Raw genomic sequence first — 56,599 nt, forward strand, 5'->3', positions numbered from 1 at the left:
CTACCGTTGCATCGCGTCGAACAGCCGAGCTTTCACATCGTCGTGGTGCCGGACATGCTAGGTGGCCGACTCTCCAGCCACGACCGCGACCTGCTCGGCCTGGCGCGCAAACTGGCAGGGGCCGAAGGAGCGGTACTGGCGGTGCTGTTCGGCGACTACAAGGAAACCGCCCTGGACACGGCCGGCGTCGACCGCCTTCTGCATCTCGAAGGCAGCGAGTACGAAGGCTACGCGCCGGAGCAACGCCTGCAGGCTTTGGTTGCCGTCGAACATCATCTCAATCCACGTCACTGGTTGGTACCCGACAGCCGTGGCGGCGGCGCCGAGCTTGGCCGCCGTCTGGCTGCCAAGCTGGACGAGCGCCCGGCTACACGTGTCTGGCAGGTGGACGAAGCCCGTTGCACCGGGCGTGCCGGCGCGGGCCGCGAAGACCTGCAGCGGCCGTTGCCGAAGCTGATCCTGGCCGCCGCCGAGTGCGCCGAACCCGTCGCCGAGACCCGCCACGAAGTGCTGCCGGTGGAGCTGCAGGTCGTCGTGGCCCGTAGCCTGCCGCGGCTCGAAGATCTCGGCCCGGTTGCCGTCGATCCCGCGCAGATACCCATGGCCGAATCGGAATTCATTCTCTCCGGCGGCAACGGCGTGAAAGATTGGGACCTGTTCCACCGCGCCGCGCAGGTGCTAGGCGCCACCAAGGGGGCCTCCCGGGTCGCGGTGGACGATGGCTTCATGCCGCGTCACTGCCAGGTCGGCGCAACCGGTACCTGGGTCACAGCGCGGGTCTATCTGGCGGTCGGAATCTCCGGCGCCATCCAGCACCTGCAGGGTATCGGCGCCTGCGACAAGGTGGTGGCAATCAACCTGGATCCGGGCTGCGACATGATCAAACGCGCGGACCTGTCGGTCATCGGCGATTCGGCGGCGATTCTCCAAGCGCTGATGGATAAGGTCGCGGCCTTCCGCAACGAGGGCGCACGCGATGCAGCTTGAGTGGCGCAGGGTGGATCGCGCTTCACCGATCCATCGAGTCGAGGCAACGCTGGTTGCTGAAAGCCACATCCACCCTACTGGAGTCCGTGCATGAATCACCTGAACGTTATCGCCCTGGTTTCGGTGGGCGCTCACCCGACCTCGGGGCGCGCCCGTCGCGCCGAACAGGATGCGCGTGCCGTCGAGTTGGGCTTGCGCCTGGCGGGCGAGCGATTGCAGCTGGTGCATGCCGGTGCCCCCGAAGAAGAGGCGCTGCGCGGCTACCTCGGCATGGGCCTGGCGGAACTGACTGTGCTTCAACAACCCTCCGGGGCCGACGCCTTGCCTGTGCTCGCTGACTACCTGGCAAACGCCGGCGCCCAGATGGTGCTGACTGGCAGCCAGGCCGAAACGGGCGAGGGCTCGGGCATGCTGCCCTACCTGCTGGCCGAGCAACTGGGCTGGCCACTGGTCGTGGGCCTGGCCGAAGTGGAGACAGTCGAAAACGGTAGCGCACTGGTACTGCAGGCGCTGCCACGAGGTCAGCGACGCCGGCTGAAGGTGCGCCTGCCGTTTCTTGCCAGCATCGACAGTGCAGGCCCTCCGGCACGGCAAAGCGCGTTCGGGCCAGCCCGCCGTGGCGAAATCAGCGCCGAAGCGGTCCCCGTGATCGAAGACGAGCTGTTCGCCGAGGCGCATCTGCAACCTGCGCGCCCACGCCCCAAGCGGCTCAAGGTCATCCATGGCAAGACCGCCGCTGATCGCTTGAAAGCCGCCACAGCCAAGGCATCCGGCGACGGCGGACAGGTGCTTAGGGACCTGTCGCCGGAGGCCGGCGCTGAGGCTATCTTCAACTTGTTGCGCGAGGAAGGCGTGCTGCGCTGAGTGCAGTGCCCTTCTCGCATCGAAGCCAAAGGAGCAAACGCGATGATGCATGCCGATCTGATTGACCAGGACGATTTCCGTGATCGCCTCGTGTCGCTGGGCTTTGAGATACCCAGTGGCGTTACCGCCGAGCAGGCCTGCGAACGGGCTGTCTGCGGCCTCTCCCAGGAACGCGCGCAGGCACTGCGCAGATTGGTCGAAGAGCTCCTCGGCGGCTCCGCAACGCTGCTGCCCGCGGTGCGTGAAGCCATCAGCAGAAAGTTGCTCCCGGCATTGGTGCGCCCGTAGTACAACGCAGAGGCGGATATGACGTTCCGCTCTGGAGAAACACGTCGCGCTAGTCACGCGACGCGAGATGACGTCTCGCGTCGCTTGAAGACGTGAGCGTTATCGTTCTGGATTAAGGATGGCTAACCTGCATACCTCGCGTACCCCCGGCCCGGGCAGCCTGTGGCTATTGGGCCAGCACGCGTCCTAAACGCTGGGCTGGCCCAATAGGCGTTCATCAACCCTACGCTGGGTCGGTCTGGGCCAGACGCTTATCAGCCTGGCCAGAACGTTCTATCGTCGATCAGATGCGCACGCTTGCATAGGTTGACTCACCCTGGGCACGTTGCAACGCGGCCATAACGGCTGGGTGTTTGTGGACTTCATCGGGGCGAGGAATCAGCGCGACCACCTGGCCCGAGTGCTGACCCGAACGCTCGTCACGCGGCGGGATGCCGAAGAACTCGCGGTAGCACTTGGAGAAATGCGGGGTCGAGACGAAGCCGCAAACCGAGGCCACTTCGATGATCGACATGGGCGTCTGCTTGAGCAGCTGGCGGGCACGTATCAGCCGCAGCTTGAGGTAGTAACGCGACGGCGAGCAGTGCAGGTACTTTTGAAACAGCCGCTCGAGCTGGCGTCGGGACACATTGACGTAACAGGCCAGTTCGTCCAGGTCGATAAGCTCTTCGAGATTGGCTTCCATCAACGCCACGATTTCCAGCAGCTTCGGCTGGTTGGTACCCAGCATGTGCTTGAGCGGCACCCGTTGGTGGTCCTGTTCGTTGCGAATGCGCTCGCACATGAACATGTCGGAGATCGCCGCGGCCAGTTCACGCCCATGCTGCGCGCCGATCAGATGCAGCATCATATCCATCGGCGCGGTGCCTCCGGAGGCGGTATAGCGATTGCGATCGATGGAGAACAGTCGGGGCGTCACCGTCGTGCGAGGAAAGGCTTCCTGCATCGCCGCCAGGCATTCCCAATGCACACTGCAATCGTAGCCATCGAGCAACCCGGCCTTGGCCAGCGCCCAGCTACCCGTACACACCGCCCCCATCTGACGACCATGGCGGGCTTGCGCCTGCAACCAGTGAAGGTGCTCGCGGGTCGCGCTGTGCTGAATATCCACCCCGCCGCAAACGATTACGGAATCAAGGCTGGGCGCCGTAGCGAAGCTGGCATCCGGAGTGATCTGCAGCCCGTCACTGGCCATTACCGGCTGCCCGGCATGGGTCAGCGTGAACCAGCGATACAACTCTTTGCCGGAAAGCTGGTTAGCCATGCGCAGCGGCTCGACGGCCGAAGCCAGGGAGATCAGGGTGAAGTTATCCAACAGCAAAAAGCCGATGGTCTGCGGGAGCCGATTTGGGGGCTGCGACCCAGGGTTGATCTGTGACAATGACGGATCCTCACGCTTAGCATATTGATGAGCCTTCGATGGCTCTTTTCTTATTTTCCGGCGTGTAACGGCGCCGGGTTTTGCAAATATCAAGGCAAACCGCATGCCTATATTGATTGAGCGTTCAATAAAAGCCAGCAGCGCGCCGAAAGAGCCCTGCGGCAAGGTCCGGCGCCCGCAGAAGAAACCTTTTGAGTTGGGCGGGCACGCCTGCTCTTGGCAGACCTGAGCACTTTGGTAGCAATGCCCGACGTGCCCGAGCATTCAATTCGGGTAGAAACAAACCGGCGGTAACAAAGAGCGGTAACAGGCAATGGTCCGGGACCGGACTGCACTTCCTCCGCCCGCCCGCAAAACGCACCACAAAAACTCATTTCACCGGTGCCGGGGCACGGACTTGGGTCAGCACTCGATCGCGTTGACTGCCAGACCACCACGGGACGTTTCCTTGTACTTGTCATGCATGTCGGCACCGGTATCGCGCATGGTGCGGATGACCCGATCCAGCGAGATAAAATGCTCGCCGTCGCCACGCAATGCCATCTGGGCAGCATTGATCGCCTTCATCGCGGCGATGGCGTTGCGCTCGATACACGGTACCTGCACCAGGCCGCCGACCGGGTCGCAGGTCAGCCCGAGGTTATGCTCCAGGCCGATCTCGGCGGCATTTTCGAGCTGTTCGGGCGTCGCGCCTAGAAGTTCTGCCAAACCAGCCGCCGCCATGGCGCACGCGGAACCGACCTCGCCCTGACAGCCCACCTCAGCGCCGGAAATCGACGCGTTCTTCTTGCAGAGAATGCCAACCGCCGCCGCGGCGAGGAGGTAATTGACCACATCGTCATCGCAGGCTTCAGGGTGAAATTTCATGTAGTAATGCAAGACCGCCGGAATAATGCCCGCCGCGCCATTAGTGGGTGCGGTGACCATCCGCCCGCCCGCCGCATTCTCCTCGTTCACCGCCAAGGCGAACAGATTCACCCATTCCATCGCGCTCATGGTCGAACCGATGACGTTTGGCTTGCCTAGCTCCAGCAGGTTGTGATGCAGCCTGGCGGCACGCCGACGGACATTCAGTCCGCCGGGCAGCACGCCTTCGTGGCGCAGGCCATTGGTCACGCACTGCTGCATCGCTTGCCACAGGCGCAACAGACCACTGCGGACCTCCGCCTCGCTGCGCCAGGCCGTTTCATTGATCATCATCAGCTCGCTGACGCGCAACCCGTTGCGCTTGCACAACTGCAGGAGTTCAACGGCGCTGGAGAAGTCATAGGGCAACTCGGTGTTGTCCTGGTCCAGCTGACCGGCGGCGGCTTGCTCTGCATTGACTACAAAGCCCCCGCCGACGGAGTAGTAGGTGTCCTGATAAAGCTCGCCGGAATGCCCGTGCGCGATGAAGGTCACCGCGTTGGGGTGGTAGGGCAGGTTCTCCTCGAGCAACAGCAGATCTTTCGCCCAATCGAATGCGACCGGCCAGTGACCATCGAGCCGCAGCTGCCCGCAAGAGCGAAGCGCCGCGATGCGCGGAGCGATCTGCTCCGGATCGATGAGATCCGGTCGTTCGCCCATCAGCCCCATCAGTACCGCGTTGTCAGTACCGTGCCCGACGCCGGTAGCCGAGAGCGACCCATACAGACGCACCTCAACACGCCACACGCGCTCCAGCAGCTTGCGTTCGCGCAGCGCACCGACAAATAGCGCGCCGGCGAGCATGGGCCCAACGGTGTGCGAGCTGGAGGGCCCGATGCCGACTTTGAAAAGATCGAATACGCTGATCGCCACTCTGAACGCTCCACAGGATGCCCCAAGACAGGGATCATGATCATCGTTTTGCCTGCGAAAAGAAGTCTGGCACCGACGCACTCATGTCCAAATCCGTCAGCCCAGCCACCGGGACCTCGGGTAGCGACGAGATGCTGCTCTCTGCGCTATTACGAGCAGCAGAACATCGCGCACAACCACCCCTTTCAGTGGTGCCGCCCGGCACAGTTACGTATCGGATTCGGGCAGGAGTTCGCGCGACGCGCCTGTCGCATCAGTCTCGCATTTGCGCGCTTACATATGCATGTCTTCAGGCGCCATCGCCGGACGAGGGAAGGAGCCGAAACGGAGCGAAAAGTCCCTCGATGGCACTCAAGCTCTGGTAAAGCGGCCCGTCTTCGTGAGTTTTTCTCATGTTGCCACTGATGGCGCCAGGCCACGGAATAGCGGCCTTACGGCGCATTTGCTGACATGCAACCCCACCCAAACAATTACCCAGCGGTGCCATGATGAATTTTTTTCTGTTATGGTTTTTTTAGGCAGGCATGTCGCCGCTCAGTACGTGAGCGTCGCAACCCGACAATCGCAAGCGCCAAAGGGGAATATCGTTAAGTCATGGTTATCCAAAGCCGCCAGGACAGCACAGGTCCTGACAACGCTGAATGCTTTGCACAGATGAACCCGCAGCCGTCCAGAAAAACGGCTGTACATAACAATAATAGGTAGCCGGTTCAGCCCCTATGGAGCGGCGACCACGATTGGCTTGCTAGTACTGCCAGAGGACGAAAGCAGCACAGCGGTGAGTGACAGAACGATGCGGACTCAGCCGATGCGCGAGATGAATTTTCAGCTCGCCCGCAGAGCTGCGGCCCGTCGAGTCCCACCGCACCGCGTCCGCCCGAGAATATGTCAACCCAAAAGCCATAGCAGTTGGCACTAGTCGACAGCGCTGCAAGGCGCTTGCGGCCTCCGTTTAGCTGATCTGGATGTCTACTGAGGGGAACCATCCCATGCAGTCTGGAAAAATCGTCGTCGAGAACCTTTACAAGGTGTTCGGCCCGCAGGAACAAGAAGCCATCGCCTTGCTCAAGCAAGGCTGGAGCAAGGACAAGATTCTCGCCGAGCGCGGTGCGGTCATCGGCGTGAGTGATGTTTCGTTCAGTGTCGAGGAAGGTGAAATCTTCGTCCTGATGGGCCTGTCCGGCTCCGGCAAATCCACGCTGATACGCCTGATCAACCGCCTGATCGAGCCCAGCGCCGGAGACGTCTTCATCGATGGGCAGAACGTTGCGAAACTGCCCCACTCACAGCTCATTGATCTGCGTCGACGCGACATGAGCATGGTCTTTCAATCCTTCGCCCTGATGCCGTCGCGCTCGGTTCTCGACAACGCCGCCTTCGGTCTGGAAGTCGCCGGGGTTGGACGTCGGGAGCGCGAGGAGCGCGCCATGGTGGTACTCACCCAGGTCGGCCTCGATACGTTCGCGCACAAGTTTCCACACGAGCTCTCCGGGGGTATGCAGCAGCGGGTCGGCCTTGCCCGAGCGCTGGCGGTTAACCCGTCGATGATCATCATGGACGAAGCCTTTTCCGCCCTCGACCCGCTCAAGCGACGAGAGATGCAGGACGTGCTGCTGGAACTGCAGAAGACCCACCGGCGCACCATCATCTTCGTCTCCCATGATATCGAGGAAGCCATGCGCATCGGCAACCGCATCGGCATCATGGAAGGCGGCAAGCTGATCCAGGTCGGCACGCCGCAGGAACTGATCGACAACCCCGCCAGCAGCTACGTGCGCAACTTCTTCGACACCGTCAACACCAGCCGTTACCTCACCGCTGGCCAGCTCAAAGCCGATAGCGTCCCGCTCTACGTACACAACGGCAAGGCACCGGATGCGCTGCAGGTTTGCCAAGAGCTGCAGGCGATGGACAAGCACTACGCCTTCATCGTCGACGAAGACAACAAGTTTCGCGGCTCTATCAGCCTGGAACGGATCGCCTTACTGGTCGAGAACGGTCGGACCTGCAGCCTTGAAGCGGAGGTGCTGAAACAGATCGACCCGCTTACCGAGGACCAGCCGCTCGATCAGGTAATCGAGCGGCTGGTGGACAACGAAGGACCTATGCCAGTGGTGGATAGCCAAGGGTTTTACGCGGGCGCCATCAGCAAAGGCCGCCTTCTGACTCGCCTGCAGGAGGAATGAGCATGAGCAAAGAATTGGATCTGGGAAGCTGGGTCAACGACGTCGTTCAGCACCTGCTGGAGAACTACAGCGGCGTCTTCGATAGCCTCGGCGGCGTGGTCAGCGGATTTTCCGAGGGCATCGAGGCGCTGTTGATGCTGCCGCCGGCCTGGCTGCTCATCGCCATCTTCGTCGGCCTCGGACTATGGCGTATCGGCGCCCGGTTCGCCGCCTTCACCGCCGTTTCCTTCATCCTCATCGTGCTCACCGGTTTCTGGGAGCAGACGGTGGTAACGCTCGGCCTGACCTTCTCCGCCACGCTGATCAGCCTGGTGTTGGGTATTCCGCTGGGAATCTGGTCCGCGCGCAGCGAGCGGGTGGCCATGATCACCCGCCCCGTCCTCGACTTCATGCAGACCATGCCGGCGTTCGTCTACCTGATCCCGGCGGCAATGCTGTTCGGCCTCGGCCGGGTGCCCGGCATTATCGCCACGGTGATCTTTGCCATGCCGCCGGCGGTGCGCCTGACCAACCTGGGCATCCGTCAAGTCAACAAGGAAATCGTCGAGGCCGGGCAGTCCTTCGGCTGCAACAGCCGTCAGCTGCTGTTCAAGGTGCAACTGCCCAATGCCATGCCGTCGATCATGGCCGGGGTCAACCAGACCATCATGATGGCGCTGTCGATGGTGATCATCGCCTCGATGGTGGGTGCTGGTGGCCTGGGCAACGACGTGTTGGCCAGTATCCAACGACTGGACATCGGCCTCGGTTTCGAGAGCGGCATGGCCGTGGTGCTGCTGGCGATCATCCTCGACCGCATCACCGAAAGCTTCGGCACCGCCAAGCGAGCCACCCAAAAGGCCGCTTGGTACACCTGGGTGAGCACCAAGCTCAGACTGCAGCGCCAGTAGCCATTACGAACCGCAGACACAGGGATTTACGATGAATACGTTCAAGAAGATCACGGGTATCGGACTGTTCTCCTGCGCATTGATGCAGAACGCATGGGCGCAGGAGCCAGCCAGCTGCGAGAAGGTGCGCTTCGCTGAGATCGGCTGGGCGGATATCGCCGCGACCACCGGCGTCGCAATGGTGCTGTCCGAAGGCCTGGGCTACGACCCTAGCAAGGTGATGGCCTCGGTACCGATCGCCTTCACCGGCGTGAAAAACAAGCAGATCGATGCCTTTCTCGGTTACTGGTCGCCCTCCATGGACGCGGTCATCGAGCCCTTCACCAAGGACGGCGGCGTCAAGGTGCTCGAGTCGCCAAACCTTGAAGGCGCCAAGTACACCCTGGCGGTGCCGACCTACGCGGCCGAAGCAGGGCTGAAAAGCTTCCAGGACATCGCCAAGTTCGAAGACGAGCTGGGCGGCAAAATCTACGCGATCGAACCGGGTAACGACGGCAACCTGCTGATCGAAAAGATGATCAAGAGCGACCAGTTCGGCCTCGGTGACTTCCGCATGGTCGAATCCAGCGAAGCCGGCATGCTGGTTCAGGTCCAGCGCGCGATCAGGAAGAAAGAGCCAGTGGTCTTCCTCGGCTGGGCTCCACACCCGATGAACGCCCAGTACGACCTGACCTACTTGGCGGGTGGCGACGATGTGTTCGGCCCCGATTACGGTGCGGCCAAGGTGTTCACCGTGGTTCCGCCGGATTATCTGGAACGCTGCGCGAATGTCGGCAAGTTGCTACAAAACCTGCAATTTACCGTGCCGATCGAAAGCGAGCTGATGGAGCTGGCGCTCGAAAGGGATGACCCTACCACCGTCGCGAAGAACTGGATCAAAGCCAACCCGGCCATCCTCGAGCAGTGGCTGGCGGGCGTGACGACCTTCGATGGCCAGGATGGCGTTGCCGCCGTGAAGAAATTCGTCGGCCTCTGACTGCCTGAACGCAACCGCGCAACGCAGGGCCAGGCGACGGTAGCCAGCAGGCCCGTCCCGGCCTGCACGCCGAGACGAGCCTGCCGCCCAGCCGCAACACAACCGATCACATTTCATTTTCGCCGGTGCGCAAGCAGAACCAGCGCGCCGAACCGTGCATGGGATTTCGCTCAACCGCTGAGATCCCTGCAACAAACCGCAGTCCTCGCAGAACGGGACCACGGTCGGCATCACTGCCATATCCTGACATGGAGCTATAACGCATGAGTCTATTCAAGCACCTATTTTGTGGTCTCGGCGCCGCCAGCTTGGCGCTCGGCATGGCCACCAGCATGGCGGCGGACAAGCCCGAGCTGAAGATCGGCTACGTAAACGGCTGGGACGATAGCGTCGCCGCCACCCACGTGGCGGGTGAGATTCTCGAAAGCAACCTGGGCTACACCGTCAAGCTGCAACCGGTCGAGCCGGCCATCATGTGGCAGGGCGTCGCCCGCGGTGATCTCGACGCCACCCTCTCCGCCTGGCTGCCCGCCACCCATGGTGAGTATTTCGAAAAGCTGAAGGATAAAGTCGTGGTGCTCGGCACCAACTATGAAGGCGCCAAGATCGGTCTGATCGTACCGGACTACGTCGAGGCCAAAAGCATTGCCGATCTCGACCAATACAGCGAAGCGCTCGGCGGCAAGATCACCGGCATCGATGCCGGAGCCGGCGTGATGCGCCGCACCGAAGATGCCATCAAGCAATACGATCTGGACATCCGGCTGATGGCCAGCTCGGGGCCGGCCATGACCACCGCGCTGACCCGTGCGGAAAAGGCGAAGGAGCCGATCGTCGTCACCGGCTGGATCCCGCACTGGATGTTCGCCAAGTGGAAGCTGCGCTTCCTGGAAGACCCGAAGAAGGTCTTCGGTGATGACGAACACGTCGACACGGTCGCCAACCCGGCGCTGGCCAGCAAGGCTCCCGAGGCTGAGGCCTTCCTGAAGAAATTCAGCTGGAACGCGGAAGAAGTCGGTGAAGTGATGCTGGCCATTCGCGACGGCGCCAAGCCGGACGCTGCCGCCCGCGAATGGGTAAAAAACAACCCAGAACGCGTCGCCGGCTGGCTCGAATAAATCCCCCTGCCAACCCTCATCCAGAGCGGCGCCCCTAACGGGCGCCTCTCGACGCAATGGAGCAGCTTGATGCAAACAATGAAATGGAGTGCCCTGGCGCTGGCGGTAACCGCCTCCGCCACTCAGCTGGCCATGGCCAGCGAGCAGTCGGAATCGGCCGGCTTCGTCGCCGGCAGCAACCTGACACTGCTGAACAAGAACTACTACTTCGCCCGCGACAACCGTGCCCCCGGAGCAACTCCGAGCCGCATCGAAGAGTGGGCTCACGGCATGCTGCTCACCTATGAGTCCGGCTTCACCCAAGGCCCCGTCGGCTTCGGCGTCGACATCCATGCAGGCGGCGCAATCAAGCTCGACAGTGGCCGTGGCACGAGCGGTACCGGGCTGCTGCCGGTGGACAGTGACGGCCGTGCAGCCGACGAACTCGGTTTCGCTGGCGGTGCGGTCAAGCTGCGCGTCTCCAACACTACGCTGAAGTACGGCGACCTGACCCCCACCGCCCCGGTCTTCTCGCCGGGCACCGGGCGCATCTTCGCCAGCACCGCCAACGGCTTTCAGTTGACGTCCAGCGAGCTCGAGCAGCTGACCGTCGATGCGGGTTACTTCACCTCGCTCCGTGATCGCAACCGTTCGCTCAACCGCGACGGGGAGATCACTCTGGTCTACGCCGGCGGTATCGACGCGGAAACCGTCGGCTACCTGGGTGGCACCTACCAGCTGACCGACAGCCTCAGCGCTACCCTCTACGGCTCAAAGTACGAGGACGTCTGGACCCAGTACTACGGCAATCTGAACTACGCGCTGTCACTCTCGGAAGACCAGGCGCTGAGCTTCGATTTCAACGTCTACGACACCCGTGACGAAGGCGCCGCCCAGGCTGGCGACATCAACACCACGGCCTGGTCGCTGGCCGCCGGCTATTCGGTCGGCGCCCATACCTTCACCCTCGCCCACCAACAGGTGAACGGCAACTCGCCCATGGACTACATCAGCATGGACGGCACCAACGCTGGCGATTCCATCTACCTGGCCAACTCTTCGCAATGGTCGGACTTCAATGCGCCCGGCGAGAAGTCCGTCCAAGCCCGCTATGACGTCAACATGGCCGCCTACGGCATACCAGGCCTGAGTCTGATGGCGCGTTACATCAAGGGTGACATCGATGGCGCAAGCGTCGATCCCGATGGTGCCTACGCCTATTACGCTGGCGACGCCGGCAAGGGCAAGGAGTGGGAGCGTGACCTCGAAGCCAAGTATGTGCTCCAGGAAGGCAACCTCAAGGATCTTTCTTTCCGGGTGCGCTATGCCACGGCTCGCGGGTTCAACGGCGACATCGATGAACTGCGTGTGATCACCGAGTACCCGCTGGACATTCTGTAATCGCTGAGGACGTTCACGTCCGCCCTGCAACCGCACTGTACGCCGCCCTGCACACGAGAGGCCATCTCCGTAGGGCGGCGATCAGAACCGATGGGACATCATCGATGCTCGCAGGCTTGCCCGCATGCCCGTCGCGTATCGCCTACCCCTCGCCGCACGACACTCGCATATCCATTCTCGACAGCTCGCTCTTTATTGATTGATCGTTCAATTAAAAAAAATTAGCCTGTGTGCCATTCGAAATCTTATTCGGAGTCCTCATGCCCAAGGTTGGAATGCAGCCTATCCGGCGCAAGCAGCTGATCCACGCCACCCTCGAAGCGGTGGATCAGGTCGGCATGAGCGACGCTAGCATCTCGATGATTGCGCGTTTGGCAGGTGTCTCGAATGGCATCATCGCGCACTACTTCCAGGACAAGAACGGTCTGCTCGAAGCGACCATGCGGCACCTGATGAAGGCGCTCAATCAGGCCGTTCGTTCGCGCAGGGAGACGCTTGCCGACGACAGCCCCCGGGCACATCTGAAGGCGATCATCGACGGCAACTTCGACGACAGCCAGGTGAACGGCCCAGCGATGAAAACCTGGCTGGCGTTCTGGGCTTTCAGCATGCACCAGCCTGAGCTGCACAGGCTGCAACGGATCAATGATCACCGCCTGTATTCCAACCTCTGCTGCGAGTTCCGCCGAGTGCTACCAAAGGAACAGGCACGCTCGGCGGCGCGAGGCATGGCGGCACTTATCGATGGCCTGTGGTTGCGAGGCGCAATGGCCGGTGATGACTTCGATATCGATCAGGCGCTGCAACTGGCCTACGACTACCTGGATCAGCAACTGGCCAAGCAGGCGCTGCTGATCCCTCCTTTAATACGCACCGCGTGAGGACGACCATGCCCCGCTTCGAACAGCAAAAACTCTACATCAACGGCCGCTATGTCGAGGCTACGAGCGGCAACACGTTCGAGACCGTCAACCCGGCGACCGGCGAGGTGCTCGCCGAGCTGCAACGCGCATCGCAAAGCGACGTCGACAAGGCCGTCGCCAGCGCCGCTGCCGGACAAAAGGTCTGGGCCGCACTGACCGCGATGGAGCGCTCGCGCATCCTTCGCCGAGCGGTCGACATCCTGCGCGAACGTAACGATGAACTGGCCGAGCTCGAGACCCTCGATACCGGAAAGCCGCTGGCGGAAACCCGCGCAGTGGATATCGTGACCGGGACCGATGTGCTCGAATATTACGCCGGGCTGATTCCGGCCATCGAAGGCGAGCAAATCCCGTTACGCGATACCAGCTTCGTCTATACCCGCCGCGAGCCGTTGGGTGTGGTGGCCGGGATCGGTGCCTGGAACTACCCGATCCAGATTGCGTTATGGAAGTCCGCACCGGCACTGGCGGCCGGCAACGCGATGATCTTCAAGCCCAGTGAGATGACGTCTCTGAGCACCCTGAAACTGGCCGAGATTTACACCGAGGCAGGCGTGCCGGATGGCGTATTCAACGTGCTCACCGGCAGCGGCCGGGAAGTCGGCACCTGGCTCACCGAGCACCCTGGCATCGAGAAGATTTCCTTCACCGGCGGCACCAGCACCGGCAAGAAAGTCATGGCCAGCGCCTCCAGCTCGTCGCTCAAAGACGTGACCATGGAACTGGGAGGCAAGTCACCGCTGATCATCTTCGAGGACGCAAATCTCAACCGTGCAGCGGACATTGCGGTCATGGCCAATTTCTTCAGCTCTGGCCAGGTCTGCACCAATGGCACCCGCGTATTCATCCATCGCTCATTGCAGGCGCGGTTCGAAGCCAAAGTACTCGAGCGGGTAAAGCGCATCCGCTTAGGCGACCCGCTGAACGCGGAAACCAACTTCGGGCCCTTGGTGGGATATACGCATATGGACAGCGTACTGAGCTACATCGAGTCGGGCCGAGCCGAAGGGGCACGCCTGCTTTGTGGCGGCGCAAGGGTGACCGAAGGTGAGTACGCCAAGGGTGCCTATGTCGCGCCAACCGTGTTCAGCGATTGCCGCGATGACATGCGCATCGTGCGCGAAGAAATCTTCGGGCCCGTCATGAGCATTCTGATCTTCGATGACGAAGCGGAAGTGATCCGCCGCGCGAACGACACCGAGTACGGCCTCGCTGCCGGCGTGGTGACCAACGACCTGGCCCGTGCCCACCGTGTCATCCATCAGCTCGAAGCGGGCATTTGCTGGATCAACACCTGGGGCGAGTCGCCCGCTGAGATGCCGGTCGGCGGCTACAAGCAATCCGGTGTGGGCCGCGAGAACGGCCTGACGACCCTGGCGCATTACACCCGCACAAAATCGATTCAGGTCGAACTGGGCGATTTCGCCTCGGTGTTTTAGAAAACAGCCACGAGCTGCAAGACAGCCGGCACTGCTCACGCCTTTTCTCGACGGCGTGACGGCTGCCGCTTTCGTCCAGAGGATCTGACTATGGAATTCGACTACATCATCATCGGTGCCGGTTCGGCCGGTAACGTTCTGGCAACCCGCCTGACCGAGGACGCCGATGTCAGCGTGCTGCTGCTCGAAGCCGGAGGTCCCGATTACCGGATGGATTTTCGCACCCAGATGCCCGCCGCTCTCGCCTTTCCGCTACAGGGCCGGCGCTACAACTGGGCCTACGAGACCGATCCAGAACCGTACATGAACAATCGCCGTATGGAATGCGGCCGGGGCAAGGGCCTGGGTGGCTCCTCGCTGATCAACGGCATGTGCTACATCCGAGGCAACGCCCTGGATTATGACGGCTGGGCCACGACGCCCGGCCTGGAAGACTGGAGCTACCTCGACTGCCTGCCCTACTTCCGCAAGGCCGAGACCCGCGACATCGGCCCCAATGACTACCACGGCGGCGACGGCCCGGTGAGCGTGAGCACGCCAAAATCCGGCAACAACCCGCTGTTCCGCGCCATGATCGAAGCCGGCATTCAGGCTGGATATCCAGAAACCGACGACCTCAACGGCTATCGCCAGGAAGGCTTCGGCCCGATGGATCGCACGGTCACGCCCAAGGGCCGTCGCGCCAGTACTGCGCGCGGATATCTGGATATGGCGCGCGGTCGGCCGAACCTGACGATCGTCACCCATGCGTTGACCGACCGCATCCTGTTCAGCGGCAAGCGGGCCATCGGCGCCGCCTATCTGCACGGTAACGGTGACACACCGGTCATTGTGCATGCCCGGCGCGAGGTGTTGCTCTGCAGCGGCGCCATCGCCTCGCCGCAAATCCTGCAGCGCTCCGGCGTCGGCCCGGGCGCGCTGCTGCGTGAGCTCAACATCCCCATCGTGCATGAGTTGCCCGGCGTCGGCGCCAATCTGCAGGATCACCTGGAGATGTACCTGCAGTACGCCTGCAAGCAACCAGTCTCGCTTTACCCTGCGTTGCAACTGCACAACCAACCGCTGATCGGTGCCGAATGGCTGTTCCTGGGCTCGGGCGTCGGTGCCAGCAACCAGTTCGAGGCCGGCGGATTCATTCGCTCGCGCGCCGAGTTCGAGTGGCCGAACATCCAGTACCACTTCTTGCCGGTGGCGATCAATTACAACGGCAGCAACGCGGTGAAGGAGCACGGCTTCCAGGCCCATGTCGGCTCCATGCGTTCGCCCAGCCGCGGACGTGTGCATGCCAAATCGAGGGACCCTCGGCAACACCCGAGCATCCTGTTCAATTACATGTCCTGCGAGCAGGACTGGCAGGAATTCCGCGACGGCATTCGCATCACCCGGGAGATCATGGCGCAATCGGCGCTGGATCCTTATCGCGGCCGCGAGCTGAGCCCGGGCGCCAATGTCGAGAGCGATGCCGAGCTGGACGCCTTCGTGCGCCAGCACGCCGAAACTGCGTTCCATCCCTCCTGTTCCTGCAAGATGGGCGAGGACGAGATGGCAGTGGTCGACGGCCAGGGCCGGGTGCATGGCGTGGACGGGCTTCGGGTGATCGATGCCTCGATCATGCCGCTGATCACCACCGGCAATCTCAACGCACCGACCATCATGATGGCCGAGAAGCTCGCCGACCGGATCCGCGGGCGCACTCCGCTGCCACGCAGCACGGCGCCCTACTACGTCGCCGGAACCGACCCAGTGCGCACCATGCAGCAGGCGCAACCGGTAGATCTCCACATGACCGGAAGCGTTTAGGCGCGCTCGCCTGATGTAGGGTGGATGTCGCTTTTCACATCCACCGTTCTTCCGGCCCCGGTCTTGGCGGAACGCCTCGAGGTCTACCACAGGGCGGCGACCAGCTTGCTGGCGATCAGCCGAATCCTCGATTACACCCGGATCGCCAGCAAGCTGGCTCTACAAAATGCGCGCGGTGCCGTTCGCCTACCGGCTGCATGCCGCAACCGCCCCGGCGCGCGCTGCAGGGGCAGCCGGTCGATCTGCATATCGCGAGTGACTTAGGCGCAGGCGTCCGGCGGTAGGGTGGATGTGCTTTTCATATCCACCTCGCTTACGAGCGCCCCTAATGACGTACCCACCCAAAAGCGTGGGGTAATCAGCACCCACTCCGCTGCGGTGGGCTGAAGCAGAACGCCGCCCGGCCCACCCTAGCTGTCTGCACCTGATCAATGGATGCGCCGCGTGGGTGCGGCCAGGGCTGTTGAATCGCCTGTGCCGGGGCGGCGCGTATGCAATCCAGCGCTAGAGCGAGGCCTTCACCGCCGCCAGCCCATCTTCACCCTCGCGGGTTGTGACGCCTTGCAACCAGCCTTCGAGCACCTCGGGATGGGCCTGTATCCATGCCTTCACCGCCGCGTCGTTGCTGGCGTTTCTGGCCAGCACCTCGTCCATGATGGCGTTCTCCATGTCCTGGGTGAATTTCAGGTTGCTCAGCAGTTTGCCGACATTCGGGCACTGCGCGGCATAGCCCTTGCGCACCAGCGTATTGACCGTCCCACTTTCGCCGAAATAAGCCTCGCCGCCCTTGAGATACTTGATGTCGTGTTGCACGTTCATCGGGTGCGGCGTCCAGCCGAGAAAGACCACGCCCTTGTCCCGCTTAACTGCCCTGCCGACCTGCACCAGCATTGCCTGCTCGCTGGACTCGATCAACTTCCAGTCGCCAAGACCGAATTCATCGTTAGCGATCATTTTCTGGATCGTCAGGTTCGCTGGCGCACCGGCGGCAATCCCGTAAATCGTCTTGTCGAACAGATCGGCGTGCTTGTCGAGATCCTCGAAACGCTTCACGCCGGCATTCCAGACCGAGGTCGGCACCGCCAGGGTGTACTCGGTGCCGGTCAAGTTCACGCTGTGCTCGTCGATCTCACCGGTGGCCACGAACTTGTCGTAATTGTCCTGTTGCGCCGGCATCCAGTTGCCGAGGAAGACATCGACCTGATCCTTGGTCAGCCCGGCGAAGATGATCGGCACGCCCAGCGTCATGACCTGCGGCTTGTAGCCGAGGCCTTCGAGCAGCAGGCTGGCGATGCCATTGGTTACGGCAATGTCGCTCCAGCCCGGATCACCCAGGCGCACCGTGGCGCACTGTTTATCTTCGACCGCGCCCTGCGCCTGGAGACTCGTGGCGGCCAGTAACACGCTACCGGCCACAACCGCACTTATTGTTTTTCTCATATCCGTCTGCCTTCTCTCTATTCGAAAGGATTCCGTAGGCACGGCCTGGTTGCTGCCGTGTCGTAATGATTCAGGGTCTAGGGTAACGTGCCTTGCGCTCGAGATCGTCCAGGTCAATGTGATTGCGCATGTATTGCTGGCTGGCATCGACCCAGGGCTGATGGTCCCAGCTGGTCAGCTTGCCCAAGCTCAGCGCCTCTCTGACGAGACGTCGGCGGCGCTGGCTATCGAGCACTTGTTGATGGATTGCGGGCATGTTCCAGCGCTGCCGCGCCTCGGTCAGAAACGCCTCGGCCACCGTCTCGTGATCGGCCGAGCCGACCAGGTTTTCGCGCTCCAGCGGATCATTGACCAAATCGAACAACAGGCAGGGATCCTGTTCCGAATAGATGAACTTGTAGGCCCCGCGGCGGATCATCATCAGCGGGCTGGTGGTGCCTTCAGCCATGTATTCGCCGATCACTTCGTCATGGCCCTCGTGGCCGGTCAGGTGCGGCAACAACGAGCGGCCATCGAGCGGCAGGTTGGCCTCCAGCGTGCCGCCGGCCAGCTCGACCAGGGTCGGCAACAGGTCGGCGGTCGACACCGAGGCGCCGATTCGTGCCGGATCGATGCCAGGGGCACGGATGATCAGCGGCACGCGAGCCGCCATCTCGAACCAGTGCATCTTGTACCAGAGGCCACGTTCGCCCAGCTGGTCGCCGTGGTCGCCAGAGAACACAACGATCGTGTCCTCGGCTAGGCCGCACGCCTCAAGCGTCTTCAACAGCTTGCCGACGTTGTCATCGATGTAGCTGCAAGCACCGAAGTAAGCGCGCCGGGCATCCTTGATTTTCTGTTCGGGCAGCGACTTGCCCCACAGGTCGATGACCTTGAGCAGGCGCTGCGAGTGCGGATCTTGCTCGTCCTGAGCGATATCCTGGCGCGGCAGCGGAATGTCCTCGTCCTGATAGCGGTTCCAGTACTCCTCTGGAATGGTGTAGGGGTCGTGAGGATGGGTCATCGACACCGTCAGGCAGAACGGCTTGCCATCTTCCGCCCGAACGAAGTCGTAGAGGTACTGTTGCGCCTTGAACACCACCTCCTCATCGAAATCCATCTGGTTGGTGCGCACGCTGGGCCCAGCCTGCAACACGGAGGACATGTTGTGATACCAGCTCAGGCGTACGTCCGGCTCGTCCCAGTTCACCGCCCAGCCGTAATCGGCCGGGTAGATATCGCTGGTCAGCCGCTCCTCATAGCCATGCAGCTGGTCCGGGCCGCAGAAATGCATCTTGCCGGACAGTGCTGTGTGGTAACCGAGCCGGCGCAGGTAGTGCGCGTAGGTCGGCACGTCGGCAGGAAAGTCGGCGGCATTGTCGTAGGCGCCGATCTTGCTGGGCAGCTGGCCGCTGACCAGGGTGAAGCGCGACGGTGCGCAGAGCGGGCTATTGCAATACGCCGAATCGAACACCACGCCTTCGGTCGCCAGACGCGAAAGGTTCGGCAATTTGATCGGCGATGCCGGGTCATGCATCGGCAGGATTGGCGCGGCCATCTGATCGGCCATGATGAATAGTATGTTTGGGCGCTTCATATCCGAGTGGTCCATGTCTGGTTTTTATGCGAGATTGCTTCGAACACAGTCTGGACCCTGAAACGCTGCGGTAAACCCGGCTGCAGGATATGCCTAGGATAAGTACAGCTAATGCGTAATCAGATCGACCAAATCCCCCTTGATGCGCTACGGGTATTCGAATCCGCCGCTCGCCTGCAGAGCTTCACCGCCGCAGCGCTGGAACTGGGGAGCACGCAGCCGGCGATCAGTCAGCAGATCAAGCGTCTGGAGCACCAGCTGGCGGCCCGTCTGTTCGACCGTGTCTACCGCGGCATCGTCCTCACCGAGGCCGGCGAGCTGCTACTGGGCTATGTGCAGCAAGGCCTGGGCACGCTCGACGCAGGCATCGCCGCGGTCACCACAAAGCAGCAGCACGAGGTGCTCCAGGTCGCCACCGACTTCGCCTTTGCGGCGTACTGGCTGATGCCGCGCCTGGAGCGCTTCCACCAGCTTCATCCCGAGGTGGATGTCAGCCTGGTGACCAGCGAGCGCGGCCTGGGAGCGCTGCCATCGGAAACCGACGTGGCCATCGTCTTCGGCGATGGACGCTCCAAACATGGCGAGACGCATCTGCTGTTTCACGAAGAGGTGTACCCCGTCTGCAGCCCGCAGTTGCTCAAGGATCAGCCCGCGCCCTTGCCGCCGTCCGCATTGGCGCGGCTGCCGCTGCTGCATCTGCGACCGGAAAGCCGCTCGCGCTGGCTCGACTGGAGCAGCCTGTTTCGCGCGCTGGGTATCGCCGAGCTCCCCGGCTCGGGCATGTTGCGCTTCGACAATTACACGCTACTGGTCCAGGCGGCGATTGCCGGCCAGGGCGTCGCCATCGGTTGGCGTCATCTGGTCGATGAACTGATAGCCCAAGGCCTGCTCTGCCGCGTCTGCACGACAAGCGTGAAAACCGAGTTCGGCTATTACGTGGTGCTTCCTGAGCGTAAACGGCGCCAGCGCCTGATCGGCACCTTCGTGACCTGGCTCCAGGCCGAACTGGCCGACGACCCTTGAACACAGTCGACCATCCGCCCGAAACGCAACGAATCTGCACCAACAGGGTGCTTTGCTCGCTAGAACGCACTATCGCAAGGCAAATGCGCTTTGCTAGAGTCGGCGGCCTACCATTTTTTCATGACCGCTAATGGCGGTAATCGAGGCCATTTAAATGACTGAAACCGTCAATGCGTTTCTCTCCCGACTGAAGCAGCGCGATCCGCACCAGCCAGAATTTCACCAAGCGGTCGAAGAGGTTCTCGGCAGCCTTTGGCCATTTCTGGAAGCGAACCCCAAGTACCAGCAGGCCGGCATCCTGGAACGTATCGTGGAGCCGGAACGGGCCATCATGTTCCGTGTTCCATGGGTCGACGACCGGGGCCAGGTACAGGTCAATCGCGGGTTCCGCATTCAGATGAACAGCGCCATCGGCCCCTACAAGGGCGGCCTGCGCTTCCATCCTTCAGTCAATGTGGGTGTACTGAAGTTCCTTGCCTTCGAACAGGTCTTCAAGAACTCCCTCACCTCGCTGCCCATGGGCGGCGGTAAAGGCGGCTCGGACTTCAACCCAAAAGGCAAAAGCGACAGCGAAGTGATGCGCTTCTGCCAATCGTTCATGAGCGAGATGTTCCGCCACATTGGAGCTGACGTCGATGTACCGGCTGGTGACATCGGAGTCGGCGCGCGCGAGATCGGCTACCTGTTCGGGCAGTACAAACGCCTATCCAACCAATTCACCTCCGTGCTCACCGGCAAGGGCCTGTCCTACGGCGGCAGCCTGATCCGCCCGGAAGCCACCGGCTTCGGTTGCGTGTACTTCGCCGAGGAAATGCTCAAGAGCACCCACAGCAGTTTCGACGGCAAGCGAGTCGCCATATCCGGATCGGGCAACGTCGCCCAGTACGCCGCGCAGAAGGTCATGGAACTCGGCGGCAAGGTGATTTCCCTGTCGGATTCCGGCGGCACCCTGCACTTCCCTGAAGGCTTGACCGAAGAGCAGTGGGGCTACCTGATGGACCTCAAGAACGTCCGACGCGGTCGGCTCGAGGAAATGGCCACGCATTTCGGCATCGCCCACTTGCCTGAACAGCGCCCCTGGAATCTGCCCTGCGAGATCGCCCTGCCTTGCGCTACGCAGAACGAACTCGACGGCGAGGATGCGCGCAGCCTGCTGAACAACGGCTGCATCTGCGTGGCCGAAGGGGCCAACATGCCCTCGACGCTCGAAGCGGTTGACCTGTTCCTCGAAGCGAGCATTCTCTTCGCGCCAGGCAAAGCCTCCAATGCCGGCGGTGTCGCCTGTAGCGGCCTGGAAATGAGCCAGAACGCCATGCGCATGCATTGGACCGCCGGCGAGGTGGATACCAAGCTGCACAGCATCATGCAATCGATCCACCATGCTTGCGTGTCTTATGGCGAAGAAAACGGCCGCACCAACTACGTGAAGGGCGCCAACATCGCCGGCTTCGTCAAGGTCGCCGATGCGATGCTGGCGCAGGGCGTGGTGTAAAAGAGCGGCAAGCTTCAAGCCGAAAGCTGCAAGAAAAAGCCCCCGTCGGATCGTCCGGTGGGGGCTCTTCTTTTGGGAAACAGAAAGCGGGAATCGTTGGTGGGCTGAAGCGGAGCGCCGCGACCCGCCCTGCGCTGCTGGGCACTTCCAGCCTCACGTACCTACCAATAATTTTCCACGGCCACCTGCCCGGGCCGCCGGGTCAGACTCAGGTTGAGATCGCGCGCCTTGAGGATGGTGCGGGTGTCCTCGATCATCTGCGGGTTGCCGCAGAGCATGATCCGCGAGTGCTCGGGCTCCAGCTTCAGGCCGGCAGCACCCTCCAGTTCGCCGCTCTCGATCAGCCTGGTAATGCGCCCATGCAAGGCGCCGGGCGCCTTTTCGCGGGTAATCACCGGTAGATAGGTGAGTTTGCCGCCCAGACCTTCCAGATAATCACGCTGCGGCAGCTCGCGGATCAGCGTCTGATAGGCCAGCTCGGATGCCGTGCGCGCACTGTAGACCAGCACGATCCGCTCGAATCGCTGCCAGACCTCGAAGTCCTGCAAAATCGAAAGAAACGGTGCAAGACCGGTACCTGTGCCCAGTAGCCACAAGTCGCGGCCGTCAATGAAACGATCCAGGGTAAGAAAGCCGAACGCCTGCTTGTCCACCAGCAACTCATCGCCGGGCTTCAGGCGGCTGAGTTCGCTGGTGAACTCGCCATCCGGCACCACAATGGAAAAGAAGTCGAGAAACTCGTCATGGGGCGCCGAAACCATCGAATAAGCGCGCCAGACGATGTTGCCACTGGGTTTGCGCACACCGAGGCGGGCGAACTGCCCGGCCGTGAAACGGAAACCGGGGTCGCGGGTCGTGCGCAAGGTGAATAGCGTGGGGGTCAACGTCTGCACCTCGAGCAGACGCTGACGGGTGAACTTCTCTTCGCTGACGGTCATACTTCGCTCCCTTCGCGGACATCTGCGGGTTCGAGGGTTGTACCCTTGATACTCCATTCCGACGCCCACAAACACCGCCAGTTCTTATGCCTATTCTCGAATCCGCCTACGCCCGCCTCAACCTGATCCGCCAGCCGGAACAGCCCAACGAACCCTTGCAGGCCTTCGATGCGGCAGACGAATACCTGTTGGCGCAGCTGCATGAGCAGGGCTTGCCGGCGTCGACGCGGCTGCTGGTCCTGAATGACAGCTTCGGCGCGCTGGCTTGTTCCCTGGCTCATCACGCCCATGTCACCAGCAGTGGCGATTCCCACCTGGCGCATCTGGCGCTCGAAAAGAACCTGCAACGCAATGCACTCCCCAGTGACGCCGTGACCTTCGCTCCGGCCAGCGAAGTCGCGCAGGGCCCGTTCGACCGGGTGCTGATACGCGTGCCCAAGACCCTTGCCCTGCTGGAAGAGCAGCTGATCCGGCTGCACGGCCAACTGGCGCCGGGTGCCCAGGTGGTCGCCGCCGCGATGATCAAGCATCTACCGCGCGCGGCGGGCGACTTGCTGGAGCAGTACATCGGCCCGGTGCAGGCCTCGCTAGCCGTAAAGAAGGCACGTCTGCTGACCGCTACGCCAGTGGAGAAGCCAGCACCCCGCTCGCCCTACCCGACCCGCTACCGCGTCGATCAGCCGGGTCTGGAATTGATCAATCACGCCAATTTGTTCTGCCGGGAAGACCTCGACATCGGCACCCGCGCCTTTCTCCCGCATCTGCCCAAGGCGCTCGGCAACCTACGCGTAGCCGACCTGGGCTGCGGCAACGGCGTGCTCGGTATCGTCTATGCGCTGGGCAATCCGCAGGCCGAGCTGACGCTGGTGGATGAAAGCTACATGGCGGTGCAGTCGGCGCGCGAGAACTGGCAGGCGATCCACGGAGAGCGTCCCGTCGATATCCGTGCCGGCGATGGGCTGGCCGAGCAGCCGATGGATTCGCTGGATCTGGTGCTGTGCAATCCGCCGTTCCACCAGCAGCAGGTGGTGGGTGATTTTCTCGCCTGGCGGATGTTCACCCAGGCCAAAACAGCGCTGGCCAAGGGCGGCGAGCTGTGGATCGTCGGCAACCGTCACCTCGGTTATCACCTCAAACTCAAGCGGCTGTTCGGCAAGGTCGAGCAGGTCGCGGCGACGCCCAAGTTCGTCATCCTGCGGGCGATCAAGCCGTGAGCGAGGCGCCGGTTCGGCTGAGCATCCAGCAGTTCGCCGCGCGAACCGGCCTGTCTGCCGACACCCTGCGCTATTACGAAAAAATCGGCCTGCTGCGCCATGTCGCTCGGGACGCGAGCGGCTTTCGTGTCTACGGGCCACGCGACCTTGAATGGGTCGGCTTCATCCTGCGCCTGAAGGACACCGGCATGGCGCTGGATGACATCATTCGCTATGCCGATCTACGTGAAGACGGCGATTCCACCCTTACGGCGCGCCAGGCATTGCTCGAAGCCCATGCGGCCAAGTTGCAGGCGCGCCTCGAGCGCGACCGCGAGCATCTGGACGCACTGCAGGCAAAGATCGAGCGGTACCGCCAGCAAACGACCTATTGACTTGGAGTTGACTCCAACCCGCAGGCTCTTCCTCTAACACTCGAGAGGAACGCGCCATGCCTGCATCAACCCGCTACACCGAAGGCCTAGCCAAGCTTGAGCAGATCGACGGTGAGGCCGGCCGAAAGGTCATCGACAGCCTGCAAGCCATCGCCCCGGATCTCGCCCGTTACGTCATCGAGTTTCCCTTCGGCGATATCTACCAGCGCCCCGGCCTCGACCTGACACAGCGGGAGCTGGCCACAGTCGCGGCATTGACGGCACTCGGACACTGCCAACCGCAGCTGGCGGTGCATATCCATGGCGCGTTGAATGTCGGCTGCACACCGGAACAGATCATTGAGGTGATCATCCAGATGGCCGTCTATGCTGGTTTTCCCGCGGCGCTCAACGGCATGTCGACAGCAAAGACGGTATTTGCCGAACGCGGCCTGCTGCCTGCATGAGCATAGCTATTCGCCCACACTTAAACGCTTCGCGACCAAGCTCGCTCCTACGCGGCCGCTGAGGTTTCAATTGCAGGAGCGAGGGGGCCACCTAGTTCTTGCCCGCGAGGCGGCATAGTCACGATGTCGATGTTCCTGACTGTTTCTCCTCAACGCAGTGCGTAGGGTGGGCTTCAGCCCACCAGAGACGCCACGCTTCGCCCCCTTTCGCGAGCTAAAGCGAAACGCAGCCCGGCCCACCCTACAGTCTTCTGCTGGCGGCTTGCCTCACAGCGCTACAGCGGCTGCATGCTAATCTCGCGCCCTGCCCACCTTGCGCCCGAATTGATGTCCACTCACGCCAAACTCCTGCTCCGCCACCAGCGCCCGTTCATCAAGTTTTGGTTCGCCCGCGTGTTCACGGCCAGTGGTTTCCAGATGCTGGCCGTTGCTATTGGCTGGCACATGTATGAGCTGACCGGCAGCGTGCTCGACCTCGGCCTGGTGGGCCTGGCCGAGTTCTTTCCGCGCCTGCTGTTCATTCTCTGGACCGGTCATGTCGCTGACCGCTTCGATCGGCGCCGTGTCGCGGCGCTGTGTCAGGGCTTGCAAGGGCTGATCGCCCTGTCGCTGGTGCTCGGGGCGGGCGGGCTGGGTGTGACGCGGGAGATGATCTTCGTGCTCGCGTTCCTGCTGGGCACCGCGCGGGCGTTTGAAGGCCCGGCCACCCAGGCGCTATTGCCGAGCCTGGTTCCCACACAGCTGTTCCCGGCAGCGGTAGCGGCCTCGTCTTCGGCCATGCAGACGGCCACCATCGTCGCACCTGCGCTTGGGGGTCTGTTGTTCGCCATCGGTCCGCTGTGGGTGTATGGGCCGGTAGCGCTGCTCTTTGCCCTTGCATGCAGCTTGATGCTGAGCCTGCCGAAGCGTCCCGCGCCGCCGAAGCAGACCGGCCCTGCGATGGACAATCTGCTCGCCGGCATGCACTTCATTCGCAGCCGTCCCGACATCTTCGGCGCCATTTCACTGGACATGTTTGCCGTGCTGCTCGGCGGTGCCACGGCGCTGTTGCCGGTGTTCGCCAAGGACATTCTGCTTACCGGCCCGTGGGGCCTCGGGCTGCTGCGCTCAGCACCAGCAGTGGGTGCGCTATTGATGTCCTTCTGGCTGGCGCGCTATCCGATAAACCGCCAAGTCGGGCGGGTCATGTTCGTGGCTGTCGGGGTGTTCGGCCTGGCGACCATCGCCTTCGGGCTGTCGACCTCGTTCTGGTTGTCGATGGGCGTGCTGGTGGTGCTGGGCGCAGCGGACATGATCAGCATGGTGATCCGCGGCGCCTTCGTGCAGCTGGAAACGCCGGACGCGATGCGCGGACGGGTCAGTGCGGTCAACGGTTTGTTCATTGGCGCATCCAATCAGCTCGGTGAATTCGAGTCCGGCCTGACGGCTCACTGGTTCGGCACGGTGCCGGCTGTGGTGATCGGCGGGGTTGGTACGCTGATCGTTGCCGGCGTCTGGATGAAGCTGTTTCCGACGCTCGCCAATCGGGACCAGTTGCATCGGGATCTGGATTAGGTGGAAAAGACGCTTCGCGGTCCTCCACCCCTACAGCCGTGACCGGTCAACCGTAGGGTGGAAAACGGCGAAGCCTTTTCCGCCGCCCCGTCTCTTACAACAACTTATCCATCGTGATCGGCAAATCGCGCACCCGCTTGCCGGTGGCGTGGTAGATGGCGTTGGCCACCGCCGCGGCCACACCGACGATACCGATCTCGCCGACGCCCTTGGAGCCGAGCGCATTAACGATCTCGTCCTTCTCCTCGACGAAGATCACGTCGATCTCACCGATATCGGCATTCACCGGCAGGTGGTACTCCGCCAGGTTGTGATTCATATAGCGCCCCAGGTTATGGTCGATCATGGTCTCCTCGTGCAACGCCTGGCCGATGCCCCATACCACGCCGCCGGCAATCTGGTTGCCCGCTGTCTTGGGGTTGACCACCCGCCCGGCCGCTACGGCACTGACCGCGCGCGTCACCTTCACCGTGCCCAGTGTCTCGTCCACCCGTACCTCGATAAATACGGCCGAGTGAGTGGCGGTTGAATAGGCATTGCGCTTCTCGCCGGGCTTGACGCTCACCTCAGCCTCGAGCACGCCGCTGACGGCGACAATCTGTTCGATCTCAACGCTGTGCGCGGGTGAGGCCTTGAGCCGCATCTGGCCTTCGACGAACTCGACATCGTCGAGCTTGGCCCCGGTAAATGGTGACACCGGCGACTGCTGCGCCGCATCGAGGATCTTCTGCCGCAACCCTTCGCAAGCTTGCTGCACCGCGCTGCCGACCGACGACACGGTCGCCGACCCGCCTTCCAGAGGCGCCTGGGAGAGGTTGGAATCGCCCAGGCGGAACTCAACACGCTCCAGGGGCAGGCCCATCGCCTCCGCGGCAATCTGGGTCATCACCGTGTAGGTACCGGTGCCGATGTCGGCGGTGGCGCTGCTGACCACCAGCCGACCATCCGGCCCCATGCAGGCCTTGGCGCTGGCCGGCATCTGAATCGCCTCCCAGACGCCGGTGGCCATGCCCCAGCCGATCAACTGATTGCCGTCGCGCATGCTGCGGGGCCCCATGGAGCGGCGCGACCAACCGAAACGCTCGGCGCCCTGCTCGTAGCATTGGCGCAGCTCCTTGCTGGAGTACGGCTTGTCCTCGTTGCCGTTGCGCTCGGCATAGTTGGTCAGCCGCAAGGCCAGCGGGTCGACGGCCGCAGCATAGGCCAGCTCATCCATGGCGCATTCCAATGCGTACACGCCGATGGCCGCACCCGGCGCACGCATGTCCAGCGGGGTGTAAACGTCCAGCGGCACCAGCTGATAATCCAGCCGCACATTGGGGCACCGATAGAGCATGCCGGACCACTCGACCTCATGCTCGGTGAAATCCTCGAAGCTCGAGGTCTGGCCGATCGCCTGATGCGTCAGGGCTTCCAGTTGGCCATTGGGTGCCGCGCCGAGAGAGATCCGCTGCAGACTGCGCGGCCGATAGCCGAAGGTGAACATCTGCTGTCGCTTGAGCGCCACGCGTACCGAACGCTGCAGTTTCAGCGCCGCCATCACTGCGAGGGGCAGCTGGTACTGCGGCCGCAGCCCGGAGCCGAAAGCGCCGCCAACGAACGGTGAAATGACGCGGATCCTGCCTTCCATGCCGAACACGTTCTCCAGATAACGCATGCAGTTCTGCACGCCCTGAGTCTTGTCGTAGACCTCCAGGTTGCCTTCCGGAAAATAGTGGACGGTGGAGGCATGCGGCTCCATCGGGTTGTGGTGCTCGACCGGCGTGGTGTATTCGAGATCAAGCCTGAGCATCGCACCACGCAATGCAGCATCCGCGTTGCCACGGGCCGGGGGCAGCTCGACCGGCGCTTTGTGCATGGTTTCCAGCTCGCTGAGCAGGTCGGTCCGGTGCGGCTCGCGCTCGTACTCCACGCGCACCAGGCTGCCGGCATAACGGGCCAGTTCAAGGTTCACGGCGACCACCAGCGCAACCGGCTGGCCGCTGTAAAGGATGCGGTCGTTGAACAACGGGCGAAACGGGGAGCCCTCGGCGGCATCATCGTCTTCGTAAGGTTCGTCGTAACTGGCGATCGGCGGGCGGTTCTGGTGAGTCAGCACCAGCTCAACGCCAGGCACCGCCTCGGCCGCGCTGGCATCGATGCTGAGAATCCTGCCCCGGGCGATGCTGCTATTGACTACGCTGCCGTAAAGCAGACCGGGCACCTGGAATTCTGCAGCGTACTGCGCTTTACCGGTGACCTTGAGCGGGCCGTCGACGCGATCGATGGGCTGGCCGAAGGGAGAAGAGGCAGATTTCATCAGGCGGCTCCTTTGGCGGCATCGGTCAGGGCACGCACAATGGCGCGCCGGCCCAGTTCGATCTTGAAAGCGTTGTGTTCGAAGCCACTGGCTCCTTCCAGCAGGATGTCCGCCGCGGCTGTGAATGCGGCCTCGTCAGGAGACTTGCCGACCAGCGCCGCCTCCGCTTCGGCCTTACGCCACGGTTTGTGCGCCACACCGCCCATGGCGATGCGGGCGTTGTGGATGCCGGTGCCGCTCATCTCCAACGCTGCCGCCACCGAGACCAGGGCGAAGGCATAGGACGCACGGTCGCGCACCTTGAGGTAGCTGCAGTGCGTAGCAAAACCTTGCGGCGGCAGCTCGACCGCGGTGATCAGCTCGCCGTCGGCCAGCGTGTTGTCACGGTCTGGCGTGTCGCCCGGCAAGCGATGGAAGTCGGCGAAGGCGATCCGCCGCTCGCCCTGCGGCCCTTGCACCTGCACCGCGGCTTCCAATGCGGTCAGGGCTACGCACATATCAGATGGATGCACAGCGATGCACGCCTCGCTGTGCCCGAGAACCGCGTGGATACGGTTGAGGCCATCGCGCGCCGAGCAGCCACTGCCGGGCTCACGCTTGTTGCATGGCGTGGTGCTGTCGTAGAAGTAGTAGCAACGGGTGCGCTGCAACAGGTTGCCGCCCGTGGTTGCCATGTTGCGCAGCTGTGGCGAGGCGCCTGCGAGAATCGCCTGGGACAGCAATGGATAGCGTTGTTGCACCAGCGGATGCCAAGCCAGGTCCGAGTTGCTCACCAGCGCACCGATACGTAGTCCGCCCCCGGTCGTCTCCTCGACGTCGGCCATCGGCAGACGGGTAATGTCGATCAGCTGCGCCGGGCGGGTGACGTTTTCTTTCATCAGGTCGAGCAGATTGGTGCCGCCGGCAATATAGCGGCTGTTCGGCCGGTACAGGCCGATAGCTTCGTCGATGGACGCCGGACGTGCGTAGCTGAACGGGTTCACGGCTTCACCTCCCGCACGGCGGTGAGGCGGTCGCGCGTCTGCGGCATCGCCTCTTCGATTGCTGCGAGGATGTTCGGATAGGCGCCGCAGCGGCAGAGGTTACCGCTCATTTGTTCGCGCAGATCGTCGCGGGTCTGCGCGTGACCTTCAGCCACCAGGCCGACCGCCGAGCAGATCTGCCCCGGCGTGCAATAACCGCATTGGAAGGCGTCGTGGCTGACGAAGGCGGCCTGCATCGGATGCAGCTCCTCGCCTTGGGCAAGCCCCTCGATAGTCATCAGCCGAGCGCCGTCGTGCATGATCGCCAGGGTCAGGCATGAGTTGATCCGCTTGCCATTGAGCAACACCGTGCAAGCGCCACATTGGCCGTGGTCGCAACCTTTCTTCGTGCCGGTCAGATGCAGTTGCTCGCGTAGCAGATCGAGCAGTGTGGTCCAGGGATACACCTCAACCTGGCGGCTCTGGCCGTTCAACTCAAGGGTTATCGGGCAGGCGGCGGCACCTGCAGGAGAGGATGTTTCGCTCATGGCAGCCTCACGGTTTTTGGGGGCCGTCCGGCACCTGTTCTGCGCAGGCTCGCCGAAGACCTCAGGCATTGGGTGCGCTGTCCGTGCGTCTAGGGGTACGACTGCCCAAACGGGAAGATTGTTCAGCCGGGCCATGAGTGGCCAAGGGTGAGATAGGCAGCAGATCCCATGACGGGTACCAGTGTTCCACCGCCACCCGGCACATGCGGAGCGTGCTAATCAGGGCAGGCAAACGCCGTGTAAGCCATCGCATGCGGCCCGGCACCGGCTGTTCAGTCTGAGCGGCGGTCTCCTGGACGGTCGATATCCTGCAGTACGCCAGGGTCGTCCAGCTCGATTTCAATGACCCGCGGATCGATGAACAGCGCTTGAGCCCCTCTGTCGTCGCCCAGCATCAGTAGCTGATCGAGATAGTGAGCACCGATCCCGCGTGGATGGCCGCGCTGGCCCCGGTAGGTCGGCACCACCAATCGCTGCGGCTGGATGGCAGCAGCGATGCGAGCGATGCTTTCGCGCCGCACGTAGGGCATATCACCCAGCGCCACGAGCCAGCCGCGGCGAGCCGATTGATGAGCGACGGCCTGCGCCAGGCTATGGCCGAGGCCGTTGCTGCGCACCGACAAGATCTCTGCATCCAGACCCTCGCCGATTTGATCCAGCCAGGCCAGCAACGGCTGGTTGTCGTCGCGGGTCACGACCAGCAGCCGTTCGGTGACGCCGCTCAGTGCGCTCAACGTCTCGGCCAATATTGGCGACGCATCGAGTGCGTCGGTACTGGGCGAGAGCAGCTTGTCCTCATCGTGGTGCTCACGATAACGGCTGCCCTGTCCCGCAGCGAGGACGACGGTGCACACCCCCTCGATCGAATCAGGCACAACGCCGCGCCGCCGCGGCCTGCTCGCGCTGCGCGCCATTCTTGATCGCCACCACCTGCGCCATCAGCGACAGCGCGATCTCGGCCGGCGTGCGGCTGCCGATGGGCAAGCCGATGGGCCCGTGCAAGCGGTTCACCTCATGCTCGCCCAGCCCCAGCGTCAATAGGCGCGACCTGCGCTTCTCGTTGTTGAGCCGCGAGCCCAGCGCACCGATATAAAACGCCTCGGACCGCAGCGCGGTGAGCAGCGCCATGTCGTCCAGCCGTGGGTCATGGGTCAGCGCAACGATAGCGGTGTGCGAGTCCGGCTCGATGGCCACCACCGCATCGTCCGGCATACCCGGCACAAAGCGCACGCCGGCGTCACGCCAACCATGATCGTAGCCTTCACGCGGATCACAGATCAGCACTTCGAACCCGAGCCCAAGCGCGAGGTCGGCGGTATAGCGTGATAGCTGGCCGGCGCCAATCATCAATAGCCGCCAGGTTGGCCCGAAGGGTGCACGCAGGTTCGTGCCGTCGAACTGTAGACATTCACTGCGCCCAGCGGGGGCCAGGCTGACGACGCCGCTGGCCATGTCGAGACAGCGCACCAGCCGCTCATGGCCGGCGCAGCGCTGCAGCAGTTCGTCGAGCCAGGTCACGTCGTGCAACGGCTCTTCCAGCAGACGCAGAGTGCCCCCACACGGCAGACCGAAGCGCGCGGACTCTTCCTTGCTGACGCCATAGGTAATCAGCTCGCAGGCTTTGCCCCGGCTGGCGATGGCCTGGCGGCGGGCCAGCAGATCGTCTTCGACGCAGCCGCCCGATACCGACCCTTCCACCTGGCCATCGTCACGCAGCGCCAGCAGCGCACCTACCGGTCTCGGCGCGCTGCCCCAGGTTTCCAGGACGGTATAAAGCATGACCCCATGGCCTTCACGCAGCCAGTCGCGGGCACGTCGCAGCACCGCTAGATCCACACTGTCCATCTTTCCCTCATCGGTTTCGGTCGAAACGCCGATCAAACCGGCATGCCTTCAATGACTGACCGGAATAGTGGTTAGTTCGCCGTGCATGGATGCCTACCCACACACAGAGTCCGGCCCGCCACGCCTGACGATACCCGCCGGACGCAACTGGAAATTCAACCCTACGCGGGGCCGGTGTAAGATGCGCGGCTTTTGCGAGCAACGCCCTGCTAGGCTTTGCTGTAGCAAACGAATTGCCCCAAGAGGCAAACGATACCCAAACCGCCTGCCCTGACCGGGACACACGAGGATTGACCATGCTGGAGAAGCTGTTTCAACTCAAAGCGCACAACACCACGCTGCGCACCGAGATGCTTGCCGGTCTCACCACCTTTCTGACGATGGCCTACATCCTCTTCGTCAACCCGAGCATCCTTGCCGAAACCGGCATGGACCACGGCGCCGTCTTCGTCGCCACCTGCCTGGCCGCCGCCATCGGCTCGGCGATCATGGGACTGGTGGCCAACTACCCGATCGCTCTAGCGCCGGGCATGGGGCTGAACGCCTTCTTCACCTACACCGTGGTGCTGACCATGGGCTACACCTGGCAGACCGCGCTGGGTGCGGTATTCCTCTCTGGTGTGATTTTCTTTCTGCTGTCGATCTTCAAGATCCGCGAATGGATCATACACAGCATTCCGCTGGCGCTGCGCTCGGGCATCGCTGCGGGTATCGGCCTGTTCCTGGCGATCATCGCCCTGAAAAACGCCGGCATCGTTGTAGATAACCCGGCGACGCTGGTCGGCCTCGGCGACCTGACCGCAGGCGGCCCGCTGCTGGCCTGCCTGGGCTTCTTCCTGATCGCTGCGCTGGCCTACCGCAAGGTCACCGGCGCAGTGATGATCGGCATTCTGGTAGTGACCGGGTTGTCGATCCTGCTCGGCCTCTCTCAGCTCAACGGCGTCGTCTCGATGCCGCCCTCGCTGATGCCGACCCTGATGCAACTGGACATCATGGGCGCGCTGGATATCGGCCTGCTTAGCGTGATCTTCGCCTTCCTGTTCGTCGATCTATTCGACACCTCCGGCACGCTCATCGGCGTGGCGCAGAAGGCCAACCTGTTGGATAAGGACGGTAGGATGCCGCGCCTGGGCCGCGCCCTGCTCGCCGATAGCACCGCGACCATGGCCGGCGCCGCACTGGGTACCTCGACCACCACCAGCTACATCGAATCCGCTGCGGGTATCAGCGCCGGCGGGCGCACCGGCCTGACCGCCTGCGTGGTTGCGCTGCTGTTTCTGCTGAGCCTGTTCTTCGCACCGCTCGCTGGCGCCGTGCCCGCCTATGCCACGGCGCCGGCGCTGCTGTTCGTCGCCGTGCTGATGATGAGCAGCCTGGCCAACATCGACTGGGACGATCTCACCGTCGCCGCGCCGGTGGCCATCGCCGCGCTGGCGATGCCGTTGACCTTCTCGATCGCCAATGGCATCGCCTTCGGTTTCATCGCCTGGACCGCGATCAAGCTGCTCGCCGGCCGCTGGCGCGAGCTGAGCCCGGCGATGTGGATCCTCTCGATCCTGTTTGTGATCAAGCTGGGCTGGTTCGCTGGCTAAAGGGCCAGCCGGGGGGCGTATTGGTGGGCTAAAGCCGAACGCCACCGGGCCCACCCTACGGTGCCGGGACGCGTGTAGGGTGGGCTTCAGCCCACCACGCACCGCTCGAAGCAGGCCAGCGTCGCCCTGACAACTTCGGTCCGCGTCCGTACAATCAGCGCCCGTCGGAGGGGCACGAGCCCGGCTTCCGTCAATTTGCCACCCGGCATGCCGCCGGTTACCACTACGCAACGGCCGCCGCAATGACTCATATTCAGGTAGATCCCGCCCGCTACGATGCCCAACTCGCCGAAAAGGCTGCCCGGCTTGTCGATCTGCTGGCGCCCTTCGATGCGCCCGCGCCCGAGGTGTTCGACTCGCCGCGTGAGCACTATCGCCTGCGCGCCGAGTTCCGCCTGTGGCGCGAGGACGGCCACCGGCACTATGCGATGTTCGAACAGGGGGACAAGCACACACCGATCCTGATCGACGACTTCCCCATCGCCAGCCGCCGCATCAACGAGCTGATGCCGCAATTGAAAGCCGCGTGGCAAGCCTCGGAAACGCTGAGCTTCAAACTGTTCCAGGTCGAATTCCTGACCACCTTGTCCGGTGATGCGCTGATTACCCTCGCCTATCACCGTCCGCTGAATGAAGCCTGGCAGGCCGAGGCTGAGCTGCTTGCGGCCAGCCTCGGCGTAAGCATCGTCGGGCGTTCCAAGGGCAAGCGCATCGTCATTGGCCGAGATTATGTGACCGAGCAACTGACGGTCGCCGGTCGCACGTTCAGCTATCGCCAGCCGGAAGGCGCCTTCACTCAGCCCAACGGCGAAATCTGCCAGAAGATGCTGAACTGGGCTTACGGCGTGTTGGGCGAACGCACCGACGACCTGCTCGAGCTCTACTGTGGTAACGGCAACTTCACCCTGCCGCTAGCGACCCGTGTGCGCAAGGCGCTTGCTACCGAGATCAGTAAATCCTCGGTGAGCGCGGCGCTGGCCAACCTCGACGACAACGGCGTCGACAACGTCAGGCTGGTGCGCCTGTCGGCGGAGGAGCTGACCCAGGCCCTCAACGAAGTGCGGCCGTTCCGCCGCCTGGCCGGCATTGACCTGAAGAGCTACAATTTCGGCAGTGTCTTCGTCGACCCGCCCCGCGCCGGCATGGACCCGGACACCTGCGAACTGACCCGCCGCTTCGAGCGCATCCTTTATATCTCATGCAATCCTGAGACGCTGGCGGCGAACATCGCCCAGTTGCACGACACCCACCGCATCGAGCGCTGTGCCCTATTCGATCAGTTTCCCTATACCCACCACATGGAATCGGGCGTGCTGTTAGTGCGGCGCGACTGAGCCGTGATCCAGAGCCGATCGAGGCCTGACGTGAACGCTACGCAGTAGAGCGAGGGGTGAGCATCGCACCCCGAGATGGTCGAGGTCGCGTGCTGATCGTTCACGCAGCGAAGCGCCATTCGCTGTGGTGGTGCCCCACTTGCTATCTGCCGGGCGGATCCTGCGGCCTATCCGCCGGCTGAGCATCAGGATCTCCCCGTCGAAAGGGCGCCGGTGCGGGCTCGGCGGTTGTCACGGGAGCAGGTCCGTCGCCCAGACGAAACGGTTTGGGCGGTCCATCGTCGAGGCGGGTCCGCTTGGATTGCAATTCTGCGTCCGGTTCGGCGTCCGAATCCGGGTCCGTCCGCAGGCGCTCCCTCATCAACAGCAGCGCAACTGCGGCAAGCAATGCGGCACCAACCCGGTAAATTAGCGAGGCCAGATCGAAGCCGATCAGCTCACCGCCGTCGAGCCACAACGATCCCAGCCGCCCGGCGGCCAGCGCCAGCATGGTGATCACCAGCATTACCAGGGCCGCCCTGGCGTGCTCTGGCACTCGCATGGCCCAGAGCAGGAACAGCGCCAGCCCCAACTGCAGCCCTCCGTAATAGACGCGCATATGGCTGACCGAGGCGGTCTCCATCAACAGCATCCCATTCAGATTGGCCATCTCATACGGGCGCAGCCAGTAGGCGAGGCTGAAAGCAATCATGATCACGGCCTGAACAACCAGAACGAACCGGGCAAAACGCATCGAAAACTCCCCTGATAGCGGCTGCGCACCACAATGGTTATCGGACCGAAGCGGCTCGTATTGGTTCGCCGCAGAGCCGGTAGCAGCCTGTGACAATCGCTCACGGGCGGATGTTTGGGCCGGTGCTCGCTTGGCGTTATCCTGCTCCATCCCTTGGAGGAAATCTTCATGCGCCATCTGCTACTCGCCACCGCCTTCTTCGCCAGCCTTACCCAGGCAGCCGAACCCATCGCCATCGACGTTCACCGCGACGCCAACTGCGGCTGCTGCACCTCATGGATCAAGCATCTCCAAGAGAACGGTTTCCAGGTGAACGACCATGTCGAAACCGATATGGCCGCCGTCAAGAACCGCCTCGGCGTGCCTCACCGGCTGGGCTCCTGCCACACTGGGGTGATCGATGGAAAGTTCGTTGAAGGGCACGTTCCCGCTGCCGATATTTTCAAGCTTCGCGCTCAGCCCGATCTGATCGGCGCGGCAGTGCCGGGCATGCCCTTGGGTTCGCCGGGTATGGAAATGGGCGATCGCCAGGATGCCTACAAAGTGGTCGGGCTGGACAAGCATGGCAAGGAATCGGTGCTGGCCGAATATCCAGCGCGCTGATTGAAATCAGGCGAAGCGCAATCGGCCGACTGAATTAGCTGATAACAGCGCGGGTCTATCCACCAGCTATGTCTGGTAGAGGATTCGTACATGCGTTGGAAGAAGGCGCGTCGCAGCGACAACGTGGTAGATGCCAGGGGCCGCAGCGGCGGCATCGGTCGAGGGCGTCTGAGTCTGGCCGGGGTAGCCATCGTGGTGGTGATCGGCTTGCTCTCCGGCCAGGACCCGATGCAGATCCTCGGCCAGTTGGCCAACCAGACCGGCTCGCCGCCCACCCAACAGAGCGAGGCGCCAGCACGCGGCGATGACCCGCAGGTGGCATTCGTCCAGGCCATCCTCGGTGATACCGAAGACACCTGGCGTGCGCTGTTCCAGCAGTCTGGCGAGCAGTACCGCGATCCTACGCTTGTGTTGTTTCGCGGTGGAATCAATTCAGCGTGCGGCTTCGCCAGCTCGGCGGTCGGTCCCTTCTACTGCCCGGGCGATCGCCAGGTGTATCTCGACCTTCATTTCTTCGATGAAATGGCGTCGCGCTTCTCGGTCGCCGGGGATTCCGCCCAGGCCTACGTGATCGCCCACGAGGTCGGCCATCATGTACAGACGCTGCTGGGGGTGTCGCAGCAGATGCAGGCCGCACGCCAGCGCGGCGCTCAGATGGAAGGCGACAACGGACTGCTGGTTCGTCAGGAGCTGCAGGCCGACTGCTTCGCCGGTGTCTGGGCCTACCATGCGCAGCAGCGTCATGACTGGCTGGAGGCGGGCGATCTGGAAGAGGCGCTGAACGCCGCCAATGCCATCGGTGATGACCATCTGCAAAAGCAGAGTCAGGGCCGCGTGGTGCCGGACGCGTTCACTCATGGCACCTCGGCGCAGCGGGTCAGATGGTTCCGCACCGGCTTCGACAGTGGCGAGCCGGCGCGCTGCGATACGTTTCAGGCGAGCCGGCTCTGAGCGCTCAGCCCGGCTAGGTCACCCAGTTGTAAATCGGTGCGTCTGCGCCGCTCTGCACTTTCACTTGGGCGCTGTGGCGCAGACGCACCAGCAGGCGCTTGCCAGCCAGGGCGCTGCCACTCAGGGCTTCCAGTTCGGCCAGCAACTGCGGGCCCTCCATGCGCCCCGCTTCGCGCAGCAGCTGTTGAGCACCGAGCCACAGCGCGTCGGTGCCGGCCTCGGCAGGCGCCTGCGCCGCCTGCACATTGGCACTCAATGGCAACTGTCGCGCCAACTGCGCCCAGTCCTGATCATCCATATCAATGCTTAGGTCGACCGGCCACTCGCCGACATGGCCACGAATTCGAATCATCTTCACGCTCCTGAAAGTCAGGACGATATGCTCCCACGCTCCGGCTTGGGCTGGCCAGCCACAGCTGCCGCCTGTTATAACGTAACTCTTTCTTTATCCAGGAGTCCTGTTATGCGCCATCTGCTGCTTGCCCTGCAATTCGCTCTGTTGCCCGGTTTCGTTCTGGCCGCCGAAACCCACGACCACGGTCATCATCACGCTCAGCATGGCAGCCTCGGCGCGCATGAGCACGGCGCAGCTGAGCTGGATGTCGCACTGGATAGCTCCACATTGGAAATTGAACTGCGCAGCCCGGCCATGAACCTGGTGGGCTTCGAACACGCACCGAGCAGCGAAGCCGACAACCGCAAGATCGCCGATGCGCGCAAGCAACTGGAGCAGCCTGACACCTTGTTCAGGCTGTCGGCTGCAGCGGGTTGTGCCCTGGCTGAAACCCAGCTGCAGAGCCCTCTGTTCGAAGAGGATGCTCCTGGGCATGAGCACGAAGAGGGCCACGATCAGGACCACAGCGAGATCCACGCGCGGTACCGGTTTGATTGCGCCACACCCCAAGCACTGACGGGGATCGACCTGCAGGGCTTGTTCAAAGCCTTCCCAGGCACCGAGGAAATCCAGGCACAATTGATCGGCCCGAACGGCCAACGTGGCGCGCAACTGAGCGTCGGCCAACCGCGCGCAGAACTCTGATCCGACCTTCTGTCTGCCCGCTGCCCGACCTGACGCAGTAAACTCCCGGCTCGTCTGAAACGGATCAGCTTGATGACCGCACCGCTACTTGAACTCCACCAATTGGGTTTCGCCTGGCCTGGCCAAGCAGAGCTGCTCGATATTCCGAGCTTTAGCCTCGAGCGAAACCAGAGCCTGTTTCTCAAAGGGCCCTCAGGTAGCGGCAAGACCACCTTGCTCGGCTTGGTTGGTGGCGTGCAGACCGCGCGGCGTGGAATCGTTCGCCTGCTCGGCACCGATCTCGCGGCACTCTCGGCCGGAGCGAGAGATCGTTTCCGTGTCGACCACACCGGCTATATCTTCCAGCAGTTCAATCTGCTGCCGTTTCTTTCGGTCGCCGAGAATGTCGGTCTGCCCTGCCATTTCTCAAAGACCCGCGCAGAGCGCGCCCGACAGCGGCACGGCAGCGTTGCGCAGGCAACGGCGAGTCTGCTGTCGCATCTCGGCCTCCCTCAGGACCTACACAATCGGCGCGCCGAAGCCCTATCCATCGGCCAGCAACAGCGCGTCGCCGCGGCGCGCGCGCTGATCGGCCAACCGGAACTGGTGATTGCCGACGAGCCCACTTCTGCACTCGACGCCGACAGCCGCGAGGCGTTTCTGCAGCTGCTGTTCGCTGAATGCCATGAGGCCGGCTCGAGCCTGCTGTTCGTCAGCCACGACCAGAGCCTGGCGCCACTGTTCGACCGCAGCCTGTCCCTGTCCCAACTCAACCGCGCCTCCCGCGCCGCGGAGATCTGAACTGTGTATCTGTTGCGCCTGGCCGTGGCGAGCCTGATCAACCGCCGCTTCACCGCCCTGCTCACCGTCTTCGCCATTGCCTTATCGGTGTGCCTGTTGCTGGCCGTCGAGCGGGTGCGCACCGAAGCGCGCGCCAGCTTCGCCAGTACCATCAGCGGCACCGACCTGATCGTCGGTGCGCGCTCCGGCTCGGTGAACCTGCTGCTGTACTCGGTCTTCCGCATCGGCAATGCCACCAACAACATTCGCTGGGACAGCTTCGAAGACTTTGCCAAACATCCCCGGGTGAGTTGGGCAATTCCCATCTCGCTGGGCGATTCCCACCGAGGCTACCGGGTGATGGGCACCAGCAGGGGCTACTTCGAGCACTATCGCTACGGGCGCAAGCAGCTCCTGCAAATGACTGAAGGCCGGCCGTTTGCCGACGACCCGTTCGAGGTGGTACTCGGGGCAGAAGTCGCTCGGGCGCTGAACTACAAGCTGGACGACCGACTGGTGCTGGCGCACGGTGTCGCCACGGTCAGCCTGGTGAAACATGACGACAAGCCGTTTCGCGTGGTTGGCGTCCTCAAGCGCACCGGCACGCCGGTCGATCGCACGCTGCATATCAACCTCGCCGGGATGGAAGCGCTGCATATTGACTGGCAGAACGGCATGCCGGCGCGCGGCGCAGCGCGTATCGATGCCGAGCAGGCGCGCCAGCTCGAATTGCAGCCGAAGCAGATCACTGCCTTTCTGCTCGGCCTGGACAGCAAGATCGCGACCTTCGCCCTGCAGCGCGAGATCAACCAATACCGCGGCGAGCCTTTGCTGGCGATCCTCCCTGGCGTCGCCCTGCAGGAGCTCTGGAGCCTGATGGGCACTGCGGAAAAGGCGTTGTTCGTGGTATCGCTGTTCGTGGTGCTCATCGGGCTGATCGGCATGCTCACCGCGATCCTTACCAGCCTCAACGAACGCCGCCGGGAAATGGCCATCCTTCGCTCGGTAGGCGCCAGGCCCTGGCATATCGGCAGCCTGCTGGTGGCCGAGGCTTTCAGCCTGGCACTGGCGGGCGTACTGCTCGGCCTGCTGTTGCTGTACGTCGCCATTTCGATTGCTCAGACACCGCTGCAGGCCGAGTATGGCCTTTATCTGCCACTCGCCTGGCCCAGCATCTACGAGTGGTCGCTGCTGGCAGCGATACTGCTGGCCGGGCTGCTGATGGGCTGCGTGCCCGCCTGGCGCGCTTACCGACAATCACTGGCTGATGGCCTGTCGATACGACTATGAGGACAACCATGTCACGCCTGTTGCTTGCCACGCTGTTCACCCTTGCGGCGACCTTTGCGAACGCCGACGTGCGTGAGCTGCAATGGTCGGATCTGCTTCCTGCCGATGCGCCACCGCCACCACCCCCCATGGCGATCCATGACATGTCCCAGCTCGCGGACGTGCTCGCAGCCGAGAACGGCCCTGCCGCCGCACAGCAATCGCCGGCCGCGCCGGTGGTCAAAGCGCTCGACGGCATTCAGGCGAAACTACCGGGGTATATCGTGCCGCTGGACATGAGTGAGGAAGGGCGCGTCATCGAGTTTCTGCTGGTGCCCTACTTCGGCGCCTGCATCCATGTGCCACCGCCGCCGTCCAACCAGATCGTGCATGCGACCAGCGAGCTGGGCGTCAAGGTTGACGAGCTTTACCAGCCCTTCTGGATCGAAGGCCTGCTGCGGGTCGAGCACGCCAGCAGCGAGCTGGCCGAAGCCGGCTATCGCATGGACGCACAGAAGATCTATTTCTACGAGATGGAGTGACCCGCTGTACGCTGGCGGCGAGCTACGAAATGACGAGGTACGGCCAGAGATTAGCGACTCCTGAGGTCTGAAACGTCCCTGGCGGATTAAACTAGTCAGATCGCAGCGGTGCCAACGCCCGCGCACCGTTCAACGTGCGCTGGCGACCTGACGCTCACGCTCAAAGCTCAGCTCGCCTTCTGCCCACTCTCGCCAAGCGCGCACTTTGCGCCGCTCCGCCCCCGCGCGTTCGGCCTGCTTCAGCGCATCGAGCCCCGCCTGCCAGTGCGTCTGTTCCAGCTCCAGCTGAGCCACATGCAACCAGAACTTGGCGCTGCCGGACTGCGAAGCCAACTGGCGATAAATCTTCGCGGCAGCTGAGCGTTCCCGCGCCTGCCACCAGAGCATGCCCAGCCGCTCGCGGCGGGTGGCACTGGCTGGCAACAGATTTGATTCGAGCATCCCCTGCAGCAGCTTGGCCCCTTGCCAGGGCTGCCCGGCGGCACTCGCCAGCAACACCAGGTTATCCAGTTCCGACTCACTGAAACGCACGCCCTTGGCATGCGCCGCGCGCAACGTGGCAAGCGCTTTGTCCTCGGCGTCGGCCATCTGCTGCAGCCCCGCCAGCTGCCGCCAGGCGTTGGCCTGGTCAGGATGGCGCGCCAGCAGTCGACGCTGCCAACGTTCGGCGGTCTCGTAGCGCTTCAGCTCGGCGTTGCCGGCTACCAGAAATTGCAGCCAGGTATCGGCTGCATCGGGGTTGGCCTGGACGTATCGCTCAGCCAGCGGGAGTGCCTTGCTGTGCTGGCCGAGCCCTTGGTAGGCCTGCACCAGCATCTGCAGAACCTCTTCGCTCGCCTGGTCGGGCGAGCCCAGTAGGCTGACCACTTGGGCGTAGCGACGCTCGATCAGGCTCAGCTTGGCCAGGTTGAGACGCTCATTCGGCAGCATCGCCTCGTCGAGCTTTCCGCTCGTGACCGCTTTTTCGAGCAGCTCCAGCGCGTGGCGGTTATTACCTTCAGCCCAGGCCAGATAGGCCCTGCTGCGCCACAAAAGCGCCTCTTCAAGGCTGCCTGACTTGGCCTCGGCTTGCTTGAGCACTCGATGTGCCGCGCTATAGTCACCCTTTTTCTGCGCGCTCTGCGCGCGCTCCAACGCCTTGAACACGGCCGGGTCGATGCTTTGTGCAGCATGAGTCGAGACAGCGAACAACAACGAGATCAATAACAGCAAACGTGGCATGTCAGCGTTCTCCTTGCAGGCGAAAATGCAGTGTTTTCACGGCTTCGCGCGATACCGCGGCACCATTTTCGGTGCGCGGCGCGAAACGCCAGCGAGCAGCGGCGCGGCGCGCTTCGCGATCGAACACACTGCGTGGCGAAGCCTCCAGAACTCGAATGTTCTCGACCTTGCCGGCAGGCGTGATGGTGAATGCGAGCTTGATATGACCTTCGATGCCGCGCTGACGTGCCCGATACGGGTACTCGGGGCGGACGTCGTTAAGCGGCATGACTTCCTGCTCCGGACCGCCGGATTGCGATCCAGTGTCGGCAGCTACAGGCGGCGGGGCTGGCGTTGCTGCGGGTGCCGCTGCGGTCAGGCCGCTCAGGCTGGGGGCCGGCGCGCTGGCTATGGCCATCCCGCTGTCGATGTTCGGCAGCTGCAGATCGAGCTTTGGCAGGTTGGCACTCGGAGTGGCCATGCTCGGAGTGGGCGGGGTCGGTGGCTGCGGCGTCTTCGGTTGGGGCGGCTGCGGCGCCTGCTGGCGCGAGCGGGTCGCGGTGCTTTCGTTACGGCTGTCCATGCGCACGAAGTTGGCGATCGCCACCGCTTCTTCCGCCACATCGCTGCGCGGCGGATTGACCATGCTCAGCATCAAGGCGAACAGCAGCAGTGCCACCACGCAGGCGGCGATGAAGGACAACCCGACGCGGGTCAGTCCACGGACCATCACTGCGCTCCCGAACTGGCGGCAAGCGCCACGTCCCGGACGCCGGCCTGGCGCGCCTGATCCATGACCTGAACCACCAGACCGGTCCGCGCGTCCTGATCAGCCTGAACCACTACCGCGCCTTCCGGTTGGTCGACGCGCATGCGCTCCACATGAGCGCGCACGCTGCGCACATCCACAGGCTGCTTGTCGATCCAGACCTGGCCCTCGGCCGTCACCGCGATAAGGATGTTGCCCTTGTCCTGGGCACTGGCGGTATCGGCCTGCGGGCGCTGGACCTCGACCCCGGATTCCTTGATGAAGGAGCTGGTGACGATAAAGAAGATCAACATGATGAAGACCACGTCGAGCATCGGCGTCAGATCGATGCCGGTGTCCTCTTCCTGCTGATAATGATGGCGACGCATACGCATCCGGTAATCCTCAATCGTGACGCAGCTGGTCGGCCAGCCGGTCGAGAGCCTGGCGCGAAATACGTTCGAGACGCGCCAGGCTGAATAGTCCAGTGATGGCCAGCACCATGCCGGCCATGGTCGGCAGGGTCGCCTGCCAGACCCCAGCGGCCATGCCGCGGGGATTGCCGGTGCCGTTGAGCGCCAACACATCGAACACCGCAATCATGCCGCTGACGGTGCCGAGCAGGCCCAGCAACGGGTACATCGCCACCAGCGTCTTGCTCATCCGCAGCGGACCGGTGAGCTGCTGCTGCGCCTGAGCCAGCCATGCATTGCGCACCGCGCGTTGCCAGCTGCCGGACTCATCGCCCAGTCGTGTCCAGGCCTCGCGGCGCGCGTCGACCCAGCGCGGGAATACCCGCCGCATGAACCACAGGCGCTCGAACACCAGCGTCCAATAAAGTACGCACAAGGCAGCCAATGCCCACATCACCGCGCCGCCCGCCGCCATGAAGTCGAGCAGCGCATAGCCACTGTCGACCATGCGCAGCCAGTGCCCGTGCAGATCACTCACGACGTGGCGTCCCCGACAGATGCAGCGCGATCAAGCCCGCGCTCTGCTGTTCAAGCAGCTGGATCAGCGACTTGCTGCGACTGGCCAGCAGGCTGTGCAGGAACAACAGCGGAATTGCTACCACCAGGCCCAACACGGTAGTCACCAGGGCCTGGGAAATACCGTCGGCCATCAGCCGCGAATCGCCCCCGCCGCTCTGGGTGATCGCCTGGAAGGTCACGATCATCCCGGTCACGGTGCCCAGCAGGCCAAGCAGCGGCGCCACTGCGCTGAGCAGTTTGAGTAGCGGCTGGCCGCGCTCCAGTGGCGGTGTTTCCTGAAGAATCGCCTCGTCGAGCTTCAGCTCCAGGGTTTCCAAATCCGACAGCTGCGGCTTGGGGCCGAGCACGCCGATGATGCGCCCCAGCGGATTGTCGTCGCGCGGTTGATTGAGCTCGCGCATCTGCCGGCCCACAGCGCGGCCAACGCCGGTCAGGTAGACCATGCGCCAGATGGCGAGCAGCAGACCGATGGCTCCCAGCACCAGGATGACCCAGCCAACCAGGCCGCCCTGCTGAACGCGATCCCACAGCTGCGGCTGGCGCTGCAACTGTGCCAGCAACGAGCCGCGGCTCGGATCGATCGGCAGGGTCGCGAGTGCATCGCCGCTGCTCAGGTAGTCATCGACCAGATCCATGCCGGAGGGCTGACGACTGGGTGTCAACAGCGCGCCGGCGCCGCTTTCATAGCGCAGGAAGGCGTCATCGGTGAAGGCAGAGAAACTGCCGATACGCAGCACCGGCTGCACGCTACGCTGCCCATCGGCGCCCACTACCGGGAGCTCAACCTGCTCGACGCGACCGCTGGCGGCGAGATCCTCGAGCAAGGTCATCCAAAAACTATCCAGATCGTCCGCAGAAGGCAGTGCGCGGCTTTCGGCCAGTGCCTTGAGTCGTTCGAGCCGCTCCGGGTACTGAGCGTTGAGCAGGCTGTCCTGCCACTGTCCGGCGATATCGCCGGCGCTCTGACGAACTACGCCGAACAGCTCGCCGAGATGGCCAACCCGCTGCGCCAGGAGCTTTTCCTGCTCGGCCAGTTCGGCTTCCTGGCGGTCGAACTCGGCCTTCAGGCGCTCGGCTTCGGCTTTCTGCTTTTCCAGCGCTGCAGTGGCACCTGCCAGCAACTGCGCCTGTTCACTGCGATTCTGGATGAATGCCTGTTCGCGCGCCTGCATGGCCTCGACCTCCGCGGCGCGCTCGCTGCGGATGCGCTGCAGCAGCTGATCAGGATTCAAGGGCTCGGCTGCCTGAGCCAGAGCAGGCAACAGACCGATGAACAGCAATGTCAGCAAACGGCTCATTGCGCAGCCTCCTTGGCCAAGGTCTTCACGGGCAGTTCGAGCCAGGTGGGTGCTTGTTGTTGACGGGCAATGGCGATGGCTTTGGTAATCGGCCGGCGCGCACTGCCGCCAAGCAGTTCCCAGGCACGGGTCTGTGGGTTCCACCAGCCGCTCTCGTGGGCATCCAGGGTCTGGTAATACAGCATGGTCCGGCCCAGGCGCAGGAACTCGACGCTACGGCTGCCGCCTTCGACGGGCAGTTCGCCGCGCCAGGCTTCCAGTGTTCTGCCGTAATCACTCTCGATCTGATAGGCCTCGAGAATGCGCCGGTACTTCTCGGCCAGGCTTACATCGGCGCGGGCCTGCATGTCCTGCAGGCTGGCCAGACGGTCGGCGCGCTCATCGGGTAGGAACGGCAGATCCGCCGCGATGAATTCTTCGAGCACTTCGATCATCCGCCCCATCTGCGGCGCAACGGCCTCCTGGGTGCGCTCGATGCTGTCCAGTTGGCGCTGGAAGTCATCAAGCTCTTTGCGCTGCCCCGCGGTGAGCTCGGTCAGCTGCTCGTTATAAGCTTTCAGTGCCTCAGCCTGCTGCACTGCACTGCGATAGTCGTTGAGCATCTGCCGGGTCGCATCATCGAGCTGCTCGATGCGCGCTTGCGATGCCTTGGCCTCAGTGGCCAGGCGCTGGCTCTCCTCCAGCGCGGCATCCAACGGAGCTGCGTGAAGCTGCACGCAGCATGGCAGCACGGCGACCGCCAGAAGGCGAGGAATAAGGGCTTGCATTGATGGGTCCTTGCAGACGAAGGTCAAACTCGAAAGAGAAACATTATCATCTACATGCGCGAAGGAAGGCAACCCGGGCAAGACGTCGCAGCCCAGGCAAAGCGGAGCGTTTCGTTGAGCTGGATCAAAATCGGGGGGCCTTGCGCCCTACCATGACCAGCAATTGCAACACAGGCATGTCTCGATGGAGCTCCATTATGCGCAAGACCCTGTTTACCGCTTCCGTGCTGGCCGTGGCCCTCACCACTCCCTTCGCCCAGGCCCATCAGGCTGGTGATGTCATCCTGCGTGCCGGCGCGATCAACGTTGATCGCCGGGAAGATAGCGGGGACATTTATGTAGGCGCGCTTTCAACCGACGTCCCAGGAACCAAGGCTAGCCTCGATAGCGACACGCAACTGGGTCTGAACTTCGCCTACATGCTGACTGACAAGATCGGCATCGAACTGCTCGCCGCAAGCCCTTTCACCCACGACGTGGGCGTGGCGGGTATGCCTAGCCGTTTTGCATCGTTGAACGGAAAGCTGGGCGAACTCAAGCATCTTCCACCAACGCTGAGCGTCGTGTATTACCCACTCGACCGTAAGTCGGCATTCCAACCCTATGCGAGCGCGAGGCCTCAACTACACTTGGTTCTTTGATGACAAGCTCACCAGCGAGGCCGAAGGAAGGGCTTTAGCGACCTGGACATGAAGGACTCGTGAGGCCTGGCTGCACAAGTTGGCATGGGTCACATGCTCACCGAAAACGTAATGGTCAACGCCCAGGTTCGCTATATCGACATCGATACCACCGGTGCCACCAACTTTGACGGAGCCAAGGTGAACGTCGATGTGGACGTTGACATGGTCGGCCTCGGCTACAAGTTCTGACGGAACCGGCATACCGCTGGATCGTAGAGACGACAAAGGCGCCCTTGGGCGCCTTTATTTTTTCAGCTTCCGCTAACGCCCAACAACCTCGCCAGCCCTGTGCGTATGTCGGTGACGGGCTCCGGCAGACGAAAACGCTGCAGCAACCGCTCGTTATTGGCCCTCGAATGGCGTATATCGCCACCGCGGGCTTGTTGATAGTTCACCGGCGGCAGCTTACCCAACACATCGCCGATCGCCGTCAGTAATTCATTCAGGCTGGTCGCGTGGCTCAGGCCGACGTTTACCGCACCGACTTCAACGGTCGGATGCTCCAACGCCTGCAGCAGCACCTCGACCAAGTCGCCGACATACAGGAAGTCGCGGGTCTGCTCGCCATCGCCAAACACGGTGATCGGCAGCCCCTGTTGCGCACGCTCGGTAAAGATACTGATGACGCCCGAGTACGGCGAAGACGGATCCTGGCGCGGCCCGTAGATGTTGAAGAAGCGGAACACCACCGGCTCCAGCCCATGCTGGCGCCGATAGAAGTCGAGGTAATGTTCGCTGGCCAGCTTGTCCGCCGCATAGGGGGTCAAGGGTGCCTTCGACGTATCTTCGTCAATGGACTGCCCCTCTCCATTGTTGCCGTAGACCGCTGCACTTGAAGCAAAGACGACTCGGCATACGCCAGCCTCGCGCATCGCCTCACACAGGTTCAGCGTGCCCACCAGATTGCTCTGATGCGTGCCAAGCGGATCGTCGACCGATGCCTGCACCGACGCCACGGCAGCCAGATGCACCACGGCCCGGCAACCCTGAACAGCGCGCCGCACAGTCTGTGCATCAGCTACATCGCCCTCGATCAGCTCCACCCCGGCATCGACCGGCAGGTTACTGCGCTTGCCAGTCGACAGATTGTCCAGCACCCGCACCGGATGGCCGCGAGCGACTAGCACATCGACCAGATTCGAGCCGATGAAGCCGGCGCCCCCGGTAACCAGAATGGGTGATTCAGACATAACGGTAGTAACGCTCCAGCAGGGTCGGCAGCCCGGTGCGCCAGGCGCGAGGCTTGATGCCAAATGTATTGAAGATCTTCTTGCACGCCAGCACGCCATGCTGTGGCTCGTCTGCCGCATCCGGACAGGCCGCATGAGCGACGGGGGTCAGGCGGTCGATTGTCAGCTGTCGATGATGCGCCGCCTCGGCGAGGAGTGCCTGACCGACCACCAGCGGGGTCGAAGCCTCGTGCCCACCATAGTGATAGGTTCCCCACAGCGGCGCCTGACAATCCAGTTGCTTCAGCACAGCCAGGACCACCCGCGCCGCGTCTTCGACCGGCGTAGGGTTGCCACGCCGGTCGTCGGCGAGACACAGCTCATCGTCCTGCTCGAGACGTTGAAGAAATCGCCCCAGCAAACCGTCCGAGCTGTCATCAAGCAGCCAGCCGAAACGCAGCAGAACGTGACGCGGGCAGAGCGAGCGGACACTTTGCTCCATACGCCACAGGGCGCGGCTGCGGACGTCCAATGGTGCAACTTCGTCCCTTTCGCTGTAAGCGGTGGTGCGAGCGCCATCGAATACACGGTAGCTAGACGGTTGCATCAGAACGAACTGATGGTGCTGGCACAGATGCGCCAACCGTTCCACCGCCCGTTCCTGATTGGCCAACACCTCATCGTCGACTTGGCCACTTTGAAACCAGTCGAAATAGTAGGCGAGATTGATCACGACATCCGGGCGATCGGCATCGAGCAATTCAGTCAGACTGGACGCATCCCAGCCCTGAGCAGGCGGGCGCGGCGCGAGGAAGCCGATGTCTTCCTCTGCGCCGAGGCGGATAAGCGCCTGACCCAGGGCATTGCCGCCGCCCAACAGCATCAGGCGCATTCGCATGGATTGAACTCTAGAACGGGATATCGTCGTCGAAACTGTCATAGTCCGGAGCAGGCTGCTGAGCAGGCTGCGGCTGAGACTGCGACTGCGGGCGCGACTGCTGCTGCGGCTGCGAATCGCGCTGCGGACGCGGCTGGGACTGGGACTGGGACTGGGACTGGCGTGGAGCATCATCCGAACTGCCACCACGGCCACCGAGCAGTTGCATGGTGCCGCCCATATCTACGACCACCTCGGTGGTGTAGCGCTTGACGCCGTCCTTTTCCCATTCGCGCGTCTGCAGGCGGCCTTCGATGTAGCACTGCGAGCCCTTGCGCAGGTACTCACCGGCAATTTCGGCGACCTTGCCGAACAGCACAACACGGTGCCACTCGGTGCGTTCCTGCTGCTGGCCGGTCTGCTTGTCCTTCCAGTTGTCAGTGGTGGCCAGCGTGATGTTGGTCACCGCATTGCCATTGGGCATGTAGCGGGTTTCCGGGTCGCCGCCGACATTGCCGATCAAGATGACTTTATTCACCCCTCTGGCCATGGGTAACTCCTTTATTTCTGCATGAATTGGGTTGGCTCACTGGAGAGAGTCCCCGCAACCCGGGGAAAAGCCAATGACCGTGAATCTTACCTTACCGCCCCATCTCGGCCAACCGGCGCGACCTCAAGCAGTGGAGCAGTAGACAGCACACGATGCCATCACGCTCAGCAAACAGCCTGGTTAGGCGACCAGGCGATCGAGCGCGGCCCGATCCAAGACCTGCATGTCGACCTTGACGTAGGCGGCCGACTCCTCGGCGATCACTACGACATCCGACACACCGGGGACCGCCAGCATGTCCTCGGCCAGGGCAGGATTGCGCACCGCATCGACCGACAACGACAATCGCAGACCGGTGACGTAAGGTGGCTCACGCATACGCCATGCCACCAGCAGCCACAGCACGCAAAGCACGGCGCAGCCGGCAAAAACCAGCGCCAGACCGCCCACCTGGTAAAACCAGCCCCCGAGGACGCCGCCCACACCAGCGCCGAGAAACTGGCTGGTGGAATACACCCCCATCGCCGTGCCCTTGCCCCCGGCCGGCGCCACTTTGCTGATAAGCGAAGGCAGTGATGCCTCCAGCAGGTTGAATGCGATAAAAAACACGATCATGCCGCCGACCAGCGACCAAAGTCCGCTGCCGAACCACCAGAAAAACAGCTCGGCGCACAGCAGCACAATCACCGCGCTTAACACGACCCGCCTCATCTGACGCTTCTTCTCGCCATAGATGATGAACGGGACCATCCCGAAGAAGCCGACCATCAGCGCAGTGAGGTAGACCCACCAGTGTTCATCCCGGGGCAGCGCCGCCTCATCCACCAGTGCCAGCGGCAGCGCAACAAAACTCGCCATGAGAATCGCATGCAGGGCAAGAATGCTGAAATCCAGGCGAAGGAGATCCGGATGACGCAGCGTTGCGCCGAGCGCCTGCTTGGCAACACCCGACTCTCGATGCCGCAGATGATGGTGAGCGCGTGGTAGCGTAGCGACAACCACCCCGCCGAGCAGCGCCATTCCCGCCGTCGTCCAAAACAGGCCGGACAGCCCGAACGCACGCGTCAGCAGCGGGCCAACGATCATCGCCACCGCGAAGGAAACGCCGATACTCATGCCGATCATGGCCATCGCTTTGGTGCGATGCTGTTCCCGGGTGAGATCCGACAACAACGCCATGACCGCCGCCGAGATGGCCCCGGCTCCTTGCAGAATGCGACCGGCAATGACGCCCCAGATGGAATCGGCCGTCGCTGCCAGTACGGCACCCGCAGCAAAAACAAGCAGGCCGAAGTAGATCACCGGCAACCGGCCGATCCGATCGGAAAGCATGCCGAACGGAATTTGTAGCAGTGCCTGGGTCAAACCATAAGCACCGATTGCGAGACCGATGAGCGCTGGCGTCGCACCCTGCAGTTCCATGCCATAGGTCGCCAGCACGGGCAGGACCATGAACATGCCGAGCATGCGAAACGCGAAAACCAGGGCCAGCCCGGAAGCTGCGCGGGTTTCTCTGGCGCTCATGCGCTCGCTGTAGGGATCCTGCATGTGGGGTCTCGCTTGAATTAACCGGCGGCGATTCTAGCAGCCATCCCCTGCTCGGCACAGGCTCGTTGCTTTGCCGCAATGTCGCTGCTAGCCGTATACTTTCGGGTTTTCGCCCGCCATGCGAGGCTGCTTTGGACAAGATTCTGATTCGTGGGGCTCGGACCCACAACCTGAAAAACATCGACCTGACTTTGCCGCGCGACAAGCTGATCGTGATTACTGGGCTCTCAGGCTCCGGCAAGTCCTCGCTGGCCTTCGATACGCTTTATGCCGAAGGGCAACGCCGTTACGTCGAATCCCTTTCGGCGTACGCCCGGCAATTCCTCTCGATGATGGAAAAGCCGGACGTCGACACCATCGAAGGGCTCTCCCCGGCCATTTCCATCGAGCAAAAATCGACCTCGCACAATCCCCGGTCGACGGTCGGCACCATCACCGAGATCTACGATTACCTGCGCTTGCTCTATGCACGCGTGGGCACGCCGCGCTGTCCCGACCACGATGCGCCGCTGGAGGCCCAGACGGTCAGTCAGATGGTCGATCAGGTCCTGGCATTGCCGGAGGGGCGCAAGCTGATGCTTCTCGCCCCAGTCATTCGTGAGCGCAAGGGCGAGCATCTGGCGGTATTCGACGAGCTGCGCGCCCAGGGCTTCGTGCGCGCACGGGTCAATGGCCGATTGTATGAGCTCGATGAACTGCCGAAGCTGGACAAGCAGAAGAAGCACTCCATCGACGTCGTTGTGGATCGCTTCAAGGTGCGCAGTGATCTGCAACAGCGGCTCGCTGAGTCCTTCGAGACTGCGCTGAAGCTCGCCGACGGCATCGCCCTGGTGGCCTCGATGGACGAGGATGACGATCACGAGGAAATGATTTTCTCTGCCCGCTTCGCCTGCCCCGTCTGCGGCCATTCAATCAGCGAGCTCGAGCCCAAGCTATTCTCTTTCAACAATCCGGCCGGGGCATGCCCGACCTGCGACGGTCTAGGTGTCAAACAGTTCTTCGATGCCAAGCGCCTGGTCAATGGCGAACTGACCTTGGCCGAGGGCGCCATCCGCGGCTGGGATCGACGCAACGTCTATTATTTTCAGATGCTCGGCTCCCTCGCCTCACATTACGGCTTCAGTCTCGACGAGCCGTTCGATTCCTTGCCCGCCGAGCAGCAGAAGGTGGTGTTGCGCGGCAGCGGCAAGGAGAACGTCGACTTCCGCTACCTGAACGACCGCGGCGATATCGTCAAACGCTCGCACCCCTTCGAGGGCATCATCCCCAACCTCGAGCGCCGCTACCGGGAAACCGAGTCCAATTCGGTGCGTGAAGAGCTGGCCAAATACCTCAGCACTCAGCCCTGCCCAGAATGCCGTGGCACCCGGCTGCGTCGTGAAGCCCGCCATGTCTGGGTCGGGGATAAGACCCTGCCGGCGGTGACTGGACTGCCAATTGGCGATGCCACTGAGTATTTCGGCGCCCTCACGCTTAGCGGCCGCCGTGGCGAGATTGCCGATAAGATTCTCAAGGAGATCTGCGAGCGCTTGCAGTTCCTGGTCAACGTCGGCCTCGATTATCTGACTCTTGACCGCAGCGCTGACACCCTTTCAGGCGGTGAGGCTCAGCGCATCCGCCTGGCGAGCCAGATTGGCGCGGGCCTGGTCGGAGTAATGTACATCCTCGACGAACCCTCGATCGGCCTGCATCAGCGCGACAACGAACGCCTGCTCGGCACCCTGCGTCACCTGCGCGACATCGGTAATACGGTGATCGTCGTCGAACATGACGAAGACGCCATACGCCTCGCCGACTATGTAGTCGACATCGGCCCGGGTGCGGGGGTACATGGCGGACAGATCGTGGCGGAGGGCACGCCCGACGAGGTGATGAGCAATCCCGCCTCGTTGACTGGGGGCTATCTTTCGGGCCGCGTGAAGATCCTCTATCCCGAACAGCGCACGCCACGCGACGCTGACAAGCTACTCAGACTCAAGGGCGCGCGAGGCAATAATCTGCGCAACGTTGATCTGGAAATCCCGGTCGGGCTACTCACCTGCATCACCGGGGTATCCGGCTCGGGCAAGTCGACGCTGATCAACAACACGCTGTTTCCGATTACCGCCACCGCCCTGAACGGTGCAACGACACTTGAAGTCGCACCGCACGATTCCTTCGACGGCCTGCAGCACCTGGACAAGGTGGTGGATATCGACCAGAGCCCGATCGGCCGCACGCCGCGCTCGAACCCGGCGACTTATACCGGCCTGTTTACGCCAATCCGCGAGCTGTTCGCCGGCGTCCCGGAGGCACGTTCGCGCGGTTACGGTCCTGGGCGCTTCTCGTTCAACGTTAAGGGCGGCCGCTGCGAAGCCTGTCAGGGCGACGGTGTAATCAAGGTGGAAATGCACTTCCTGCCGGATATATACGTGCCGTGCGATGTGTGCAAGGGCAAGCGCTACAACCGTGAAACGCTCGAGGTGAAGTACAAGGGCAAAAGCATTACCGAGGTGCTCGGGATGACCATTGAGGAGGCCCGTGAGTTCTTCGACCCAGTCCCGGCGGTGGCTCGCAAGCTACAGACACTGATGGATGTGGGGCTGTCCTATATCAAGCTCGGGCAGAGCGCGACCACGCTCTCAGGTGGCGAAGCTCAGCGGGTCAAGTTGTCCCGAGAGCTATCCAAACGGGACACCGGCAAAACCCTGTACATCCTCGACGAGCCCACCACGGGGCTCCACTTCGCTGATATCCAGCAGCTGTTGGATGTGTTGCATCGGCTGCGTGATCACGGCAACACCGTCGTGGTCATCGAACACAACCTGGATGTGATCAAAACCGCCGACTGGCTGGTTGACCTTGGTCCAGAAGGGGGCTCTAAAGGCGGACAGATCATCGCAACCGGCACTCCGGAGCAGGTCGCCGAGATGCCGCAATCTCATACCGGTCACTTCCTCAAGCCGCTGCTAGAGCGTGACAAGAACTGAACTGTAGGTACGAAGAAGCCGGGCACAACGCCCGGCTTTCCCTATCCAGCTATCAGCCTATTTCGCTGGGATCGATTCCCAGCCCCTTGGCGATGCTTGCGCCATACATCGGATCCGCCTTGAAGAAATAGCTGAGCTGGCGTCGCTGCACATCACGGGTTACCGGCTTCATGGCGCCGACGATGTTCTCGATCAGCAGCGCCTGTTGCTCAGCGCTCATCAGCCGGAACAGCACGCCCGCATGGCTGAAATAATCGCCATCGCTGCGGTGATCGTAACGGTCCGCGGCACCAGTCAATTTCAACTCCGGCTCGGCGTATTCCGGCGCCTGCTTGGGCGCCCCGGTGTAACTGTTCGGCTCGTAGTTGGGGGCCGAACCGCCGTTTCCATCGAAACGCATCGCACCATCACGTTGATAATTCTGATATGGGCAACGCGGTGCATTCACCGGCAGTTGCTGATGATTAGTGCCAATCCGATAGCGATGCGCGTCAGCGTAGGCGAACACCCGCCCCTGCAGCATGCGATCCGGCGAAAGCCCAATGCCCGGTATCACGTTGCTCGGTGCGAATGCGACCTGCTCAACTTCGCCAAAGTAATTCTGCGGGTTGCGGTTGAGCTCCAGCACACCGACCTCTATCAGCGGAAACTCCTTCTGCGACCAGGTTTTGGTGACGTCAAACGGGTTCTCTGCACGGCCGGAGGCCTGCTCGTCGTTCATCACTTGGACGCACATGCGCCATTTCGGAAATTCGCCACGATCAATGGCGTTGAATAAATCCCGCTGTGCATAGTCAGGGTCGGTACCAGCGAGACGGGCCGCCTCGGCAGGCGGCAGGTTCTTGATGCCCTGCAGACTCTTGAAGTGGAACTTAACCCAGCTGCGTATGCCCTCGGCGTTAACTAGGCTGAAAGTATGGCTGCCAAAGCCATGCATGAACCGGTAGCCGTCCGGGATCCCGCGATCCGAGAACAGCACGGTGATCTGATGCAGCGCTTCAGGCGAATGCGACCAGAAGTCCCACATCGCCTGCGGGCTTTTCAGATTGGTCCAGGGATCGCGTTTCTGGGTATGGATGAAATCTGGAAACTTGAGCGGATCGCGAAGAAAAAATACTGGCGTGTTGTTGCCGACGATGTCCCAGTTCCCCTCCTCGGTGTAGAACTTGACCGCAAACCCCCGAGGGTCGCGCTCGGTATCAGCAGAGCCTCGCTCGCCACCTACTGTTGAGAAGCGAAGGAACAACGGCGTCTGTTTACCTACAGCCTCAAATAACTTCGCGCTTGTATAACCGGTCATATCGCGAGTGACCGTCAGCGTTCCATACGCGCCGGATCCTTTGGCATGTACGCGCCTTTCGGGAATGACTTCGCGATTGAAATGCGCGAGCTTTTCAACCAGATGGAAGTCGTCCAGCAGAAGCGGCCCTCGAGGCCCAGCGGAACGGGAGTTTTGATTGTCGGCAACCGGAGCACCGGATGCGGTAGTAAGGACTGGTTTGCCGCTCATGCTTTCTCTCCTTCGAACTGCCAAGTGGTTGGCTTGGTGGCAATTCTAGCGAGGCAGCTGGAATGATCTAATTTATTAAGTGAAGCGGCCCGATAGACTTAGCCTAAATTCGGAGCCAAAAAAAACCGGGCAATTGCCCGGTTTCTTATGCAAGCAACGAACGAACGCTTACTCGCCAGCTTCCACTTCACCAGTAACCGGACGGTCAACCAGCTCAACGTAAGCCATCGGTGCGTTGTCCCCAGCGCGGAAACCGCACTTGAGAATACGCAGGTAACCGCCCTGACGGGTGGCGTAACGCGGGCCTAGATCATTGAACAGCTTGCCGACGATAGCCTTCGAGCGAGTACGGTCAAAAGCCAGACGACGGTTGGCGACGCTGTCTTCCTTGGCCAGGGTAATTAGCGGCTCGGCGACGCGACGCAATTCCTTGGCCTTGGGCAGGGTTGTTTTGATCAGTTCGTGCTCGAACAGCGACACCGCCATGTTCTGAAACATGGCCTTGCGGTGAGCGCTTGTGCGGCTGAGGTGACGGCCACTTTTACGATGACGCATGATTGAAATTCCTTACCAAACGATCAGTTCGGTGACTATGGGCGATCAGGCCGTAGCCTTATCGTCCTTCTTGAGACTAGCCGGCGGCCAATTGTCGAGGCGCATGCCGAGGGACAGACCACGAGAAGCCAGAACGTCTTTGATTTCGGTCAAAGACTTCTTGCCCAGGTTCGGCGTTTTCAACAACTCGACTTCGGTGCGCTGGATCAGATCACCGATGTAGTAGATGTTCTCTGCCTTGAGGCAGTTGGCCGAACGTACGGTCAGTTCCAAGTCATCAACTGGACGCAACAGGATCGGATCGATCTCGTCTTCCTGCTCGACCACGACCGGCTCGCTGTCACCCTTGAGGTCGACGAACGCGGCCAACTGCTGCTGCAGGATGGTCGCGGCACGACGGATCGCCTCTTCGGGATCCAGGGTTCCGTTGGTTTCCAGATCGATAACCAGCTTGTCCAAGTTGGTACGCTGCTCAACACGAGCGTTTTCGACAACATAAGCGACGCGACGGACCGGGCTGAATGTCGAATCGAGCTGAAGACGGCCAATGCTGCGGCTTTCGTCTTCATCGCTCTGACGCGCATCAGCCGGCTCGTAGCCACGGCCGCGAGCGACCTTTAGCTTCATGTTGATCGAGCCATTAGCCGCCAGGTTGGCGATCAGGTGATCGCCATTGACGATTTCGACATCGTGATCCAGCTGGATATCGGCAGCGGTAACAGCGCCCGCGCCCTTCTTCACCAGGCTCAAGGTCACTTCATCACGGCCGTGCAGCTTGATGGCGATACCTTTGAGGTTCAGCAGGATTTCGATGACATCTTCCTGCACGCCCTCAATCGCGCTGTACTCGTGGAGCACACCGTCGATCTCAGCCTCGACCACAGCGCAGCCGGGCATGGAGGACAACAGGATACGACGCAGCGCGTTGCCCAGGGTATGGCCGAAACCACGCTCGAGAGGCTCGAGGGTGATTTTGGCACGGGTCGGACTGACCACCTGCACATCGATATGGCGGGGGGTCAGGAACTCATTTACCGAAATCTGCATGGATACACCTATTTTCTAGCCCTTACTTGGAGTAGAGCTCGACAATCAGGTTTTCGTTGATGTCGGCAGACAGATCACTGCGAGCCGGAACACTCTTGAAAACACCGGATTTCTTGTCGGTATCTACTTCGACCCACTCAAC

The 56,599-nt window shown here is 62.3% G+C and carries 52 protein-coding genes and 1 pseudogene (2 of these 53 cut by a window edge); 27 read left to right on the forward strand and 26 right to left on the reverse strand.

Annotated elements, in window-relative coordinates; genetic code table 11:
• The 3 genes from H3028_RS04670 to H3028_RS04680 all read left to right on the forward strand — a co-directional run.
• Nucleotides 1-987 carry the 3' portion of an electron transfer flavoprotein subunit alpha/FixB family protein gene (locus H3028_RS04670; RefSeq protein WP_181295883.1) on the forward strand. 237 nt of this gene lie to the left of the window's left edge, so the window shows 987 of its 1,224 coding nt (coding positions 238-1,224); its start codon lies off the left edge, out of view; its stop codon occupies nt 985-987.
• A 90-nt stretch (nt 988-1,077) separates the two neighbouring features.
• The gene (locus H3028_RS04675; protein WP_181295884.1) at nt 1,078-1,851 is read left to right on the forward strand and encodes an electron transfer flavoprotein subunit beta; all 774 of its coding nucleotides are present in this window, start codon (nt 1,078-1,080) and stop codon (nt 1,849-1,851) included.
• A gap of 42 nt (nt 1,852-1,893) precedes the next feature.
• Entirely contained in the window at nt 1,894-2,139 is a 246-nt protein-coding gene (locus tag H3028_RS04680) for a hypothetical protein (RefSeq protein ID WP_181295885.1), read from the forward strand.
• A 283-nt stretch (nt 2,140-2,422) separates the two neighbouring features.
• Here the strand turns inward: H3028_RS04680 and H3028_RS04685 are convergent, their stop codons facing one another.
• Complete coding sequence (locus H3028_RS04685; RefSeq protein WP_258237680.1) at nt 2,423-3,520, reverse strand: GlxA family transcriptional regulator; 1,098 nt, start codon at nt 3,518-3,520, stop codon at nt 2,423-2,425.
• Nucleotides 3,521-3,922: 402 nt separating this feature from the next.
• Nucleotides 3,923-5,299 (reverse strand): L-serine ammonia-lyase, encoded by a 1,377-nt coding sequence (locus H3028_RS04690; RefSeq protein WP_181295887.1) that lies wholly within the window; start codon nt 5,297-5,299, stop codon nt 3,923-3,925.
• A gap of 989 nt (nt 5,300-6,288) precedes the next feature.
• Here H3028_RS04690 and H3028_RS04695 point away from each other — a divergent pair.
• The 8 genes from H3028_RS04695 to betA all read left to right on the forward strand — a co-directional run bounded on the left by H3028_RS04695 (nt 6,289) and on the right by betA (nt 16,011).
• Nucleotides 6,289-7,485: a glycine betaine/L-proline ABC transporter ATP-binding protein gene (locus tag H3028_RS04695; protein ID WP_181295888.1), complete on the forward strand. Its 1,197-nt coding sequence runs from the start codon at nt 6,289-6,291 to the stop codon at nt 7,483-7,485.
• Between the two features lie 2 nt (nt 7,486-7,487).
• Complete coding sequence (locus H3028_RS04700) at nt 7,488-8,375, forward strand: proline/glycine betaine ABC transporter permease (protein ID WP_181295889.1); 888 nt, start codon at nt 7,488-7,490, stop codon at nt 8,373-8,375.
• A gap of 31 nt (nt 8,376-8,406) precedes the next feature.
• Nucleotides 8,407-9,351 (forward strand): choline ABC transporter substrate-binding protein, encoded by a 945-nt coding sequence (locus H3028_RS04705; protein ID WP_181295890.1) that lies wholly within the window; start codon nt 8,407-8,409, stop codon nt 9,349-9,351.
• 263 nt (nt 9,352-9,614) lie between these two features.
• Nucleotides 9,615-10,469, forward strand: a complete 855-nt coding sequence (locus tag H3028_RS04710; RefSeq protein WP_181295891.1) for a glycine betaine ABC transporter substrate-binding protein — start codon at nt 9,615-9,617, stop codon at nt 10,467-10,469.
• A gap of 69 nt (nt 10,470-10,538) precedes the next feature.
• The gene (locus H3028_RS04715) at nt 10,539-11,849 is read left to right on the forward strand and encodes an OprD family porin (protein ID WP_181295892.1); all 1,311 of its coding nucleotides are present in this window, start codon (nt 10,539-10,541) and stop codon (nt 11,847-11,849) included.
• Nucleotides 11,850-12,109: 260 nt separating this feature from the next.
• Nucleotides 12,110-12,730: a transcriptional regulator BetI gene (gene betI, locus H3028_RS04720; RefSeq protein ID WP_181295893.1), complete on the forward strand. Its 621-nt coding sequence runs from the start codon at nt 12,110-12,112 to the stop codon at nt 12,728-12,730.
• A gap of 8 nt (nt 12,731-12,738) precedes the next feature.
• On the forward strand, nt 12,739-14,211 hold the full coding sequence (betB, locus tag H3028_RS04725) for a betaine-aldehyde dehydrogenase (protein ID WP_181295894.1): 1,473 nt from the start codon (nt 12,739-12,741) through the stop codon (nt 14,209-14,211).
• An 84-nt stretch (nt 14,212-14,295) separates the two neighbouring features.
• The gene (gene betA, locus H3028_RS04730) at nt 14,296-16,011 is read left to right on the forward strand and encodes a choline dehydrogenase (protein ID WP_181295983.1); all 1,716 of its coding nucleotides are present in this window, start codon (nt 14,296-14,298) and stop codon (nt 16,009-16,011) included.
• 504 nt (nt 16,012-16,515) lie between these two features.
• On the opposite strand, the gene choX is transcribed toward betA, so the two are convergent.
• Complete coding sequence (gene choX / locus H3028_RS04735; protein ID WP_181295895.1) at nt 16,516-17,451, reverse strand: choline ABC transporter substrate-binding protein; 936 nt, start codon at nt 17,449-17,451, stop codon at nt 16,516-16,518.
• A 70-nt stretch (nt 17,452-17,521) separates the two neighbouring features.
• Entirely contained in the window at nt 17,522-19,027 is a 1,506-nt protein-coding gene (gene betC, locus H3028_RS04740) for a choline-sulfatase (protein ID WP_181295896.1), read from the reverse strand.
• Between the two features lie 111 nt (nt 19,028-19,138).
• Between betC and H3028_RS04745 the strand changes: the two genes are divergently transcribed.
• Nucleotides 19,139-20,050 (forward strand): choline sulfate utilization transcriptional regulator, encoded by a 912-nt coding sequence (locus H3028_RS04745; protein WP_181295897.1) that lies wholly within the window; start codon nt 19,139-19,141, stop codon nt 20,048-20,050.
• Nucleotides 20,051-20,204: 154 nt separating this feature from the next.
• On the forward strand, nt 20,205-21,542 hold the full coding sequence (gene gdhA, locus H3028_RS04750) for an NADP-specific glutamate dehydrogenase (RefSeq protein ID WP_181295898.1): 1,338 nt from the start codon (nt 20,205-20,207) through the stop codon (nt 21,540-21,542).
• Nucleotides 21,543-21,703: 161 nt separating this feature from the next.
• Here the strand turns inward: gdhA and H3028_RS04755 are convergent, their stop codons facing one another.
• On the reverse strand, nt 21,704-22,480 hold the full coding sequence (locus H3028_RS04755; protein WP_181295899.1) for a ferredoxin--NADP reductase: 777 nt from the start codon (nt 22,478-22,480) through the stop codon (nt 21,704-21,706).
• A gap of 86 nt (nt 22,481-22,566) precedes the next feature.
• Here H3028_RS04755 and H3028_RS04760 point away from each other — a divergent pair, with 86 nt between their 5' ends.
• The 4 genes from H3028_RS04760 to H3028_RS04775 all read left to right on the forward strand — a co-directional run bounded on the left by H3028_RS04760 (nt 22,567) and on the right by H3028_RS04775 (nt 26,068).
• Nucleotides 22,567-23,694: a class I SAM-dependent methyltransferase gene (locus H3028_RS04760; protein WP_181295900.1), complete on the forward strand. Its 1,128-nt coding sequence runs from the start codon at nt 22,567-22,569 to the stop codon at nt 23,692-23,694.
• On the forward strand, nt 23,691-24,068 hold the full coding sequence (locus H3028_RS04765) for a MerR family transcriptional regulator (RefSeq protein WP_181295901.1): 378 nt from the start codon (nt 23,691-23,693) through the stop codon (nt 24,066-24,068). The genes H3028_RS04760 and H3028_RS04765 overlap by 4 nt, the downstream gene beginning before the upstream one ends.
• A gap of 56 nt (nt 24,069-24,124) precedes the next feature.
• The gene (locus H3028_RS04770) at nt 24,125-24,514 is read left to right on the forward strand and encodes a carboxymuconolactone decarboxylase family protein (RefSeq protein WP_181295902.1); all 390 of its coding nucleotides are present in this window, start codon (nt 24,125-24,127) and stop codon (nt 24,512-24,514) included.
• A 327-nt stretch (nt 24,515-24,841) separates the two neighbouring features.
• Entirely contained in the window at nt 24,842-26,068 is a 1,227-nt protein-coding gene (locus H3028_RS04775; protein WP_181295984.1) for an MFS transporter, read from the forward strand.
• A 94-nt stretch (nt 26,069-26,162) separates the two neighbouring features.
• Here H3028_RS04775 and H3028_RS04780 read toward each other — a convergent pair whose 3' ends face one another.
• The 5 genes from H3028_RS04780 to H3028_RS04800 form a co-directional block, all read right to left on the reverse strand.
• Nucleotides 26,163-28,367: a xanthine dehydrogenase family protein molybdopterin-binding subunit gene (locus tag H3028_RS04780; protein WP_181295903.1), complete on the reverse strand. Its 2,205-nt coding sequence runs from the start codon at nt 28,365-28,367 to the stop codon at nt 26,163-26,165.
• Nucleotides 28,367-29,350 (reverse strand): xanthine dehydrogenase family protein subunit M, encoded by a 984-nt coding sequence (locus H3028_RS04785; RefSeq protein ID WP_181295904.1) that lies wholly within the window; start codon nt 29,348-29,350, stop codon nt 28,367-28,369. Before H3028_RS04785 ends, H3028_RS04780 begins: the two co-directional genes overlap by 1 nt.
• Nucleotides 29,347-29,877 carry a (2Fe-2S)-binding protein gene (locus H3028_RS04790; RefSeq protein ID WP_181295905.1) on the reverse strand — a complete coding sequence of 177 codons (531 nt, stop codon included), beginning with the start codon at nt 29,875-29,877 and terminating at the stop codon, nt 29,347-29,349. The genes H3028_RS04785 and H3028_RS04790 overlap by 4 nt, the downstream gene beginning before the upstream one ends.
• Nucleotides 29,878-30,149: 272 nt before the next feature.
• Nucleotides 30,150-30,791, reverse strand: coding sequence for a nucleotidyltransferase family protein (locus H3028_RS04795; protein ID WP_181295906.1), 642 nt, complete (start codon nt 30,789-30,791; stop codon nt 30,150-30,152).
• Nucleotides 30,745-31,722, reverse strand: coding sequence for an XdhC family protein (locus tag H3028_RS04800; RefSeq protein ID WP_181295907.1), 978 nt, complete (start codon nt 31,720-31,722; stop codon nt 30,745-30,747). Before H3028_RS04800 ends, H3028_RS04795 begins: the two co-directional genes overlap by 47 nt.
• 296 nt (nt 31,723-32,018) lie before the next feature.
• Here H3028_RS04800 and H3028_RS04805 point away from each other — a divergent pair, with 296 nt between their 5' ends.
• A complete protein-coding gene (locus H3028_RS04805) occupies nt 32,019-33,314 on the forward strand; it encodes an NCS2 family permease (RefSeq protein ID WP_181295908.1) in 1,296 nt (431 codons plus the stop codon).
• A gap of 242 nt (nt 33,315-33,556) precedes the next feature.
• On the forward strand, nt 33,557-34,648 hold the full coding sequence (gene trmA, locus H3028_RS04810) for a tRNA (uridine(54)-C5)-methyltransferase TrmA (protein ID WP_181295909.1): 1,092 nt from the start codon (nt 33,557-33,559) through the stop codon (nt 34,646-34,648).
• A 142-nt stretch (nt 34,649-34,790) separates the two neighbouring features.
• On the opposite strand, the gene H3028_RS04815 is transcribed toward trmA, so the two are convergent.
• Entirely contained in the window at nt 34,791-35,381 is a 591-nt protein-coding gene (locus tag H3028_RS04815) for a DUF4345 domain-containing protein (protein ID WP_181295910.1), read from the reverse strand.
• Nucleotides 35,382-35,549: 168 nt separating this feature from the next.
• Between H3028_RS04815 and H3028_RS04820 the strand changes: the two genes are divergently transcribed.
• Nucleotides 35,550-35,984 carry a DUF411 domain-containing protein gene (locus tag H3028_RS04820; RefSeq protein ID WP_181295911.1) on the forward strand — a complete coding sequence of 145 codons (435 nt, stop codon included), beginning with the start codon at nt 35,550-35,552 and terminating at the stop codon, nt 35,982-35,984.
• Between the two features lie 90 nt (nt 35,985-36,074).
• Nucleotides 36,075-36,935: a neutral zinc metallopeptidase gene (locus tag H3028_RS04825; RefSeq protein ID WP_181295912.1), complete on the forward strand. Its 861-nt coding sequence runs from the start codon at nt 36,075-36,077 to the stop codon at nt 36,933-36,935.
• Between the two features lie 13 nt (nt 36,936-36,948).
• Here the strand turns inward: H3028_RS04825 and H3028_RS04830 are convergent, their stop codons facing one another.
• Nucleotides 36,949-37,287: a hypothetical protein gene (locus H3028_RS04830; RefSeq protein WP_181295913.1), complete on the reverse strand. Its 339-nt coding sequence runs from the start codon at nt 37,285-37,287 to the stop codon at nt 36,949-36,951.
• Nucleotides 37,288-37,398: 111 nt separating this feature from the next.
• On the opposite strand from H3028_RS04830, the gene H3028_RS04835 reads away from it, so the two are divergent.
• From H3028_RS04835 to H3028_RS04850, 4 genes are all read left to right on the forward strand, one after another.
• Nucleotides 37,399-37,974: a DUF2796 domain-containing protein gene (locus H3028_RS04835; protein WP_181295914.1), complete on the forward strand. Its 576-nt coding sequence runs from the start codon at nt 37,399-37,401 to the stop codon at nt 37,972-37,974.
• 72 nt (nt 37,975-38,046) lie between these two features.
• Nucleotides 38,047-38,754, forward strand: a complete 708-nt coding sequence (locus H3028_RS04840; protein WP_181295915.1) for an ABC transporter ATP-binding protein — start codon at nt 38,047-38,049, stop codon at nt 38,752-38,754.
• A 3-nt stretch (nt 38,755-38,757) separates the two neighbouring features.
• Nucleotides 38,758-40,023: an ABC transporter permease gene (locus H3028_RS04845; protein ID WP_181295916.1), complete on the forward strand. Its 1,266-nt coding sequence runs from the start codon at nt 38,758-38,760 to the stop codon at nt 40,021-40,023.
• 8 nt (nt 40,024-40,031) lie between these two features.
• Nucleotides 40,032-40,544 (forward strand): DUF3299 domain-containing protein, encoded by a 513-nt coding sequence (locus H3028_RS04850; protein WP_181295917.1) that lies wholly within the window; start codon nt 40,032-40,034, stop codon nt 40,542-40,544.
• Between the two features lie 129 nt (nt 40,545-40,673).
• Here the strand turns inward: H3028_RS04850 and H3028_RS04855 are convergent, their stop codons facing one another.
• From H3028_RS04855 to H3028_RS04880, 6 genes are read right to left on the reverse strand one after another with little or no spacing between them, the layout of a single operon-like run.
• Entirely contained in the window at nt 40,674-41,765 is a 1,092-nt protein-coding gene (locus H3028_RS04855) for a lipopolysaccharide assembly protein LapB (protein ID WP_181295918.1), read from the reverse strand.
• A 1-nt stretch (nt 41,766) separates the two neighbouring features.
• Nucleotides 41,767-42,474, reverse strand: coding sequence for an energy transducer TonB (locus H3028_RS04860; protein ID WP_181295919.1), 708 nt, complete (start codon nt 42,472-42,474; stop codon nt 41,767-41,769).
• Nucleotides 42,474-42,887, reverse strand: coding sequence for a biopolymer transporter ExbD (locus tag H3028_RS04865; protein WP_168423410.1), 414 nt, complete (start codon nt 42,885-42,887; stop codon nt 42,474-42,476). Before H3028_RS04865 ends, H3028_RS04860 begins: the two co-directional genes overlap by 1 nt.
• A gap of 10 nt (nt 42,888-42,897) precedes the next feature.
• On the reverse strand, nt 42,898-43,443 hold the full coding sequence (locus tag H3028_RS04870; protein WP_181295920.1) for a MotA/TolQ/ExbB proton channel family protein: 546 nt from the start codon (nt 43,441-43,443) through the stop codon (nt 42,898-42,900).
• Nucleotides 43,436-44,782, reverse strand: a complete 1,347-nt coding sequence (locus H3028_RS04875) for a MotA/TolQ/ExbB proton channel family protein (protein WP_181295921.1) — start codon at nt 44,780-44,782, stop codon at nt 43,436-43,438. Before H3028_RS04875 ends, H3028_RS04870 begins: the two co-directional genes overlap by 8 nt.
• Complete coding sequence (locus H3028_RS04880; RefSeq protein WP_181295922.1) at nt 44,779-45,549, reverse strand: DUF3450 domain-containing protein; 771 nt, start codon at nt 45,547-45,549, stop codon at nt 44,779-44,781. The genes H3028_RS04875 and H3028_RS04880 overlap by 4 nt, the downstream gene beginning before the upstream one ends.
• A 197-nt stretch (nt 45,550-45,746) precedes the next feature.
• On the opposite strand from H3028_RS04880, the pseudogene H3028_RS04885 reads away from it, so the two are divergent.
• A pseudogene (locus tag H3028_RS04885) lies at nt 45,747-46,421 on the forward strand (OmpW family outer membrane protein).
• A gap of 62 nt (nt 46,422-46,483) precedes the next feature.
• Here the strand turns inward: H3028_RS04885 and H3028_RS04890 are convergent.
• The 4 genes from H3028_RS04890 to H3028_RS04905 form a co-directional block, all read right to left on the reverse strand.
• The gene (locus tag H3028_RS04890) at nt 46,484-47,422 is read right to left on the reverse strand and encodes an NAD-dependent epimerase/dehydratase family protein (protein ID WP_181295923.1); all 939 of its coding nucleotides are present in this window, start codon (nt 47,420-47,422) and stop codon (nt 46,484-46,486) included.
• Entirely contained in the window at nt 47,415-48,299 is an 885-nt protein-coding gene (locus tag H3028_RS04895) for a sugar nucleotide-binding protein (protein ID WP_181295924.1), read from the reverse strand. The genes H3028_RS04890 and H3028_RS04895 overlap by 8 nt, the downstream gene beginning before the upstream one ends.
• Nucleotides 48,300-48,309: 10 nt before the next feature.
• Complete coding sequence (locus H3028_RS04900; RefSeq protein ID WP_181295925.1) at nt 48,310-48,828, reverse strand: single-stranded DNA-binding protein; 519 nt, start codon at nt 48,826-48,828, stop codon at nt 48,310-48,312.
• Nucleotides 48,829-49,008: 180 nt separating this feature from the next.
• Nucleotides 49,009-50,376: an MFS transporter gene (locus H3028_RS04905; RefSeq protein ID WP_181295926.1), complete on the reverse strand. Its 1,368-nt coding sequence runs from the start codon at nt 50,374-50,376 to the stop codon at nt 49,009-49,011.
• 131 nt (nt 50,377-50,507) lie between these two features.
• Between H3028_RS04905 and uvrA the strand changes: the two genes are divergently transcribed.
• Nucleotides 50,508-53,345, forward strand: a complete 2,838-nt coding sequence (gene uvrA / locus H3028_RS04910; RefSeq protein ID WP_181295927.1) for an excinuclease ABC subunit UvrA — start codon at nt 50,508-50,510, stop codon at nt 53,343-53,345.
• A 52-nt stretch (nt 53,346-53,397) separates the two neighbouring features.
• On the opposite strand, the gene H3028_RS04915 is transcribed toward uvrA, so the two are convergent.
• The 4 genes from H3028_RS04915 to rpsD form a co-directional block, all read right to left on the reverse strand.
• The gene (locus H3028_RS04915; RefSeq protein ID WP_181295928.1) at nt 53,398-54,855 is read right to left on the reverse strand and encodes a catalase; all 1,458 of its coding nucleotides are present in this window, start codon (nt 54,853-54,855) and stop codon (nt 53,398-53,400) included.
• A gap of 168 nt (nt 54,856-55,023) precedes the next feature.
• Entirely contained in the window at nt 55,024-55,410 is a 387-nt protein-coding gene (gene rplQ / locus H3028_RS04920; RefSeq protein WP_181295929.1) for a 50S ribosomal protein L17, read from the reverse strand.
• A 45-nt stretch (nt 55,411-55,455) separates the two neighbouring features.
• Nucleotides 55,456-56,457: a DNA-directed RNA polymerase subunit alpha gene (locus tag H3028_RS04925; RefSeq protein ID WP_168426053.1), complete on the reverse strand. Its 1,002-nt coding sequence runs from the start codon at nt 56,455-56,457 to the stop codon at nt 55,456-55,458.
• 22 nt (nt 56,458-56,479) lie between these two features.
• Nucleotides 56,480-56,599 carry the end of a 30S ribosomal protein S4 gene (gene rpsD / locus H3028_RS04930; RefSeq protein ID WP_181295930.1) on the reverse strand. It continues 501 nt past the right edge of the window, so only the last 120 of its 621 coding nucleotides appear in the window; its start codon lies off the right edge, out of view; the stop codon is at nt 56,480-56,482.

Origin of the sequence: Pseudomonas sp. Q2-TVG4-2, assembly GCF_013620795.1 — a bacterium.
Classification (GTDB): domain Bacteria; phylum Pseudomonadota; class Gammaproteobacteria; order Pseudomonadales; family Pseudomonadaceae; genus Stutzerimonas.

What these genes read in the sequence shown, in the direction of transcription:
- H3028_RS04675 (WP_181295884.1), top strand. Translation starts at nt 1,078, where the DNA reads ATGAATCACCTGAACGTTATCGCCCTGGTTTCGGTGGGCGCTCACCCG.
- H3028_RS04680 (WP_181295885.1), top strand. Translation starts at nt 1,894, where the DNA reads ATGATGCATGCCGATCTGATTGACCAGGACGATTTCCGTGATCGCCTC.
- H3028_RS04695 (WP_181295888.1), top strand. Translation starts at nt 6,289, where the DNA reads ATGCAGTCTGGAAAAATCGTCGTCGAGAACCTTTACAAGGTGTTCGGC.
- H3028_RS04700 (WP_181295889.1), top strand. Translation starts at nt 7,488, where the DNA reads ATGAGCAAAGAATTGGATCTGGGAAGCTGGGTCAACGACGTCGTTCAG.
- H3028_RS04705 (WP_181295890.1), top strand. Translation starts at nt 8,407, where the DNA reads ATGAATACGTTCAAGAAGATCACGGGTATCGGACTGTTCTCCTGCGCA.
- H3028_RS04710 (WP_181295891.1), top strand. Translation starts at nt 9,615, where the DNA reads ATGAGTCTATTCAAGCACCTATTTTGTGGTCTCGGCGCCGCCAGCTTG.
- H3028_RS04715 (WP_181295892.1), top strand. Translation starts at nt 10,539, where the DNA reads ATGCAAACAATGAAATGGAGTGCCCTGGCGCTGGCGGTAACCGCCTCC.
- betI (WP_181295893.1), top strand. Translation starts at nt 12,110, where the DNA reads ATGCCCAAGGTTGGAATGCAGCCTATCCGGCGCAAGCAGCTGATCCAC.
- betB (WP_181295894.1), top strand. Translation starts at nt 12,739, where the DNA reads ATGCCCCGCTTCGAACAGCAAAAACTCTACATCAACGGCCGCTATGTC.
- choX (WP_181295895.1), bottom strand. Translation starts at nt 17,451, where the DNA reads ATGAGAAAAACAATAAGTGCGGTTGTGGCCGGTAGCGTGTTACTGGCC.
- betC (WP_181295896.1), bottom strand. Translation starts at nt 19,027, where the DNA reads ATGAAGCGCCCAAACATACTATTCATCATGGCCGATCAGATGGCCGCG.
- H3028_RS04745 (WP_181295897.1), top strand. Translation starts at nt 19,139, where the DNA reads ATGCGTAATCAGATCGACCAAATCCCCCTTGATGCGCTACGGGTATTC.
- gdhA (WP_181295898.1), top strand. Translation starts at nt 20,205, where the DNA reads ATGACTGAAACCGTCAATGCGTTTCTCTCCCGACTGAAGCAGCGCGAT.
- H3028_RS04755 (WP_181295899.1), bottom strand. Translation starts at nt 22,480, where the DNA reads ATGACCGTCAGCGAAGAGAAGTTCACCCGTCAGCGTCTGCTCGAGGTG.
- H3028_RS04760 (WP_181295900.1), top strand. Translation starts at nt 22,567, where the DNA reads ATGCCTATTCTCGAATCCGCCTACGCCCGCCTCAACCTGATCCGCCAG.
- H3028_RS04770 (WP_181295902.1), top strand. Translation starts at nt 24,125, where the DNA reads ATGCCTGCATCAACCCGCTACACCGAAGGCCTAGCCAAGCTTGAGCAG.
- H3028_RS04775 (WP_181295984.1), top strand. Translation starts at nt 24,842, where the DNA reads ATGTCCACTCACGCCAAACTCCTGCTCCGCCACCAGCGCCCGTTCATC.
- H3028_RS04780 (WP_181295903.1), bottom strand. Translation starts at nt 28,367, where the DNA reads ATGAAATCTGCCTCTTCTCCCTTCGGCCAGCCCATCGATCGCGTCGAC.
- H3028_RS04790 (WP_181295905.1), bottom strand. Translation starts at nt 29,877, where the DNA reads ATGAGCGAAACATCCTCTCCTGCAGGTGCCGCCGCCTGCCCGATAACC.
- H3028_RS04795 (WP_181295906.1), bottom strand. Translation starts at nt 30,791, where the DNA reads ATGGCGCGCAGCGCGAGCAGGCCGCGGCGGCGCGGCGTTGTGCCTGAT.
- H3028_RS04800 (WP_181295907.1), bottom strand. Translation starts at nt 31,722, where the DNA reads ATGGACAGTGTGGATCTAGCGGTGCTGCGACGTGCCCGCGACTGGCTG.
- H3028_RS04805 (WP_181295908.1), top strand. Translation starts at nt 32,019, where the DNA reads ATGCTGGAGAAGCTGTTTCAACTCAAAGCGCACAACACCACGCTGCGC.
- trmA (WP_181295909.1), top strand. Translation starts at nt 33,557, where the DNA reads ATGACTCATATTCAGGTAGATCCCGCCCGCTACGATGCCCAACTCGCC.
- H3028_RS04815 (WP_181295910.1), bottom strand. Translation starts at nt 35,381, where the DNA reads ATGCGTTTTGCCCGGTTCGTTCTGGTTGTTCAGGCCGTGATCATGATT.
- H3028_RS04820 (WP_181295911.1), top strand. Translation starts at nt 35,550, where the DNA reads ATGCGCCATCTGCTACTCGCCACCGCCTTCTTCGCCAGCCTTACCCAG.
- H3028_RS04825 (WP_181295912.1), top strand. Translation starts at nt 36,075, where the DNA reads ATGCGTTGGAAGAAGGCGCGTCGCAGCGACAACGTGGTAGATGCCAGG.
- H3028_RS04830 (WP_181295913.1), bottom strand. Translation starts at nt 37,287, where the DNA reads ATGATTCGAATTCGTGGCCATGTCGGCGAGTGGCCGGTCGACCTAAGC.
- H3028_RS04835 (WP_181295914.1), top strand. Translation starts at nt 37,399, where the DNA reads ATGCGCCATCTGCTGCTTGCCCTGCAATTCGCTCTGTTGCCCGGTTTC.
- H3028_RS04840 (WP_181295915.1), top strand. Translation starts at nt 38,047, where the DNA reads ATGACCGCACCGCTACTTGAACTCCACCAATTGGGTTTCGCCTGGCCT.
- H3028_RS04850 (WP_181295917.1), top strand. Translation starts at nt 40,032, where the DNA reads ATGTCACGCCTGTTGCTTGCCACGCTGTTCACCCTTGCGGCGACCTTT.
- H3028_RS04855 (WP_181295918.1), bottom strand. Translation starts at nt 41,765, where the DNA reads ATGCCACGTTTGCTGTTATTGATCTCGTTGTTGTTCGCTGTCTCGACT.
- H3028_RS04860 (WP_181295919.1), bottom strand. Translation starts at nt 42,474, where the DNA reads ATGGTCCGTGGACTGACCCGCGTCGGGTTGTCCTTCATCGCCGCCTGC.
- H3028_RS04865 (WP_168423410.1), bottom strand. Translation starts at nt 42,887, where the DNA reads ATGCGTATGCGTCGCCATCATTATCAGCAGGAAGAGGACACCGGCATC.
- H3028_RS04875 (WP_181295921.1), bottom strand. Translation starts at nt 44,782, where the DNA reads ATGAGCCGTTTGCTGACATTGCTGTTCATCGGTCTGTTGCCTGCTCTG.
- H3028_RS04880 (WP_181295922.1), bottom strand. Translation starts at nt 45,549, where the DNA reads ATGCAAGCCCTTATTCCTCGCCTTCTGGCGGTCGCCGTGCTGCCATGC.
- H3028_RS04890 (WP_181295923.1), bottom strand. Translation starts at nt 47,422, where the DNA reads ATGTCTGAATCACCCATTCTGGTTACCGGGGGCGCCGGCTTCATCGGC.
- H3028_RS04895 (WP_181295924.1), bottom strand. Translation starts at nt 48,299, where the DNA reads ATGCGAATGCGCCTGATGCTGTTGGGCGGCGGCAATGCCCTGGGTCAG.
- H3028_RS04900 (WP_181295925.1), bottom strand. Translation starts at nt 48,828, where the DNA reads ATGGCCAGAGGGGTGAATAAAGTCATCTTGATCGGCAATGTCGGCGGC.
- H3028_RS04905 (WP_181295926.1), bottom strand. Translation starts at nt 50,376, where the DNA reads ATGCAGGATCCCTACAGCGAGCGCATGAGCGCCAGAGAAACCCGCGCA.
- H3028_RS04915 (WP_181295928.1), bottom strand. Translation starts at nt 54,855, where the DNA reads ATGAGCGGCAAACCAGTCCTTACTACCGCATCCGGTGCTCCGGTTGCC.
- rplQ (WP_181295929.1), bottom strand. Translation starts at nt 55,410, where the DNA reads ATGCGTCATCGTAAAAGTGGCCGTCACCTCAGCCGCACAAGCGCTCAC.
- H3028_RS04925 (WP_168426053.1), bottom strand. Translation starts at nt 56,457, where the DNA reads ATGCAGATTTCGGTAAATGAGTTCCTGACCCCCCGCCATATCGATGTG.